Here is a 56399-nt window from a genome sequence, read left to right as displayed (position 1 = left end):
GGCTTGGAGGAAGGACCGCAGCAAGGTCCGCTCTCGTTCGGAGACCTGCCCAAGCAGTCGTCGCTCGATCTCGGCGGCCGCCTCCTGGACCAGCGTGAACATTCTCGGGGCGGCCAACCCGTCCAGGCAGGTCAGGTCCAGCGCGCCCAGGATGCGGCCGCTGATCGGGTGACGGATCGGAGCGGCCGCGCACGCGAACATCCTCATGGCCTCGGCGAAATGCTCCTGTCCCCGGATGAACGCGGGACGCCTCTCGGCCAGCGCGGTGCCCAGGCCGTTGGTGCCGGTGAGCTGCTCGGAGAACCCGAATCCGGGTCCGGACGGCAGGCTGTCCAGCCATCTGCTGAGTGCGGGTTCCCCGACCCTGCGCTGCAGGATCGTTGCCTGCTCGTCGCAGAGGATCACGGTCACCTTGATGCCGGAGACCTGGCACTCGAGATGGTCGAGCACAGGAGTGGCGATATGGACGAGTTCGCTGTCCAGGTCCTGGTCTTGGTGGTACACGATGGGGACGTTGTCGGCCGCGACACCCAGGCATTGACAGCGCTGCCATGACGCCAGCACTCGCTTGCGGACGCCAGAGCCGACACGTTCGCCGGCGAAGAAGCGCTCACGAGCAACGGCTAGAGCGGCGAAGCCCTCTCCGTCGGCAACACCCATTGACCATTTCTTCCCTTCTCCATCATTACGACTCTGCTCAACCCAGGCGCAGGTCGCGCCCCAAGTTGCCCCATTTTCTATGGATTTATGCGCAAAAGAGCAATTCAAGCATGTTTCGAGCTATCTGGTGGATTCAGTCGCTTCGCCTCTGTGGCCGACGGGCACGATTCCAAGCTCTCCCGTGAACCAGCGCCTGGCCCCTGCCTGTCGCGGGGCCCGGGGCGTCGCAACACTCCCGACGGCGCTCACCCGTACCTCCTGTCAGAAACGCGTGTTCAAGCGTGCCCGAGCGCTACTGGCAAGGGGCCTACGCCCAGCGAAGCGCAGAAGGCCTCAGCCTGCGAGCCAAGGCGTTTGTGCAGGTCAAGGAAGAGGTCATGTACTTCACGACCCACCCAGCCGGCAGGCGCCAGTTCCGGCGGCAGGTCAGGATCGTCATAGGGCAGCATCCGATAGTCGTGGACGAGGCTTGTTCGCTGGACAAGCGCCTGCGGTCCGTACGGCGGCGTCGCCGCGATCCGCGCCAACTGGGCTCGGTAGGCGTCGCGCTTGCCCAGAAGGGTGCTGTGCAGCTTCTTGAGGTCCCAGCATCTGCTCGCCATATCGATGTCGGCGGCGGCACCCATCGAGCGGCTGGTCAGCAGGTCGAGCCGGACAGACGGCTCTTCGGCCAGCGCGGAGGCGATCTCCTCCAGCCTGTCATGAGGTGAAACCCACGTCGAAGGGGCCAGCGGTCCGAAACCCAGCCATCTGAGCTTCTTGCGGACGCGATCACGTGCTGCGCGGTCCGTCTCAGGGACGTGGTAGATAACCACGCGCCACCGGCCGTCCCAAGGCTCCCGCTCGCGATGGAAGATGAGCTTGCGTCCTTCGTCGAGCAGCCGCCAGCTACGGTCGGTAAGGCGATAGACAGTGGAGCGCCCCAGCTTCTCCGTCTCGAACCACCCCTCCTTGCGCAGCCTCGACATCACGACTCGGGTGGTCGCTTCTGGCACCTCGAAGGCGGCAAGGAGGTCGGTGAGAGTCTGCAGCGGGGCGGCGCCGCCCGCGTAGCGCAGATAGTCGCCGTACAGATCGAACACGATCGACCGCGGCTTCACAGCGCCTCCTCGGCTCGCTCAAAAGTAACAAGATAACACCCATGCGTCGCCGATTTGACACTCATGAAAGGCGATTTCACAGGGATCCCCTATCTGCGGGGGCGACCTCAACCAAGCTCAGGGCGACGGGTCTGCCGCCTCGGCCGTTGCCGCTGAGCGTTCCCGCAGGTGCACGCCTTCTGGGGAGGTCTCGTCGACAGCCAGGCCCGGCCCCAAGCGGGACCGTACTCACCTCAAAATGTTTCATCCTGTAGACGTCCGTCAATAATTTGTTGTAACTTGACGGCACTCGGCATGGCCGCCAAGGCGACGGACCTGCCGCCCGCGTCGCTGCCGTTGCTGACGCCTTCAACCGGAGAGAAGCTGATGCGCATAGCTGTCGCGGGAGGCGGCCCGGGCGGGCTGTTCTTCGCCACCATGATCAGGCGGCTCGACCCGTCGAGCGAGGTCACCGTGTTCGAGCGCAACCGCGCCGATGACACCTTCGGCTTCGGCGTCGTCTTCTCCGATCGCACCCTGGCCGACATTCACGAGGCCGACCCTGTGCTGCGTGAGGCGCTCGACGAACACGGCCGGCACTGGGACGACATCGAAGTCCGCCTCAAGGGAGAACACATCCGCTGCGGCGGCAACGGCATGACCGCCATCGTCCGGCGCACCCTGCTCACGCTCCTGCAGACCCATGCCCGCCACGTCGGCACCGAACTGCGGTTCTCCACCGAGGTGACGCTCGACGACCTGGCCGGCTACGACCTCGTCGTCGCGGCGGACGGAACCGGCTCGACGATCCGTGACCGACTCGACGACGACTTCGGCATCGAGGTCGAGACCGCCGCCGCCAAATTCATCTGGTTCGGCACCGACTACCTCTTCGACGGGCTGACCTTCGTCCACGAGCGCGGCCCGGACGGCGTCTTCGCCGTGCACGGCTACCCGATCTCGAATGACATGTCCACCTTTATCGTGGAAACCGATGAAGCCTCTTGGCGCCGGGCCGGGCTCGACGCGTTCGATGTCAGCCGGCCCCCCGGCCCCAGCGACATGATGTCCAAGGCGTACCTGGAGAAGCTGTTCGCCGACCAGATCGACGGCAAGCGGCTGCTCACCAACAACTCCCGCTGGGGCAACTTCCGCACCCGCCGTACCAAACGCTGGCATACCCTGGCGCCACAGCCGGTCGTGCTGCTGGGCGACGCCGCGCACACAGCGCATTTCTCAGTCGGATCCGGCACAAAGATGGCCATGGACGACGCGGTGGCCCTCGCACACGCCCTGTCCGAGCACGGCGGCGATCTCCCCACCGCGCTCGCGGCCTACGAGCGGGCCGCCCAGCCGTCCGTACGGAAGATCCAGGACTCTGCCCGGCCGAGCCTGTCCTGGTGGGAACACTTCGGCCGCTACTACGACGCCTTCGAACCGTGGCAGTTCGCCTACCACTTCCTGTCGCGCAGCATCACCGAGGCGCGCCTGGCCCGCCGCGCCCCCGAGTTCGTCCAAGCCGCCCGCCGTAGCTGGGTCGAGACCAACGGCGCCGAGCCACTGCGCACACCGTTCGAGAGCGGCGGCTGGCAGGTCAAGAGCCGGCTCGTCGACATCGCGACCGATGCCGACGGCACGCCCACGGCGGTACGAGCCGCCCACGACCTCCCGCTCTCGGCCACCGCGAGGCAAGGACCATGGGGCGCGGTGCTGATCGCGCCGGACACCGAGGCGGGACTGCCCGAGGTCTTCGCCCGCCTCGCCGATCTGCCAGGCCCGAACGGCCCGGTGCTGATCGCGGTGACCGGCGGTACGCCGCTGACGCGCACCCTGCTCTGCGAGCAGGCGCGCATGCACCAGCACGTCCCCGCTCTGCTGATCGAGCCGGGCCTCGACCTCGATCACGCTCATACGATCCTGCTGTCCGGCCGAGCCGACCTCGTGGGGGTTCCGGAATGAGCGACACCACCGCGACCACCAGGGATCTGACAGCGCTCTTCGCACCACGCGGCATCGCCGTCATCGGAGCATCGCGCAACCCGCGCAAGCTCGGCGCCATGCTCGCCCGCTCGCTGGCCGGGTTCGCCGACGGCGGCCACCTCGCGCTGGTGAACGGCCGTGACGAGACCATGTACACCTCGGTCTCGCAGGCCGCCGCCGATGGGCCCATCGACGTGGCGATGATCTGCGTGCCCGCGCCCGCCTGCCCCGACGCCCTCGCCGAGGCCGCGGCGGCAGGTGCCCGCGCCGCCGTCATATACGCGGGCGGATTCGCCGAGGCCGGAGAGGCCGGGACGACCTACCAGCGCCGGCTCGCCGACGTCGTCGCCGATACGGGCATCCGGCTGCTGGGCCCCAACACGAGTGGATTCCTGGCCCCCCACGCCGGCATCACGGCCAGCTTCGTCCCCGGAGCCGCCCAGGTGCGGCCCGGCAAGGTGGCCGTCGTCGCGGCCAGCGGCGGGATGAACCACGCCCTGGTGTTCCTGCTGGCCGAGGCCGGACATGGGATCAGCCTGGCCGTGGGCATGGGCAACGCGGTCGATCTCAGCGCGCCAGACATCCTTGACCATCTCACCGGCGACCGGGTCACAGAGGCCATCGCGTTGCACATCGAATCCGTCGCCGACGGGCCGCGCCTGGTCGACAGCGTGCGCCGGCTCTCCGCGCACCGCCCGGTCGTCGCCCTGGTGGTGGGCCGGCACGATGTCGGCGCCTTCGCCGCGTCGCACACCGGCGCCCTCGCGACCTCATGGCGCATCACCCGGGCCGCCCTCGCCCAGGCCGGCGCCGTGCTGGTCGACGACGAACGCGAACTGGTCGATGCCGTCGGCGCCCTGGCCGTCACCCGCATGCGACCCCGTACGACTCCAGGGGTGGGCGTCGTCACCGCCCAAGCGGGACCCGGCCTGCTGCTTCTGGACAACCTACGCGGACGCCGGGCACGCGTCCCCGAACTGAGCCCCGCCACCCAGGACACCCTGGCAGAGCTGCTGCCGCCGCTGACCTATCAGCGCAACCCGGTCGACACCGGCCGCCCAGGCCCGGAGCTGGGTCACATCTTCGCCGCCGTCGGCGCCGACCCGGGCATCGATGTGATCGCCGCGTACACGCTGCACGAGCCCGACGCCGTCGACATCGTCGCCGCCGCGAAAGAAGGCCAGACGCCACAGATACCGATGGTGCTCGGCCTTGGCGGAATGGGAGAGGAGGTCGTCCAGAAGCGGCGCGCGCTGCTGGAGGCCGGCATCGCCGTCGCGACCGAACCACGCGGCGTCGCCGCCGCGACCGCCGCACTTCTGGCCGACGCGCATGCGCGGACGCACGTTGCCCGCCCCTCTCCCGACGACCGGATACCGGCCGACGTCAGCGGCCTCCACGACGAGCACCAGGCCAAGGAACTCCTCGGCCGGCTCGGGGTGGCGACCATGCCGCGCCGCGTCTGCCGAGACCGGGCCGACGCCCGCGCCGCGCTCGCCGGACTGGGCGGCCCCGTCGCGGTCAAGCTCCTCGACGCCGAGGTGCTGCACAAAACCGAGCTCGGCGGCGTGCACCTGAACATCACCGGCCAGGACGACCTGGACACGGCACTCGACAGGCTCGACGCCGCCGGAGCCCACCGCTACCTGGTCGAAAAGATGGCGGCCGCCGGCGTCGACCTCATCGTCGGCGCACGCCGTGACCCCGTCTTCGGCCCCATCGTGCTCGTCGGTCTGGGCGGGACGACAGCCGAGGCGCTGGCGGACGTCGCCATCCGGCTCGCCCCGCTCAGCCCGGCCGAAGCCGCCTCCATGCCGTCGGAACTGGCCGGACATGCCCTTCTCTCCGGTTGGCGCGCAGGACCCGTGCTCGACGTCGACGAGCTGAGCCGGATCGTCACCGTACTCGGCGACCTGCTCACCGCCAACCCACTCATCGACGAGATCGAGATCAACCCACTGAGACTCACCGCCGACGGTCTCGTCGCGCTCGATGCCGTGATCATCACCAGGGAGGCCGACGATGCCCAGCCCCATCTCTGACCACGTCGTGCCCTGGCCCGAAGCCGAGGCGCGGCGCTTCGCCGCCGAAGGCTATTGGGCCGGGATCCCGCTTGGACACCTGCTCCGTGACGTCGCCGACCGAACCCCCGACGCGCCCGCCCTGACCGATCCCGTCGCCTTCGGCGCAGCGGGGCTCCGGCTCACCCACGCCGAGCTGGCCGAACGCGCCGACGCCACCGCTATCCGGCTGCTGGACCTGGGCATCGGCCGAGGCGACCGCATCGTGGTGCAACTGGGCAACGGATGGGAGTTCGTCGTCCTCACCCTCGCGTGCCTGCGCGCGGGCATCGTGCCGGTCATGGCGCTACCGGCGCACCGGCGCGCCGAACTGAACTACCTCGCCACCCACGCCGAGGCCGTCGCGATCGCGGTACCGGACCGGATGCGCGACTTCGACCACCAGAGGCTGGGTCACGAGCTGGCCGATGAGGTCCGGGCGGCGACCGGCGCGGACTGGCACGTCCTGGTCGCAGGTGACGACCTCGCCCCCGAGAGCATCGACCTGCGCGCCCTGTGCGCGCCTCCCACCAACCCCAAGGCCGACCGCGCCCGGCTGGACGCGACCGCTCCCGGCAGCCGGGACGTAGCCGTCTTCCTGCTCTCCGGCGGTACGACCGGCTTGCCGAAACTCATCGCCCGCACCCACGACGACTACGCCTACAACGCGCGGGCGAGCGCGGAGATGGCCGGACTGGACTCGCGCAGCGTCTACCTGGTGAGCCTGCCCGCGGGCCACAACTTCCCGCTCGCCTGTCCCGGCCTCCTCGGCACGTTGCTCAAGGGCGGGCAGGTCGTCACCCTGCCGTCGCCGGAGCCCGTACGCACCTTCGCCACGATCGCCGCCGAAGGCGTCACCCACACCGCGGCGGTCCCCGCCATCGCGGTCCGCTGGCTGGAGCACGCGGCCGAGCACGGTGCGAACGAGGCGAAAAGCCTGCGAGTACTGCAGGTCGGCGGCGCCCGGCTCGCCGACGAACTGGCCCGCAAGGTCAAGCCCACGCTGGGGGCGACACTGCAGCAGGTGTTCGGCATGGCGGAGGGGCTGCTCAACTACACGCGCCTCGACGATCCAGACGACATGGTGTGCACCACGCAGGGACGCCCGCTCTCCCCGGCCGATGAGGTACGTCTGGTCGATGAGGACGACCACGACGTCCCCGACGGAGAGCCGGGCCTGCTGCTCACCCGCGGACCCTACACTCCGCGCGGCTACTACAAAGCCGCCGACCAGAACGCCCGCGCCTTCACCACCGACGGCTGGTACCGCTCCGGCGACATCTGCCGCCGCACCCCGCAGGGCAACCTGATCGTCGAAGGCCGGGACAAGGACATGATCAACCGCGGCGGCGAGAAGATCTCCGCCGAAGAGGTCGAGAACCTGGTCTACCAGCTCCCCGCGGTCAGCCAGGCCGCCGCCGTGGCCATGCCGGACCGTGTACTCGGTGAACGTGTGTGCGTGTACGTCGTACCTCGTCCCGGCACCACGATCACTCTGGACGAGATCCGCACGACGATGGAGCGCAGCGGCGTCGCCCGATTCAAGATCCCCGAACACCTGGTGATCGTCGACGAGCTGATCTCCACCAAGGTAGGGAAGATCGACAAAAAGGCCTTGCGAGCGGACATCGCCCGCCGCCTGGAACCACATTCCGGCACGTGAACGGGCGGCAAAACCCACACAGCACGCTGCTCTGGCTGCGACAGGGCAGCACATATCTCCTCGCTGCGCCTGCTCATGGCCGGCGGCGCACCCGTACCGCCCTGGCTCATCCGTACTTATCAGGTCGGCCTGTCAGCTCAGCGCCGAGCGGCATAGGCGGAGCAGTTCGCGGAGCTGCTCCGCCCTGGTAGACGGGCTGAGGAAGGCTCGGCCCGGATCACGCTAGATGGATCTCACCCAGGAACGGGCCACTTTGGGAGGCATCGCCAATTCCTCCTGTACGAGCCGGATCGCCTGCCTTTCCTAGCTGCGGGGCTTCTTGCTCTGCTGGGCTTACGCGACAGCCGCTGCGAGCGGAGAACGGGGCTCGCAGCCCAGCAGTTGGCGCAGATCGCCACCGGTTCGTGACATGAATCCGGCAGCAATGGCGGAGTAGGTGCCCACCAGCATCGGCACCTGGAATGGCTCGGCGCCGGAGGCGGCGATGCGCGCGCGAGCCTGGGCGAGAGTCTCCGGCTCGTAGACGACGTGCGGGCCGTGTGCTTGTGCCAGGTCGGCGCCGCCAACGGTCTGCTCACCGATGAGTTCATAGATGCACCCCGCGTGAGCGGGTGCTTCCACCGCCACCCGAACCGCGGCGTCGGCCAGATCCGCGCGCGCAACGGCGGCCAGCCGGCCCTCGCCAAGCGGGGCGGTGATCCGTCCGTCCTCCGACGGCGCCGCGAGCCAGGCCAGCAATTCTGCGTAGAGGCCATTGCGGAGGATCGTCCAATCAATGCTGCTCTCCTGGAGCCGGCGCTCGGTCCAGCGGTGCGGCAGGGCGTACGGGAGGTGGTCGCCGTCGGCGGTCAGGCTCGTATAGACGATGTGGCCCACACCCGCCTTCTCCGCAGCGTCGATAGCGGCGCCGTGCCGGGTTATGACGATGTCATCCTCGCCGTAACCTGCAGAGATCATCAGCAGCACATCCACACCCACGAAGCCCTTGGAGAGGGTGTCGCAATCGTCGAAGTCAATGCGGCGGACAGGCAATGGGGCCTGTATCTGCTGAGGGTCGCGAGTTCCAAGGACTGTGTCATCACGGTCGGCCAACTGCTCGGCAACAAGCGTGCCCAGGGCGCCGGAGGCACCAGTAACCAGGATCATCGAGGTCTTCCCGTTCAGGTAGGTTCTCTTGAGTAACCGGGACCATTCTGCGGTCATGTGCCAGGGAGCGTAAGGAGGCACTTCGATGTCGGTGGGGCACACGGAAGTAACCATCGAACCCGTCGTCAGCTGCGGGGACGAGCACGAGGACTGCGGCATCCGCGAGGTGCTCGATCGGATCGGCGACAAATGGTCGGTTCTGGTCGTGGTTGAACTGGCCCAGGGCGTACGCCGTTTCCGGCAACTGCAGCGCGCCATCCCTGGAATCTCGCAGCGGATGCTGACGCTCACAGTGCGCCGGTTGGAGCGGGATGGGCTGGTCACCAGGACTGTGTACCCAACGGTGCCTCCGCAGGTCGAGTACGACCTCACAGCGATGGGCCACAGCCTCACGCATCTGGTGAGAGCCCTCGCGGATTGGTCGGCGGAACACCGTGACACCATCGCGACAGCGCGCCAGGAATGGGACGCTGAACATCCCGACTCCGGAATCCGCTGAACGAACGCCCCTGCACGTTGCAGACCATGGCGTAGGACGGCCTGATCAACACCCCACCACGAACGTCCGCGGAGCAGCACTGGTCTGCCGATGACGATCGATGATCATCGGCCTTCGCCTGGCTGACGGCGGCCGTTCGACTGGATCTGGTGGCGCATTTTCGGATCACCTTTCATGATCTTGGGCGAATTACACTCAGCCGAAAATGAGGTCGTCCATGAAAAGACCGACGGTGCGTAGGGCCGGTGTCGTGGCGCTGGCTCTGACCAGCCTGATGGGGGTGGGCGCCACCGCGCAGGCCGACGCCCAGCGGGTCGCCAGCTCCTGCGGCGCCAGCTTCTGCCTGTACGAGCACGACGACTACGCCGGTACCGAAGAGAATTTCCTCTTCACCTCCAACGGATGCGCCAATGTGGGCACGCTGAACAACAAGGCCAGCTCCATGAGGAATCCTTCGGCCGGCCGGATGCAGCTCTACAACAGCGCCAACTGCTCGGGTTCCTACGGCTACGCGGCCGCCCCGAGGTCGTCGGACAGCGACCTGACGAACAACGGCTTCGACAACCTGGCCAGCTCCGTGAAGCGTGTCAGCCCGTAGCGCCTGCTGATCACGGGTGATCTGGTGTGGCCGATCCCGCCCTTTTGTGACTTGACGGAACCAGTTGTTCCTTGTCGGTATCTGGTTACGATCTTGGCGGTTTCGGCCCTATCAGAATGAGGCGTTCATGAACCGAGCGGCGCTGCGGACAGCCGGTGTCGTGGCGCCGACCTCGACCAGCCTGCTCGGCTGCGACCGACCGGCCGGCCGGGGGCCCCGGTGGGCTTCACTCGGTCGAGGGCGGGGATGGCTTGGTGTCGGTCCAGCTGGATTCCAGCACCACGTCGGCGCTGCCGTCCTTCTCCGGCGCAGCGTCGTCGCCAGCCGTTTGCGTGCCCGGTGCAGACGGGTTCGGGCGGCGATCGCCGTACATCCCACGACTTTGGCGAACTGGCTCGCTGATCAACTCCTCCCAGCAGGCCGACGCCAAGACCTCCCGGTCCCGCTCGGACAGGTCGTTGAAGGCGGTGCGGACGTACTCCAGATCGACCGGTGTGCCTGGCCGATCGACGGTCAGCTCGTCACGGAGCCGCTCGGCGAGCACGGCCTGGCGTGCGGCACCGCGTTTCTGGTTGGCCAGCACGCGACGGGCCACGCCGTACAGCCACAGCAGCGCCCGCTCACCCTCGGGCACATCGCCGATCCGCCGCCAGGCGGTGAGGAACGTCTCGGAGATGACGTCGGCGGTGTCGTCGGGGGAATCGGTGCGGCGGGCGGCGTACTGGTGTATCGCCGGGTAGTACGCGTCATAGACCGCTTCGAAGCGATCTCGGTATGTCACAAAGTCTCCTTGCCGCGAGGTGCCGGACACCTGGTAAATGTCCGGCACCTCGCGGAATGTGGCAGCTCGCTATGAGCAGTTCGCGCTACTCCCCTGCCGTTCGGACGCCATACCGCCGCCAGGTCCACTGGCCTCATGGATGCATCGCCGATTGAAGGTCCATCGCGCTGGGAGTGGGGATTTTCCGGGAAAAGTTTACACCGAAAGTTCAACGATACCGTTGAAGGCATGGATATCAAGGACACGGCCCGGCCGCTTGATGGCGCGGGCGTCTCGGCGTTCCTCCGGTCGCTTCCCGCCACTCCCCTGCTGCTCGGCCTGGGCGAGGCCAGGCACTTCGTGGGGGAGCTGGGCGAGTTGCGCAACGAGATCTTCCGGCATCTGGTCGAGAACGAGGGCTACCGGTCGTTCGCCATCGAGAGCGACTGCCTCATGGGCCTCGTGGTGGACGACTACATCACGACGGGCGCGGACACACTCGATGACGTCATGGAACGCGGCTTCAGCCACAACTTCGGCACGTTCCCGGCCAACCGCGAGCTCGTGCGCTGGATGCGCGCGTACAACGAGGAGCATGACGAGAAGCTCCGGTTCTTCGGGTTCGACGGCCCGCTGGAGTATTGGGCGGCGAGCCCGCGCCAGGCGCTCACCGCCCTCTACGCCCTCCTCGACGGCCCGCTCCCGTGCACGAGGGAAACTCTCGACGCGCTGCTGGGCCCGGACGAGCCGTGGTCGAACGAGGCCACGGCCATGGACCCATCCCAGTCGATCGGCCAGTCCGCCGACGCCCAGCGGCTGCGACTGATCGCCGACGACCTGGTGGCGCTGCTCGACACACAGACGCCGCGGCTGAGCGCGAAGGACAGGGAACAGGCGGCCCTGTACGGACGCACCGCCGTCGGCCTGCTCCGCTACCACTACTGGCTGGCCGACGCCTCCCCGGAACGGTGGTCCCGGCTGTCGGCCCTGCGGGAGGCGATGATGGCCGCCAACCTGCGTGCCGTCGCCGAGCAAGGCCCGGCCCTGGTTTTCGCCAGCAACCTTCACCTGCAGCGGAACAAGAGCGTCATGCCGTTCGGCGACCAGACGCTGGAGTGGTGGAGCGCGGGGGCGATCGCCGCAACGCACCTGGGCGACCGGTACGCCCTTCTGGCCTCGGCCTTCGGCACGGTCGGCGACGACATTCCGGCCCCGGACACCGTCGAGGGCCTCCTGTCCACGCTCCCGTGGGACCACTCTCTCATCGACGCCCGCCGCCTGGCCGAGGCCATCACAAAGCCCGCCCCGCGTACCTCCCACGATTTCGCCTATTTCCCGCTGGACCCGGCCCAGCTCGACATGATCGACGGCATCGTCTTCCTCAAGCAGGCCGTCAGGCTGAAAAAGCTGGGTTGACGCTTGTTCATCCCCGCGCTCGACAACGCCCCACCAGCGCGTTGTCGAGCGCGGGGATAGGGGAACGCCGACGCGTTGGTCTGCCCGGCAAATCGTTGAGCGCGCGATGTCGAGGAGCGTCGGGTGAGCTTGGGCTTCTCCCCGCGCGGCAACCTGGACACCGGCCAGGGCAGCTCTGCGGCGGCGAGCAGTCCTGTGGGGCCCGCCTCGACGACAATGGCAGTGATCTGTTCGCAGGACATGCCACTAAATTATGTTAGTAAGTTTACTTACATAAAGAAGTGAGGTCGGATGCCCAGGACCGGAGAGCGAGGCGGGCCGCAGACGCGTGCGAGGATCTCGGAGGTCGCGACTCGGTTGTTCCTCGAGCGCGGGTTCGACACGGTCACGGTGGCCGAGGTCGCCCGGGAGGCCGGGGTTTCGAGCGTGACGGTCTTCAAGCACTTCCCGCGCAAGGAGGACCTCCTCCTGGATCGCGCGGTCGACGCCGTCGAGCTCCTGCGCTCGGCGGTGCGCGACCGCGCTCCGGGCGCCGACGTACTGGCGTCCCTGCGCGATGCGGCCCTCCGTCTCGTCGACGCCCGCCACCCGCTCTCCGGCGTCAAGGACGATTCCATCCCCTTCTTCCGGACCGTCGCGGCGTCGCCCGCGCTGGTCGCGCGGGCGAGAGAGATCGCCTCCGATCTTCAGCGGACCCTCACCGAGGAGCTCGAACGCGACCCGGCCTTCGAGGGCGACGGGACACTGCTCGCCGCCTTCTTCATCGCCGGTTACGGCACCGTGATGGTGGAGACCGCGCGTCGCCTCATCGCCGGAGAGCCGCCGAGCGCCGTGGTGGACGACCACCGCGCGCGCCTCGAGCGGCTGTTCGACGCCCTCCGAAGCGGAGTCGTCCCCACGCCGTAAGAATCAGGACTGCTTCGCGGGTGACAGCAGGGCCGAGAGCAGCTTGTCGAACAGCTCGGGCGTCGCCGCATCGGGATCGACCAGGTGCTCCAACCCGAACCCGTTGAACAGGCTCATCAGCCCGATGGCGAGCTCCGGGGCAGGCATCGGCAGCGCCACTCCCCACCGGGTCGCCTGCTCCCGCAGTGCCGCGGCGAGCACGTCGCGGGTCTCCTGCCGGTGGAGACGGAACTGCTGGCGAATATCCGGGTCACGGACCGCCCGCATCCAGAACTCGATGAACAGCAGGTGGCGTTCGGGGTGCTCGCGGAGCTCCCCGACCATCACCTCGCCGGCCTGCCGCGTCTGGGCGGCCCGGGTCGGAGCCGGGGCCATGGCCCGCGCGATCTGCCGGATCCGCTGCGCGATCGTCTCGCGCAGGAGCTCGAGGAACAACTCGTCCTTGCCGGCGAAGTTGGAGTAGACCGCGCCGCGGCTCAGCCCTGCCATGGCCGCCACCTGTTCCAGGGAGGTCTGGGCGTACCCGGTCTCACCGAAGGCGCGCATGGCGGCCTCCAGCACGAGCGCCCTCGTCTCGGCGCGCGGCCGGCGGCGTACGCGCTCGGGGGCCGCGTGAGGTGTTGACATGACTCACTCCTGGATGAATACACTCGCGTATTGAATACATGCTTGTATCGAGTACGTTTCTGTATCGAGTGTATCGGCAACGTCTCAGGAGGTTGAAAGATCATGACGGCGACACTCATCCTGCGCGAGGCGCGTGAGGCGCTCGTACGCGCCCACTTCGAGTCGGAGGTGAGGCAGGACTTCGACGCGACGCTCGCGACGATGGACCATCCGCGCTACGAGCTGGTCGGCACCGGCGAGGTGTTCGACGGCGCCGAGGCGGTGTTGGCCTATCACCGCAGGTCGCGAACGTCGTTCCCGGACCTGCGGCACGACGCCGTCCGGCTGCACCACACCGCGGACGCCGTGATCGCCGAGTTCGAGCTGCTGGGCACGCACCTGGGCGACCTGTTCGGGGTCCCTCCGACAGGCAGGACCTTCCGGGTTCCGATGGTGGCGTTCTTCTTCTTCGACGGCGAGGACGGCGACCTGATCACCTGCGAGCGGATCTACTTCGACTCCGCCTCGATCGCCACCCAGCTGGGCATCCTCCCGGGACTGGCGCGATGACCACGCCCGCGGCGTTCGCCGTCGCGTCCCTGGAATCGGCCGCGCCTGGCACCGCCATCGACACCTTGCGCGGCGCCGCCGACGTTCCTGGAGGGTTCGGGGCCAGGCTGCGCTGGGTACGCGAGCGGGCCACAGCCTTCCGAGCCGAGTTCGCGGCCACCGGCACCCCCGACGTCGTGGCCACGTTCGACCTGGTGTCGCTGCCGTACCCGACGCGGTTCGGGCTCTGGCGCGCCCCGCTCAGCCCGGCCCCGTTCCTGAGCATCACCAACCGGATGCTGCTGATCCGCTGGCACGACAGCGACGGCCGCCGCCGCACGCTGCTGTTCGAGCCGAGCGACGTCACGCTCGGCCGCAACACCCCGTACTTCGCGTCGCTGGCGGCGAAGACCCCGGCCGTGCTGCGGAAGGCGACCGTGACCGAGCACGGCACCGTGCCAGGTCACCTGAAAGCCGCGGGCATCGACCCGGCGGAGGTCGACTACCTGGTCTTCGACCACCTGCACACCCAGGACGTACGTCGCTGGATCGGCACCACCCGCCCGCAGCCGGACATCGACCCCGACAGCCCCGTCGAACCGCTGTTCCCCAACGCCAAACTGATCGCCCAGCAGCACGAACTCGCCGCGATGGCCGACCTGCACCCGATGCAACGCCCCTGGTACCAGCCGGAGACCTACCGCGACCTGCGCACCGACGCCGTCCTGGCCATCGACGGCGACGTCCTGCTCGGCCCGGGCGTCGCCCTGCTCGCCACCCCCGGCCACGTGCTCGGCAACCAGAGCCTGGTGCTCAACTCCGGCACCGGCATCTGGGCCAGCAGCGAGAACGCCATCGCCGCCGAGTGCCTCGTCCCCCAGCACAGCCGTCTTCCGGGCCTGCGGGGCTGGTCGCGTCGATGGCAGCAGGAGGTCGTGCTCAACGCCAACACCATCGAGACCACCGCCGACCAGTACAACTCCCTCGTCCTGGAGAAGACCATCGTCGACCGATCCCAGGCCGACCCGCGCTTCCCCCAGTTCTTCCCCTCCAGCGAGCTCACCGCGCACCGGCTGAGCCCTGGCACCAAACCGACGTTCACCCATGGCGCCCTCCGCCATGGCCACCTGTGAGGACCACCCCATGACCAACACCATGCGCGCGCTCATCGGAGGCGTCGCCGCCGACTGGGAGCCCCGCGATGTCGCGGTGCCCACACCTGCCCCCGGCCAGATCCTCGTCCGCGTCCACGCCGCCGGGATCAACCGCGCCGACCTGTACATGCTGGAAGGCAGCTACAACCCCAACTCCAGGACCGGGAACGTCTACACCGCCGGGTTCGAATTCGCCGGCCAGGTCGCCGCGGTCGGCGACGGCGTGATGGGGCCGGCGGTCGGGGACCAGGTGATGGGGGTCACGCTCGGCGCGTTCGCCCCGTACGCGATCGTCGACCACCGGCACGTGGTCCCGATGCCGCCGTCGCTGGACTGGACCGGCGCCGCCGCGCTACCCGTCGCCCTGGCCACCGAGCACGACGCGCTGATCACCCAGGGCGGCTTCACCGCCGGGCAGAGCGTGCTCGTCGTCGGTGCCACCTCGGCGATCGGCCTGCTCGCCGTCCAGCTCGCCAAGGCCTTCGGCGCCTCCCAGGTCATCGGCACCACCTCGTCGGCCGGCAAGGCGGACGCCGTGAAGGCGGCGGGAGCCGACCTGGTCGTGAACACCGCGACCGAGGACCTCGCCGCGGCCGTCGGCGGCGCGACCGCCGGCGCGGGCGTCGACGTCGTCCTCGACCACGTCGGCGGCCGGTTGTTCGCCGACACCTTCCGCGCGGCCCGGATCGGCGGGACGATCGTCAACATCGGCCGGCTCGCCGGCGCCGAGTCCACGATCGACCTCAACGACCTGGCCTTCCGGCGGCTGCGCGTGCTCGGCACCACCTTCAGCGTCCGCACCCCCGACGAACTCGCCGACGTCTGCGCCGCGCTGGTGCCGGACGTCGTCCCGGCCGTCGCCGACGGCCGCATCCGCCCCGTCGTCGACCGTGTCTTCCCCCTCGACGACGCGCCGGCGGCCATCGCGTACATGCGGTCCTACCAGGCCGTCGGCAAGGTTGTGTTCGAGGTGACGGCATGAGCCGCATCTTCGGCGAGATCTCCCAGATCGGCTACGTCGTGCGCGACATCAGGGCCTCGATGAATTACTGGATCAGCCATGGCGTCGGCCCCTGGTTCTACCTGGAGAAGGTCGAACTGGACTACTTCCGCTACCGGGACGCCGACTCCCCGCTGGAGATGAGTGCCGCCGTGGCCAACTCCGGCGGCATCCAGATCGAGCTGATCCAGCAACGCAACGACGCCCCCTCCGTCTATCGGGACTTCCTCGCCGCCGGCCGTGAGGGCGCCCAGCACGTGGCCTACTGGAGCACCGGCTACCAGGCCCTCTACGACAAAGCGCTCTCGCTGGGCTATCGGGTGGCGCAGGAGGGACTGCTGGGCGGCGGCCGGTTCGCCTACCTCGACACCGAACACGACCCCGGAACGATGATCGAGATCTCCGACACCGGCGGCGTCAAGGGCGAGCTGTTCGCCTTCGTCCGTGAAGCGGCCGCCACCTGGGACGGCACCAACCCGATCATCGAGCTCTGACCCCGGACACCCTCTGAAAGAGCTGCGCTCGGCGCCGGCAAGAACGCCAAGTCCGATTGGATCAGCGCGGTACGCGCGGCGTTGGGCGTCATGGACGGGCGAGAGAGCGGCAGCCTCATGACCGACCCAGGATCTGGGTGAGCACCCGGTAGAGGACGGCCTCGGGGTCGGGAGCGGCGACGGGCGAGCGCCAGGCGACGTAGCCGTCGGGACGCACCAGCACGGCTCCGTCGGGACCGATGCCGTACAGAGGGAGAAAGTCGCCGGACTCCAGCCCCGGCGCGCCGATGGCGAAGGCGGCCAGCGGGAGGTCAGGCCGTCCGGCGGCGCGTAGCCAGTCCGAGCCTTCGGTGGTGGTCAGCAGGGTGAAGCGGGGTCCGAACAGGTCCAGGATGGACAGGCGGTCGCCGCCGAGCCACAGGTGCGGGGCCCGGCAACCGGGCGTAGCACTGGGCAGGTAGTCAGCGTACGAATCCTCCACGGCGGGCGGGGTGGTCCCGTCTGGGATGACGGCGGCCGAGGAGTACCGGGTACCGAACTCCACGCCCAGGTGGTTGCCGTAGCGGTGGGCCGCCCGGATGGCCTCCTCGGGGGTGAGCTGACTGTCGATGCCGTACATCATGGAGATGGAGATCTGCACCACGCTGTGGAAGTTGGCCAGCGACTGCTCGGCGGTGGTCTTGGACGGCGGGCGGCGTTCGGTGTCGTAGGTGTTCAGCAGTGACCAGTCGGCGATCCCCCGCACGCACAGCGCCAGCTTCCACATGGCGTTGTGCATGCCCTGCAGGCCGGTGTTGACGCCCAGGCCGCCGGTGGGTGGGAACTGGTGGGCGGCGTCGCCACACAGCACGATCTTGCCCGCGGTCAGACGGTCGGCGACGGTGGCGTTCATCCGCCACTTGCCGACGCTGCGCACCTCCAGCTCCAGATCCTCGATCCCGGACCCGGCGCGGATCCACTGGGCGCACCACTCGGGGGTGTGGGTGTCCCCCTCCCATGCCTCGCGCGGGACGGGGATCTGGGCGAGCCAGCGGCCCCGGGCGTCCAGCGGCTGGAAGACACCGGCGGCGGTCGAGTCTCCCACGTACAGCAGCACGCCGGTCTGACCGCCGAGGTGGCTCTCCAGGTCAGCGCGGAAGTAGCAGTTGACGAAGTGGTTGACCGCCTGCTCACCGTCCAGGCCGATCCCGAGTTGCGCGCGGACGAGGCTGTCCACGCCGTCCGCGGCGACCAGGGCGCTGCCGGTGATGGTGTAAGCGTCACCCTGCGGGTCGATCACCTCCAGGCCGGGCTCTTCCGGGAGCACGAGGGTGGCTCGGTGGCCGAAGCGCAAGTCGACCAGGCCGGTGGCGGCGGCCGCGTCTACCAGGATCTTCTCGATGAGGTCCTGGGAGGACATGACGGGCAGGGCAGGGCTGATGTCCGGTCCGGGGCCGAGGAAGCCGAGTGAGTCGATCTGCCCGGCCTGCTCGCCGGTGAGGGTGTCGAAGAAACGGATGGGGCTCTTCCAGCCGGGCGGGGTGTCGATGCCGCGCAGCCGCTGGTAGGTCGCCTGCCCCCAGCCGCGGGCGATCTCCATCGTACGGGTGTTGAAGTTGCGGGTCTTGGGATGCCAGGAGGTCTGCGGGCGCTGCTCCAGGACAACTGACGGCACGCCGAAGCGGGCCAGCTCCAGGGCGGCGGCCAATCCGACGGGGCCGCCACCCAGCACGGTCACGGGTGAGATTTGCTTCACAGTCGAAATAGTAACGGTACTACCATTACCGTCAATGGGTAGAGTGGAACCGTGAACGAACTGCGAGTCGTCAAGCCACGCCAGGCGCGCAGCCGGGCCACGATGGAGCGCATCCTGACGGCACTGGAGGAACTGCTGACCGAAAAGCCCTTCGACCAGATCACCATCGCCGAGATATCCGCCCGCTCGGCCAGCGCGCCAACAGCGATCTACGCGCGCTTCTCCGACAAGACCGCGATGCTGCTCGCCGTACACGAGCGCTTCAAAGAACGGACTCTAGACAAGATCATCGATGCGATCGACGGCGTGGAACTGCCGCCCAAGGAGTTCCTGGCCTATGTCGTCGGCGAACTCGTCACCGTCTACCGGGACAATCACCGGCTGCTGCGCAGCGTCCTCCTGTCCGACAACTCCGTGATGTACGGCAGAGCCGCCGAGATCTGGCGGGCACTGTCGGCCGCGATCGCGGGGCGGCTGGCGGCGCACATCCCGGCCGACCGGATGGCACAGGCCGAACGCGACCTGGATTTCGCCGTGCGCACTCTGCTCGGCCTGGCCCAGCAAGAACTCTTGTTCGGCACCCAGTCGCCGGCTCGCTTCGACTACCCCGACACCGAGTTCCGCGCCCGCCTGACCCGCATCCTGGTCGACACCTGCGCGCCGTACCTCAACCCGTAAACCACACCACACCGTTACAAGGGAGAACTTTCATGCATCTCACTCTTCTGGGCGCCACCGGCCCCACCGGCCAGCAGGTCCTGACCCAGGCACTCAAAGCCGGGCACACGATCACCGCGCTGGTCCGCGACCCCGCCAAGCTGCCCCAGCGCAGCGACCAGCGGGTCACCGTCGTGACCGGCGACGCCACCCGGACCGATGACCTGAAGCGGGCGCTCGACGGAAGCGCCGCGATCATCTCCGCGCTCGGCGCGGGCAAGGACTTCAAGTCCGATCTGGCCGGCCGCGCCGCCCGCGCACTCCTCCCCGCCGCCGAGGCCACCGGCGTGACCCGTGTCGTCGTGCTGTCCGCACTCGGCTCCGGCAGGACCGAGCCGTACATCGCCGCCCTGCCCAAGCTCGTCATCAAGCTGCTGATGAGCAAGCTCTTCGCCGACAAGGCCGTGGCCGACGGCCTCATCCGCGCCAGCGCCCTCGACTGGACCCTGGTCTACCCGGCGATCCTCACCAACGGCCCGCACACCGGGCGTTACCGCGCAGTGGACAAGCCCACCCGCAAGGTCGGCGATCGCATCAGCCGCGCCGACGTCGCCGACCTCCTGCTCCACGCGGCCGAGAGCCAGGAGTGGTCACACCGCGACGCTGTCCTGCTCACGCGATGACCATGAAAGTCCACCACCTCAACTGCGGCACCATGCTGATGCCCACCGCCCACATGGTCTGCCACGTCCTGCTGGCCGAAACCGAGAACGGCCTGGTCCTGGTCGACACCGGCTTCGGCCTGGAAGACATCGCCGATCCCGCCCAGCGCATCGGGCCTTTCCGGCACGTCATCCGGCCGGTGTTGAATCCCGACGAGACAGCCGCCCGCCAGGTCGAACGGCTCGGCTTCCGCCGGAACGACGTCCGGCACATCATCCTGACCCATTTCGACGCCGACCACATCGGCGGCCTGGCCGACTTCCCGCAGGCCCAGGTGCACGTCACGGCGGCGGAGGCCTCCGGGGCAATGTGGTCGCCGTCGTGGCGCGAGAAGATCCGCTACAACGCGGCGCAGTGGGCACATGGACCCACGATCGTCGAGCACGAGCCGGACGGGGAGCGGTGGCGGGGATTCGCCGCGGCCAAGGAGCTCGATGGCATCGCTCCAGGCATCGTCCTGGTCTCGTTGCCCGGCCACACCCGCGGACATGCGTGCGTGGCGGTCGACGCGGGCGACCGGTGGCTACTGCATGCAGGAGACGCCTTCTACCATCCCGGTACTCTTGACGGCCGCTCGCGCGTCCCTGCCGCGCTGCGGACCATGGAGACCCTCATCGCCTTCGACCTGAAGCGGGTCAGGCAGAACCACGCCCGCCTCGCCGAGATCCACCGCCGCGCGGACCCCGACCTGGTGATCATCAACGCCCACGATCCGACCCTGTACGAGCAGGCGCGCCGCCGTTCTTGAGGTGAATTCATGCCCCGGACTCTGTGCCCCTTGTCAGCTCCGCACCGTCAGTCGGCGACGGGCTCGGCCTTGACGACCTTCCACTCTCCGCTGCCGGACTTTGCCCAGGTCGTCCGCAAGAGGAGTGCTTCGGTGTCGGTCTGTCGTGCGGTCATGGGGTCGGCCTTTCGTGATCGGGGTGGTCGAGCTCGGGGTCGTGCTCGGCAGGTGGCACCTGTTTGGCGATCAGGCGCTTGGCGAAGCCGTCGATGCCGCTGGTCTTGCGGGTGAACACGCGGCCGGCGAGCCGGCCCAGCAGGGCGGCCCTGGCCTCGCGGCTTCGCTGGGCGAAGCGGCTGCGGGCGGTCACTCAGCCCTCCATGGTGATCGTCGACATGCCTTCGGGCGCGTCGACGCGGACGAGGCGGCCGGGATAGCCCTTGAAATGCGGAGTGCCCTGCTCGTAGTCGATGTCCTCGTCGCCGTCGGGTGACAGGACGGCGTCGCTGGAGACGAAGGCGCCGGCCAGCTCGGCCGTGCCGCGCAGTTCGGGGTACCACCAGCCGTGCGGGACCCGCAGGTGGCCTTCGAGCATGGAAGCCTTGACCGCTGTCTTGGCGGTGACGTGGCCGGTCGCGGTCTCCAGCCGGACCCAGTCCCCTTCGGTGAGGCCTTCGCGTTCGGCGTCGGCGGGGTGAATGAAGATCTTCGGTGACGGTGACCGGCGGCGCAGCACCTCGATGTTGCGCTGCCCGGTCTGGAAGAAGGGGTCTTCGCGTACGCCGCTGAACACCCAGTAGGGGAAGCCGGGGCTGGTGGGCGGGCCCTCGCGATAGTACGGGAGCGGGTCGAAACCGAGGTCGGCCAGGATCGACGAGGCGAGCTCGACCTTGCCCGAAGGCGTCGCGAACCCGGTGCGCAGGTATTTGCGGAAGGCCGGAGGCGGTCCGTCCATCGTCCTGGTGGCGGCGAACTCGGCGAACGTGCGGCCCGAGGGCGCGAGGCGGTGATCGAGGAGGTCTTCGAGCGCGGGCCAGGGGAACTGCTCGCCGTACCCCATCGCGTGGGCCAGGTCGCGCCAGAACGCGAACGTCGAGCGGATCTCACCACCGGGTTCCACGGCCTGCTGGCTGAGGGAGAGCCGGTTGCCCCAGCCCCAGCCGTCGGCGATGTGGTCGCGCTCGGTGAACACGTCGCCGGGCAGGACGTAGTCGGCGAGCATCGCGGTCGGGGTCATGAAGATGTCCTGGACCACGATGAGGTCCTGGTTGCGCAGGGCCCGGTGGATCTGGTGCTGGTTCGGATACGACAGCAGGCTGTTGTTGCCGAGCGCGAAGAACGCCTTCACCGGGTACGGATCGCCGTCGGCCATGGCCCGGAACACCTCCGAGGGGTTGGCCATGTGGCAGCCCATGAGCTGGTCCATCCACCGCACGCCCCACACGCGTTCCAGCGGTCCTTGGAGTATCTCGGCGGTCCGGTAGGTGTAGACGGGGTGCTTGTCGTAGCCGAGTTGCCTGGCCCGCTGGGCCGGGCTGATGGCGTCGTGCAGTTGCAGGTGCGCCTCTGGGACCCAGCCGGGGTTCGGGGCGTGCATGACGTCGCCGCCGACCACGTCGAGGTTGCCGGTCACGGCGCGCAGGATCGAATGCAGCCGGATCGCGGAGGTCGAGGAGATCTGCTGGTCGGTGACCGGTGTCCAGGGGATCACCGCGCCGTCGGCGGTGGCGTACATCCGGGCGGCCTCGGCGATCAGGTCCCGGTCCACGCCGGTGATGGCCTCGACCCGGTCGAGGGGGTACTCGTCCACGCGGGCCCTGAGCTCGTCGAACCCGACGCACCAGTCCCGGACGAAGCCGGCGTCGTAGAGGCCCTCATCGAAGATCACCTTCAGCCAGCCCAGGCACATGGCGGCGTCGGTGCCGGCGCGCAGCCGCAGGTGCAGATCGGCGACCTCGGCCTGGTCGGACACCCGGGGGTCGAGCACGATGACCTTCGCTCCCCGCGCCCGGGCCGCGTTGATCGCGTTGTAGACCGGGGTCCACGAGTGTTTGCGCGGGTTGTGCCCGAACAGCACGACGCAGTTGGTGTTCATCAGATCGGGGGACGGGAACCAGCCGTAGGTGAGCCGGTTCACCGCGGCGGTGTTGCCCGCGCAGAGGGCGACGCCGCTGATCCAGTTCGGGGAGCCGACCAGGTTCATCAGCCGCCGGTCGAGCCCGTGGGCCGTCTGGGTGTTCCAGCCGGACGTCGACACCGCCCATGCCTCCGGCCCGTGACGCTCGACGGTGGCCCGCAGGCGTTCGGCGATCTCAGTGATCGCCTGTTCGTGGGTGATCTCCTCCCACCGATCCTCGCCTCTGCCCCCGACCCGTTTCAGCGGGATCCGGAGCCTGTCGGCGTGGTTGTGGATGTGGGGGGCGGCGGTGCCCTTGTAACAGATGTTCCGGGTCAGCAGCGGGTTGTCATGGGCCAGGATCCGCGAGAGCCGGCCATCGGTCGTCTTCGCCCGCACCTGACAGCCGATGTCGCAGATCGAGCATATGACGTACTTGGTGGGCGGAGGTTCGGCAAGCGAGGTCATCGTTTCCCTCCGTCGCCGGTCGAGCGGGCATCGAGCGTGGCGGCGTCGGACCGCAGCCGCTCCAGCACCACGCGTTCGTGCCCGAGAGGCCGTCCGCCGTTGGTCGCGCGCCCGAAGGCCAGGCCGAGCATCGCCTCCCGCGCCATCAGGAAGAACGTCCTCGCCTCCGGATCGCCCAGCGGATCTCCGGCACCCGCGGGCGAGACCAGCTTGGCGAACCGGGCGATCGCCGGTGCCAGCTCGGCGGCCAGCGCCGGATCGTTCCCGGCCGCGGACCACGCCTCGAACACCGCCTTGAACCGGGGGTCACCCACCGCACGCCAGACCGCGTCCAGCACCGACACCATCGACGTGACCGGAGGTCGCAGGGATCGGGTGAAGTCGTCGTAGAGCGACTCCAGCGCATGGGCCAGCAGGGCCGACAGGTTCGGGTAGTGGTGGATCAACGCTCCGCGGGTGCATCGGGCGCGTTCGCACACCGCCACCGCCGTCGTCGCCGCCCATCCACGTTCCATCAGCAACGCGACAGCGGCCTCGACCAGCGCCCGCCGCGTCGCCGCCGACCGCTCCTCCTGGGTTCGCGCCACAAACGTAGACTCCCAGATTTACATACATTGGTCAATGTTTGTTTCTTGGGATGACCTGACTGGAGCGCTTCACCCGCTGGCCGGCTCCGGGATCAGCGAGGTGATGCGGGCGGCCGCGTCACGGACGAGGTGGCCGTACGGCTCGGCGAGGTCGTCGGTGAGCCGGACCTTGGGCGCCGATATCGACAATGTGGCCATCGCGACCTGGCCCGGTGGCCCGATCGGGGCGGCGACGGCGATGATGCCGACGGCGAGTTCCTCGTCGGCGACGGCGTAGCCGCGTTCCCGCACCACCCGCAGGTCATGGCGGAGGCCGGCCGAGTCGGTGAGGCTGTGGCGGGTGGCCGCGACCAGGTCTTGGGCAAGGTAGCGCGCCAGCTGATCGTCCGGCAGCGTGGCCAGATAGGCCTTGCCGTTGGCCGAGGCGTGCATCGGGCTGCGTGAGCCGAGAGCGTACACGGTGCGCAACTGGTGGTGGCTGTCGATGCGCTCGATCAGCACCATGCGGTCGCCGTCGGGGACCATGAGGTGGATGGTCTCGCCGGTGGTGGCCTGCAGGTCGTTGAGCGCGGGCATGGCCAGGGTGCGCAGGTTGCCGGCGTCGACGGCGCGGGCTCCGACGCTGAAGGCGTGGCTGGTCAGCTCCCACCGGCCGGCGGCGTCGGCACGGATCCAGCCGGCCTCGGCCAGGGTGAGCAGGCAGCGTTGCACGGTGCTTTTCGGCAGGCCGAGGCGGCGGGTCAGGTCGCTGAGTCCGGCCGGTTGATGGGCGGAGACCTGCTCCAGCACGCGCAGCGCGTTCAGCACGCTCTGCATCCCGACACTTCACCCCCTTGACGCGGCTCCGGTGAGTGCCTACGTTACGCAGCACCGATCGGTCCACAATACAGCACGCTGGTCCATATCGTGGACCAGAAGGAGGGTCGATGTCAACGGCGCCGCAGAGCACGCTCACCCAGCAGGAACCCATGACGGGCCCGGCCAGACGCGCCTTCGCCGGCGCGGTCGGCGGCTGGGCCATGGACGGCTTCGACGTGGCGATCTTCGCCCTGGTCGCCGCCCCCGCCCTGCGCCTGCTGCTACCCGCGTCCGGACTGGCCGCCGGCGAGGCCGACGTCGGCCTGTACGCGCAGCTCAGCTCCGCGATCTTCCTGGCCGGTTGGGGCACGTCCTTCATCTGGGGACCGATCGCCGACCGGTTCGGCCGTCGGCCCGCGATGATCGGCAGCATCCTGATGTTCTCGGTGTTCACGGCCGGGGCCGGGCTGTCGGAGAACGTGTGGGTGTTCATGGCGTGCCGGTTCCTGGCCGCCGTCGGGGTGGGCGGCGAGTGGGCGGTCGCCGGCACGGTGGTCGCCGAGTCGGTGCCCGAACGGCTGCGCACCCGGTTCGGCGGCCTGCTGCATTCGGGCACCTATATCGGCTCGCTGCTGACCGGCGTGCTGTACCTGACCGCCGGGCACGCGCTGGGCTGGCGCGGAATGTTCTTCTTCGGCCTGGTCCCGGCCCTGCTGGTGCTGTTCCTGCGGGTGGGGGTCAAGGAGCCCGAGCGGTTCGAGGCCCGGCGGCGGCGGGGCTCGATGTGGGAGCCGGTCCGGGTGATCCTGCGCCCGCCCTACCGGGCGCGGACCTGGGGCAACCTGGTCCTGCTGGTGGTGAGCGTGATGGGGCTGTGGGCGGGCACCAGCTTCGGCGCCACGGCCATCAGTCAGCTCGCCGAACGCGCCGGCCGCGGCGACGCGACCCGGCTGGCCTCCCTGGTCACTCTGATCACCTCGGTTTTCACGATCGCAGGCTGCTGGTGCGTGCCGGTCCTGGCCCGCCGCTTCGGCCGGCGCGGCGCCCTGGTGCTGTTGTACGCCCTGATGATCGTGGGAATCCTGGGCGCCTACGCGTACGCCTACCCGGCCGGGAACATCGTGGCGTTCCTCGCCTTCGCCCCCGCCCTCGGCTTCGGCGGGGCGAACTTCGCGGTCTTCACCATCTGGCTGCCCGAGCAGTACCCCACCGCGGTGCGCGCCACCGCCTTCGCCTTCGCCACCACGCTCTCGCGCTGGGCCGCCGCCGTGGGCACCCTGCTCATCGGGTACGGCATCACCGCGACCGGCTCCCTGAGCCTGCCCCTGGCGCTGACCGCGCTGCCGTTCGCCGCCGGGCTCTTCCTGGTCCGGCTGGCGCCCGAGACCCGCGGCCAGAGCCTGCCCGCCTGACGAAAGGATCCCCATGCACCAGCCGCTGACCGGAGTGCGGGTCATCGACCTGACCCGGGCCCTGGCCGGGCCGATGTGCACCGCGCTGCTCGCCGACATGGGCGCCGAGGTGCTCAAGGTCGAGGCGCTGCCGCGAGGCGACGGCGCCCGGATGTTCCCGCCGTACGACGGCTCGCGCAGCCTGTACTTCACCAGTCTCAACCGCGGCAAGAAGTCCGTGGCGCTCGATCTGCGCTCCGGCGCGGGCATGTCCCTGCTTCGCCGGTTGATCGCCGGGGCCGACGTGCTGGTGGAGAACTTCCGCCCCGGTGTACTCGCCGACATGGGCCTGGCCCCTGAACGGCTGCGCGTCGAACACCCCCGGCTGGTGATCGCCGGCATCAGTGGATACGGCCCGGTCGGCCCCGAACGCGCCACCCCCGGCCTGGACCAGATCGCCCAGGGCATGTCCGGGCTCATGTCGCTGACCGGCGCCGGAGAGCACACGCCCATGCGGGTCGGCGTCCCGATCATCGACACCGTCTCCGGGATCGTCGCCGCCTACGGCATCGCCGCCGCCCTGGCCGGGCGCAACGCCACCGGCCAGGGCAGCCACATCCAGACCTCGCTGCTGGAATCGGCCATATCCATCCTCACCTTCCAGGCCCAGGACTACCTGTCCACCGGACACGTTCCCCGACCGCAGGGCAACGACCACCCCGTCCTGGCCCCGTACGGCACCTTCGCCACCGCCGACCACCCGATCAACATCGCTCTCGGCTCCCTCAGCCAGTGGACGACCCTGTGCGAGGTTCTGGGCGAGCCCGAACTGGCCGGGCACCCCGACTACGCCGACCCGCTCACCCGCCTGGGCAACCGCGACCGGCTGCGGGCCGACCTCGAACGCCTGCTCGCCGCCCACCCCAGCGCGCACTGGATCCCGCGCGTCCGCGCCGCCGGCATCCCCTGCGGCCCCATCCACGCCCTCGACCAGGTCTTCACCGACCCCCAGGTCCAGGCCCTGGACATGGTGCATCACCTGAACGGCCTGCCGCTGCTGCGCGGGCCCCTGTGGGCCGACGACAGACCCGTACCCGTGCACAGCGCGCCTCCCGAACTGGGCGCGGACACCGTCGATACGCTCACCGCCCTGGGCCTGTCCCAGGAGGAGCTCGACGACCTGATCGAGCGCGCCGTCATCGGCGTCCCCAGCACGGAGGCCGCCCGCGAGGAGGGAGCGGCATGAGCCTGGAATGCGCCGTGGCCGGTCACGTCGCCACGATCACCATCACCAACCCCGCCAAACGCAACGCCATGACCCTCGCCATGTGGCAGGCCCTGCCTCCCATGCTGGACCGGCTCGCCACCGACCCGGGCATCCGCGTGCTGGTGCTCACCGGCGCGGGCGGCACCTTCTGCGCCGGTGCCGACATCGGCGCTCTGCCGAGCCTTCGTGACGGCGACCGTGACCTGGCCGGCGAGGCCGAGAACGCCCTGGCCGCCTTCCCCAAACCCACCGTCGCCGCCATCCGCGGCTTCTGCGTCGGCGGCGGCGTCCAGCTCGCCACCGCCTGCGACCTGCGCCTGGCCACCGACAGCGCCCGCTTCGGCGTCACCCCCGCCAAGATCGGCATCGTCTACCCCGTCACCGCCCTGGCCCGCCTCGTCCGGCTGGTCGGCCCGGCACACGCCAAGAGCCTGTTGTTCACCGCCGACCTCGTCGACGCCGCCACCGCCCACCACTACGGCCTCATCGACCGGCCCATCCCGGACGCCGAGCTCGACCGGCGGCTCCAGACGCTCACCACCACCCTCGCGGCCCGTTCCCAGCTGACCCTGCGAGCCACCAAGGACATCATCGACACCCTGGCCGCACCCATGGACGCCGCCGCCGAACGCCACCGCTTCTGGCAGGAACAGGTCCTCGCCAGCGGTGAGGCCACCGAGGGCATCACCGCCTTCCTCGAACGCCGCCCACCCGCCTTCACCTGGACCCACCCAGACCGCGAAAGCCAGAAACCATGATCAACACCATGCGCGCCCTGGTCGGCGGCGTCGCACCGGACCCGAAGTCGAAAGGCGCGGAACCGGCTCAGCGGAAGGCGGGGACGGTGGGTGGCCGGCCCATGAGGACAGCGCCCGCGGCGTCGTACATCGCCGGGCTGAGGAAGGCGTGCTCCTGCGGCACCAGCGCGTCGCCGAGCAGAGCCTGCAGCGGGTGATCGCGGTAGATCGCGGCGGTGCCGGAGAGGGAGACGACCTTGTGGACCACCTCCGAGGAGGTCCGGGCGAGGTGGGCGGCCGACAGCCGCAGATGCGCGTTCTGTTCGTCGCTGACCAGGCCGCCGGCGACGAGCGTCTGCCAGGCCTCGTCGGCGGCCTCGTAGAAGTAGGCGCGGGCGGAGCGGAGCACGGCCTCGGCCTCGGCGATGCCGGCGCGGTAGTAGGCGCGGTCGGCGAGTTTCGGGGCGCCGGTGATGCCGGCGCGACCGCTGCCGACCTCCTTGGCGAAGTCGAGGGCGGTCCGGGCGACGCCGGCGGAGACCACGGAGAGCGACTGGGCGGCGTACGTGATCGCGGGGTAGCGGTAGAGCGGCTCGTCCACCACCGGCTCCCCACCGCGGATGAAGGTCCACTCGCGATCGACCTCGACATCGTCGGCGACCAGATCGAAGGAGCCGGTGCCCCGCATGCCGACGACGTCCCAGTCCTGCACGATCTCCAGGTGCTCCGGACGCACCAGTGCGCCGCGGGGCTTGCCGGAGGTCGAGTCGTCGCCGGGGATGCCAACGCAGATGATGTCGGCGGCCATGCAGCCGCTCGCGAACTTCCACCGGCCGTTGACCAGGAAGCCGCGTTCGGTGGGGGTGGCCTGCTGGATCGGGAACAGCGCCCCGGCGAAGACGACGTCAGGGCCGTCGGCGTACAGCTTGGCCTGGGTCTCCAGCGGCAGCGAGCCCAGATAGACCAGCTGGGAGCCGAAGCTCGCGACCCAGCCGGTGGAGCCGTCGACGGCCGAGATCCGCTCGATCTTCTTGAGGAACTCCGCGGGCGGCATCGTCTGCCCGCCGAACTGCTCCGGCGTGGCGGAACGGTACAGGCCCAGCCCCTTGAGCCGGTGGACGAAGTCCTTGGAGACATAGCGCTGCTCGCGAAACTCCTGGCGACGCCCGGCCAGCTCGGCGAGCATCTCGTCGAACGCGGCGGCACTCTCCTGCGCCGCGCGTCCGGGCTCGGTCCCCTGGCTCTGCGCCATCACAGCTCCTCATGGTCGGTAGGTACTCCAGCGTAAGAAGAGCGCTCCCGGTTCGTCAGTCGTCATTTCCTCGGCCTGACGTAGGGGATTTCTTTAACACCCGTTCTCCGGCCCGGGACCTACGCTGTGGTGGTGCGAGTAGATCCGCAGGCTCCCGAGCTCGTCGCCGGCGACTTCGTGGCGATGATGAACGCCTCCCGGGTGTGCGTCCTCGTTCACGACGCGGCGACCAAGAACATCCTGTGGGCCAACCCGGCCGCCTGCGAGCTGCTGGAATTCACGCTGAACGAGATCCGGCCGCTCAAGGCCAACCACATGAGCAGCTCGGCACAGCAGTACGACCGGATCATCGGCAGGGACTGGCTGCAGGACGCCGTGGAGAAGGGCGCGAGCCGGATCGAATGGCACTACCGCTCCAAGTCCGGGCGGGTCATCCCGACGGACGCCCTCGCGACGCGGGTCGAGCTCGCGCAGGGGCCGGCGGTGATGGTGCAGTTCCGCGACATCGAGCGAGAGCAGCGGGTGGAGCGCGAGCTGCGGCTCACCACGTCGTACGTCGACGCGCTGGCCCACCACACCTCCACCCTCGCCTTGATGCTGGACGCGACGGGGGTGATCCGCTTCGCGACCGACACCGCGCTCGGCGCGATCGGCGCACCGGTGAACGAGCAGGCGGACGGGCCGATGCGGCCGCTGACCGCGTTCGCCCGGCTGCGGCTCGACGGCCGCGAGGTGAGCTGGCAGGACGTCCTCACGCGCGCCACCCCGGTCACGCCGGTCCAGTTGGACGTGCGCCACCCCGATGGCGAGCGGGTCTGGCTGGAAGGGTCGCTGGAACGGCTGCGGGAGGAGGACGGCGACGCGCTGCTGATGATCCTGCACGACGTCTCCGACCGGGTCCAGGACCAGGTCCGCCGCACCCGCGAGCTGCACCGGGAGAACCACCTGGCCCGCTACAACGCCATGGGCGACATGGCCATGGCGATCGCCCACGAACTCGGCCAGCCGCTGGCCGCGGCCGCCAACTTCCTGGCCGGGGCGCGCCACCGGGCCGACCAGTTGGAGCGGCAGGAGCGGCTGCCGAAAGGCGTCGCCGGCCAGCTCACCCACGGCATCACCGGTGCGGTCAACCAGATCGACCGCGCCTCCGCGATCGTCAGCTCGGTGCGTGCCTTCGTCGGCCACCTGGAGCAGGTGGAACAGGTGGCCGACCTCAACGACATCGTCGAGGAATGTCTTTACTTCGTGCGGCTGCGGGCGGCGCCGCTCGGGGTCGAGGTCCAGGTCCGGCTCTGTCCCGAGCCGGTGCTGGTGCGCTGCGAACGGGTGCTGACCAGCCAGGTGGTGCTCAACCTCGCCTTCAACGCCGTCGACGAGATGGCGCAGTCACCATCCGCGGCGAAGTCGATCGTCATCGCCACGGCCGCTGACGGCACCTTCACCGTGGATGACCAGGGGCGGGGCCTGCCGCGCGACCCGTTCGCGGAGTCGTTCACCTCCAAGGAGCACGGCAGCGGGATCGGCCTGGCGCTCAGCTACCGGATCATCACCCGTCAGCACGGCACGATCTGGGCGGCGAAACGGGAGGAGGGCGGATCGCGGTTCGGGTTCCAGTTGCCGCTCGCGCAGCCGGGGCGCGAGTAGGGGAAACCCTCAGTCGGTGCGGAAGAAATCTCACTATCGGCACCTGACGGTCGCGGCCTAGCTTCGAAAGGCACCCGCTCACCGTCAGGAGGCAGCCGTGGATGACCAGACCGAGGCCCAGCGCAGTTTCCGTACCGCGATGGCGAACCTGTCCGCCGCCGTCAACGTCGTCACCACCGACGGCCGGCACGGCAGGGCGGGCGTGACGGTGAGCGCGGCGTGCTCCGTCACCGACGCCCCGCCCACCATGCTGGTCTGCGTCAACCGGTCCAGCAGCTCGCACGACATCGTCCTCGCCAACGGGCGCGTCTGCGTCAATGTGCTCGGCACCGACCAGGAGGAGCTGGCGATGCACTTCGCCGGCGCGACGAACGTGCCGACCGCCGAGCGTTTCGGCGAGGGCTCCTGGGACTTCGACACCCATGGCGTACCCGTCCTGCGCGACGCGCTCGCCTCGGTCGTCGGACGCATCATCACCAGGCGTACGCAGGGCTCGCACACGGTGGCCTTCGTCGAGATCGACGCGGTCACCGCACGTGCGGACAGCGGCGCCCTGGTCTACTTCCAGCGCCGCTTCCACACTCTCGCCGCCCCCGCGCACAGCGCCTGACCGGCCGTGTCCTCGTGACGAGCGTCCGGCCACCGAGCCGTCACGGCTCGATCCGGTAGTGGAGCACGTCACGCACCAGCGCACCCAGGCTCTCGGCGCCGGTCTTGGCCTTGATCCGGGCACGGTGCACATCGACGGTCTTCACGCTGGTGCCGAGCCGGCGGGAGATGAGCTGGCTGGGCAGACCGTCGACGACCAGCCTGAGCACCTCGAGCTCCCGCGCGGTGAGCGACTCGACCCTTTCACGCACGGCCTGCCGGTGAGCGTGCTCACTGAAGCGCCGCCCGGCCTCCCGTGACTGCTCCTGAACGACTTCGAGCATCTGCTGCGGCTTGTAGGGCTTCTCCAGGAAGTCGACCGCCCCTCGTCTCAGCGCCCGCACCGACATCGCGATGTCACCGTGAGCGGAGCAGAAGATGATCGGGGCGGGATAGTCGAGCCCGAGCAACCGCTCCTGCAGCTCGAACCCGCTCACGCCGGGCATCCGCACGTCGACGATCAGCACGGCCGGCTCGGCCGGGTCGTACTCGGCGAGAAAAGTCGCGGCGTCGGGATACGTGAGCGCCTGGATGCCGACGCTCTCGAAGAGAAAGGCCAGCGACTGTCTCAGGTCGTGGTCGTCGTCGACGATGTGCACGACCGGGCCGGCCGAGGCCGGCCCGGCGCCGCTCGTCATGCGGCCGGTTCCTTTCGCGCCTGCCGTTCGGCGAACCTCCGTCGCTCGGCGCGCCGCTGTGCCTGGCGGTCGGGGTCGGGCACCATGGCGGCGAGCAACAGCCGTCGCGTGTAGGGGTGGTCCGGGCTCTCGGTGATCTTGGTGGCCGCGCCGGTCTCCACGACCTCGCCTCGGTAGAGCACCGCCACCCGGTGACTGATGTGCCGCACCACGGCCAGGTCATGGGTGACGAACAGGTACGCGACTCCGGTCGCCTCCTGGATCTCCACGAACAGGTCGAGAACGCGGGCCTGGGTCGACAGGTCCAGGGCGCTGACCGGCTCGTCACAGACGATGAGCCGCGGGCCGCGGCTCAGCGCACGGGCGATCGCGATCCGCTGGCGCTGGCCGCCGGAGAACTCCCGCGGCAGCCGCCGAGCGGCGTCTTCCGGCAGGTGGACCTGGTCGAGCAGGGCCTGTACGCGGTGTTCGGCGTCGGATCGGGTGACGCCGGTGACGAGGAGCGGCTCGGTGAGGATGTCCATCACTGTCATGGCCGGGTTCAGCGAGGTGTAGGGGTCCTGGAAGACCACCTGGATGTCCTTGCTGAGGGCGCGCCGCTGGCGTCTGGTGAGGTGCGCGATGGACCGGCCGTCGTAGCGGATGTCGCCCGCGGTCACCGGGGCCAGTCCCAGCACCGCGCGGCCGAGGGTGGTCTTGCCCGAGCCGGACTCCCCGACCAGGCCGAGCGTCTCCCCCGGCGCGACGGACAGCGATACGCCGTGCAAGACCCGGAATCCGGGCTTGAGGCGGCCGCTGCCGGGATATTCCACCACGACCTCGTCGAGTTCGAGCAGCGGTCGCGCGGCTTCGGGAGGCAGGATGGGCGGGATCATCGGTTTCCGTCCTTGATCTGGCTCGGCCCGGCGGCGGAGAGCGTCTTGCGGGGTTCGGCCCCTTCCAGCGTGGAGTCCAGCAGCATGCGGGTGTAGGGGTGCCGCGGAGCGTGGAACAGCTCGCGCGCCGAGGCGGTCTCCACGACCTGGCCGGTCCGCATGACCGCCACGCGGTCGCAGATGTCGGCGACCACCCCGAAATCGTGGGTCACGATGATCATTCCCATCCGCTGCTCCTGCTGCAGCGAGCGCATCAGGTCGAGCACCTCGGCCTGGACCGTCACGTCGAGCGCGGTCGTCGGCTCATCGGCGATCAGCAGGTCGGGGTCGCAGGAGACGGCGCCGGCGATGAGCACGCGCTGGGCCATGCCACCGGAGATCTGGTGCGGGTAGGAGCGGAAGACCCGCACCGGATCAGGGATGCCGACCCGGTCCAGCAACGCGAGCGCCTTCTCACGGGCGCCGGCCGAGGACAGGCCCAGATGCCGGCGCATGGGCTCGACCAGCTGGAACCCGATGCGGAAGCTGGGGTCGAGGTTGGACATCGGCTCCTGCGGGATGTAGCCGATGCGCCTGCCCCGGAGCCGGTTGTAGGCGCCGTCGTCAAGCCGGGTCAGGTCGATTCCGTCGAATTCCAGCAGCTTCGCGCCGACCCGCGCCTGCGGCGGCAGCAGGCCGAGCACGGCGAACGCCGTCTGGCTCTTGCCCGATCCCGACTCGCCCACCAGACCGAGCACCTCACCCCGGTGCATCGTCAGGCTCACCCCGTCGACGACCGTACGGTCGCCGTCAGGCCCGGCGTAGGTGACGCGAAGGTCATCGACCGCCAGCAGGGGCCGCTCCCCCTCGGACACCGGCGCGGGCGTCGGCGCGGGGCCTTGGGCACTCGCGGCGGCATGGAGCCGCGGCCTGCGCCGGACGGGCCGGATGGCGTCGTTGCCGCCCATCGCGTCACGGATGGACGTGCCGAGCAAGCCGAATGCCACGATGGTCGCCGCCATCGTCACGCCCGGCCAGAGCAGCAGGATCGGGGCGTTGTAGACGTTGGTGAAGGCGTCATTCAACATGGCTCCCCAACTGGCCTGGGACGCCTTGCCCAGCCCGAGGAAGCCCAGCCCCGCCTGGATGCCGATCGCGATCGCGAAGAGCTGGGCGGCCTGGCTCACCGAGGGCGCGATCACCATGGGCAGCACGTGCCTGCGCAGGATGCGGGCCTCGCCGAGCCCGGAGACGCGGGCCGCGTCGATGTACAGCTCCTCACGCACCGCCATCACCGAGGCACGGATGAGGCGGAAGACCAGGGGAGCGACGATCACTCCGAGGACGGCCATCGCCACGTTGAGATCCTGGGAGATGACGACCATCACCGCCAGCATCACGATGATGGCGGGGACCGCCATGATGACGTCGTTGATCCACCGGGCGACCGCGTCCACCCAGCCCCGGCGGAAGCCGGCGACCAGGCCCAGCGGAGCGCCGATCGCGAAGGCGACAAGGACCACGATCGCCCCGCCGATCAGGCTGGTGCGGCCGCCGTAGAGCAGTCTGGCCAGCACGTCGCGGCCGACCCCGTCTCCGCCGAGCGGATGGGCCGCGGAATGTGGTGCCAGGATCGCGGACAACGCGCTGGTGTCGGGGCCGTACGGGGAGAGCAGCGGGGCGGCCGCACCGGCGGCGGCGACCAGCGCCAGCACCGCGAGGCCGCCCAGGGCCGCCGGGTCGCGCAGGGTACGGCGCACGAGGTGGTCGCGCTTGAGCGGCGACCCGCTGGGGACGCTGCGCGCGGTATCGGTCATCAGACACGCACCTTCGGGTTGAGCCAGCCGTACGCGATGTCCAGCAGCAGGTTGACCAGCACCACCAGGGCGACGGTCACGGTGACCGTCCCGAGCAGGACGGGCAGATCGCCCTGGGTGGTGGCCGAGTTGGCCAGCGAACCGATCCCCGGCAGGCCGAACACCTTCTCCACCACCACCGCTCCCCCGATGAGGCCGATGAACTGCAGGGCGAGGACGGTCAGCGCGGGCGGGGCGGCGTTGCGCAACGCGTGCCGGAACACCACGCTGCCCTTGCCGAGGCCTCTGCTGCGCAGCGTCCGTACGAAGTCGGTCTGAAGCACGTCGATCAGCGAGCCCCGTACCTGCATGGCCGTCGCCGCGGTCGCCGCGATCGCCAGGGAGAGCGCGGGCAGGGTGATCGAGCCCAGCCATTCCGCCGCGGACAGGGTCGGCGTGACATATCCCGTCGCGGGAAGCAACCGCAGCTTGACGGCCACGACCACGGCGAGCACCAGCGCGATCAGGAAACTCGGCAGTGCCGTGCCGAGCACCGCGCCGACCTGGAGGATCCGGTCGATCCAGCCGCCTCGAAGCGCCGCCGTCGCGCCGAGGGCGACGCTGACGACCGCCGAGAGCAGCAGTCCGGCGATGACGATGGACATGGTGACCGGGAGCGTGGTCGCGAGGGACTGCCCGACGGAAGCGCCGGTGAACCAGGATCGCCCCAGGTCACCTCGTACGGTGTTGCCGAGCCAGTGCCCGTACTGGACGATCAGCGGCTGGTCGAGTCCCAGCTCGTGGGCTTTGGCGGCGACCTGCTCCTGGGTGCCGGTCTCGCCCACGATGTTGCGCGCCACCTCGGTGCCGGCCAGGCTCAGCAGCCCGAATGTGCCCGTGGCCACGACGAACACCATGACCACTCCGGCGACCAGGCGCCGGAGCAAGAACAGAGCCATTGTGCGTTCCTTCCCGCCACCGGCCGCTAGTGGGCGGGCTTGAAGTTGTAGATCGGCGGGTACTGGAAGCCCGGCTGCGGGGTCACCGTCACGTTCTTCGTGGTCGCGAAGACGTACCGTATGACGTCCCAGGGCGCGTGCCACGCCTGGTCGACGACGTAGGCGTTGAGCTGCTTCATCAGGGCCGCCCGCGGCGCCCCGGTCGCCGACTCGATCCGCGAGATGAGGGCGTCGACCTTGGGATCCTCATACTTGGCCGGGTTCCATGTCGCGTTCTTCTTCAGTTGGAGCTGAACCGTGCCCCAGTCGCTCGGGGCGCCGAGCTTGAAGAACGACATCGGGTACTTGCCGGACAGCATGGTGGTGAAGATCTGGTTGGTGGGCAGGTTCTGCAGCGTGACCTTGACCCCGATGTTCTGCAGCGCCTGGGTCAGGGCCGCCTGCTGCTGGGGGAACAGCGACGCCATGTCCGGCATGGTGACCGAGAAGCCGTCCGGGTAGCCGGCCTCCGCCAGAAGCCGCTTCGCCTTCGCCGGGTCGTAGGGATATCTTTCGTCCAGGGACGCGTCGTAGGCCGGCTGATCGGGATCGAAGACCTGCGTGGTGGCCTTGCCCAGGCCCATTTTCACGGTCTTGACGATGCTCTGCCGGTCGAAGGCGTGGTTCAGCGCCTGGCGGACCTTGAGGTTCCCCAGCGCGGGCACCTTCTTGCCGGCACGGTCCCAGATGAACAGGCCTTCGATGTCACCGGAGGAGTAGACGACGGTCTTCATCCCGGCGTCCTGGACGGTCTTCACCCTCTGGGGGCTGACCAGGGTGCCGTTGATCTGGCCCGCGAGCAGGGCGTTGGTCCGCGCCGTCGGGTCAGGAAGCAGCTTGATGACGATGGTGTCGTAGGGGAAGGCCCGGGCGTTCCAGTAGCCGGGGTTGCGCACGTAGGCGTACTGCTGGCCGGCGATGGTCGCCGAGGTGTCCAGCCGGTACGGACCCGAACCGATCGGGGTCTGCGGGTCCGTCAGCGCCTTGGGGCTGGCGATCATCCCGGAGACCTGACCTAGCGCGGGGAGCAGCGTGGGGCTGGGGTGGCCGAGCTTGATGGCGACCGTGGTGTCGTCCACGGCCTCGACCCCCGTGATGTCCGACAACTGCGCGGCGGCCGTGTCCGCGCCGCCCTTGGTGTGCAGGAGGTTGTCCTTGACCACCTGGGCGGTGAGCGCGGTGCCGTCGGTGAACGTCAAGCCCGTGCGGAGCTTGAGGGTCAGGGTGGTCTGCGGGCCGTCGTAGCTCCACGACAGCGCCATGTTCGGGGCCGGGGCGCCCTGAGCGTCGAGGCGGATCAGGGTGTCGTAGACCGGCTGGTAGTAGTAGGCCTCCGGGCCGATGCTGGCCTTCGCCAGATCCCACGGCCTGGCCGGCACCGATTGGGCGAGCGTGAGCACACTGCTCGTTCCGCCGGACGCGGACGCTCCCCCGCTCCCGCAGGCCGCCGCGCCGAACATCAGAATTCCCGCTCCTATGAGCGTTGCTGTCTTACGCATGGTTTCTCCACCGGTTCTTTCTCCCTCGATCCTTCTGCGCTGGCCGTACGGACCTTCACGTCTGCGCGGCAGCCCAGGCTCCGCACAACCGGACGCTGTCCTCCGGTGTCGCCTGGGCGCCGCGGTCGACCTCGACGATCAGCCAGCCGTCGAAGTCCTCCGGCAGCGCCCGCAGGAACCCGTCGATGTCCGCCTCGCCCTGGCCCGGTTCGGACCACAGGCCGGCCAGGACGGTCCGGCGGTAGTCCCAGCCCTCGTTCTTGGCCCGCTCGGCGAGCGTCAGCCGGAGGTCCTTGATGTGGACGCTCGCCACCCGGTCGGCGTAGTCGCGGACGAGCTGTGCGGCGTCCGCGCCGGCCCAGGCCAGGTGGCCCATGTCCGGGCCGAAGGCGAGCAGCGAGGCGTCCACGGTGTCCAGCACGAACCGGGTCTCCTCCTCCGTCTCGGCCCAGGTACCCACGTGCGGGTGAAAGGCCGGAGTGATTCCGCCGGCCCCGATGACGCCGGCCACCTCGGCCAGCAGGTCCCGCACCCGTTCCAGGCGGTCCTGGTCGGCCAGGTGACCGACCGCCGGCCGGGCCACGCGCGGCGCGTCCTTGGCCATGCCCATGGCCAGGAACATCGTCGGCACACCCAGCACCGCGTGTTGCTCGGCGAGGCGGGCGGCGTTGTCCATGAGCTGCCCCTTCTCGGTCGCGTCGTCGCTGAGCCGGGCCGGCAGGTACCCCGGCGCGGCACTCAGCCCGTGATCGGCGAGCGACTTCGCGTAGTCCTCGACCGTCACACCGGCGGGTACGGAGCTGTGCACGGCCGTGAGTCCGGCCTCACGGATCGTCCTGAGCTGCTCGTCCAGCGACGGCGCGAGGGAAGGGTCGATCCAGCCATCAGGGCTGGCCACCCACTGCAGGGGGTTGATCGCGATGCGATTGCGGCTGATCTTCATATCTGTTCCTTTCCGGAGGTCAGGTGTGGCGTGGCTCGGGGCGCGCGCAGGTGCCCTCAGTGCCGTAGATCTCGATGCGCGGCAACTCGCGGGCGGTCTGGCCGGCGCTGCCGAGGAAGGTGTCCGGGAGAGTCCTCAGAGCAGGTTCTTGCGGATGACTCCGGCCTGAGCGACCAGGACGACGCTCTGCGGACGGCCGAGGAGGGAGATGTCGGCGAGCGGGTCGCCGGCCACGACGACGAGATCGGCGATCTTGCCTGTCTCGACGGTGCCGAGGGTGTCGGCGAGGCCGAGCAGCTCCGCCGAGGTGCGGGTGCCGGCGACGATGGCGGCCATCGGCTCCATGCCGAGTTCGACGAGGTGGGACAGTTCGCGCAGGTTGAACCCGTGGGGCGTCACTCCCGCGTCGGTGCCCACGGCGATCTTGACGCCCTGGGAGATGGCGTGGGCGATGTTCTCTTTGGTCACGCCCGCCCAGCGGGACTTCTTGCGATAGTGGTATTCGGGCATGCCGGCCGGGTCGAGTGGCCGGAACGCGGTCGCCAGGGTCGGCACCAGGAACGCGTCCTGCTGACGGGCGAGGTCGCACAGCTCGTCGGTGATGCCGTAGGCGTGCTCGACGCTGGTGACCCCGCTGAGCAGCGCGTTGCGGATTCCGGCAGCTCCCTGCGCGTGGGCGGCGACCTTGCGGCCACGGTGCCGGCGTCCCTCGGTGACCGCCGCCCGCATCTCCTCAATGGTCAGACCCTCGTCGTCGGGATCGTCGTGTGGGCTGCCCATGCCCCCGGTGGCGCACACCTTGATCACATCGGCACCGTCCCGGAGCATCCGGCGAGCGGCCACGCGTACTTGGTCAGGGGTGTCGGCGAGCTCGGTGAGCCAGGGAGCGGCGTTGACCCCGCTGGGCAGCGAGCAGTCCGCGTGGCCGCCGGTATGCCCGATGACCTTCACGGCGACCTGCAGGCGAGGTCCCTCGATGAGACCTTGCTCGATGGCCGTACGGAAGCCGGCCGGAGTGCCGCCCAGATCGCGGACGGTGGTGACTCCCGCGTGCAGGGTCTCGCGCAGTCGACCGGCGGTGGCGAAGACGTCCACGACCGGGTCGGCGCCGAGCCCCTCGGTCAGCCGGCGGCCGGGAGTCATGGCCATGTGGACGTGACAGTCGAAGAACCCCGGCAGCAGGGTGTGCCCGGCCACGTCGATCACGACCGCCTCGGGGGTGGCCGGTGCCCCGGCGGCGGAGCCGGCGTAGCGGATCCGGCCGTCCTCGTCGGTGATGACCGTGGCGTTCGGAACGGGCGGGGCGCCGGAGCCGTCGATGAGCACGGCGCCTTCGAACCGCAAGGCTGTGTCGCAGGCCGGAGCCCAGGTCATTGGCTGTCTCCAGGGGTGAGTTCGCGCCGGTGGCATGGTGCCCTTAGGCCGGTAGTCTCGGTAGGGCATTCGCCGCACTCAGCAAAATCGCCGGATTTTTTCACCACGGACGGCTGAATGCCAGATTACGTTCAACTTTGACATGCAGGGATGTGACATGGCCGACCGGCCAGACTCCACCGCGCAGCAGCCCGACGAACTCGACCTGGCGATCGTCAACGCCCTGCAGACCCACCCCCGAGCCCCATGGTCGCTCGTCGGCGAGGTCCTGCAGGTCGACCCGGCCACGGCGTCACGGCGCTGGCGCCGGATGCGGTCCGCCGGTCATGCCTGGGTCACCGGCTTCCTCACCAACGGGTTCACGCAGGAATGCGGGGCGATCCTGGAGATCAACTGCCATCCAGGACGCGTCATCGAGGTCGCCGAGACCCTGTCGGCGGATCCGCAGGCCTACGGCATCAAGCTCATGAGCGGACGCCGGGACCTGGTCGCGTTGGTCGTGGCGCGGAACCTGGAGGCGCTCTCGCACTACCTGCTCGAACGACCCGGCCGGCTACCTGGCGTGGCGCGCATGGGCAGCTACCTGATGGTCGGTGACGCACGGGCCAGCAGCCGCTGGCGGCTGCGCAACCTGGAGCCCGCCGCGGCGGCTCGCCTCACCGAGGCGGCACGCCCGCGACCGGCCCCGCCCGTCGTGCTGCGGGAGGTGGACCATGCCCTGGCCGGCGCGCTGGCCCGGGACGGCAGGTTGGGCCTGGCCGAACTCGCCGCGGAGATCGGCACCAGCCTCGCCACCGCCCGCCGCCGGATGAACGCGCTGCTGGGCAGCGGTCAGCTGACGCTGCGCTGCGACATGGCGCGGACGCTGTCGGGCTGGCCGGTCACCGCCTGCTTCTGGGCCCGGGTGCCGATGGACTCACTGGCCGAGACGAACAAGGAACTGGCCGCCATCCCCGAGGTCCGGGTCGCCTTCATCACCGCCGGGCCGCAGAACCTGTATCTGGAGGCGTGGTTGCGTACCACGTCGGACGTGGTGCGCTTCGAGGAGCGGCTCACCGCCCGGCTGCCCCGCATGACGGTCGACGACCGCGCCATCACCCTGCGGGTCATCAAGCACAGCGGACGAATCCTCGATGCGGCGGGCCGGTGCGTGGACACCATTCCCCCGTTCTCGGCGATGCCCCGGCAACACTGATCGAAAATGGGGAAGTCAGGCCGTTCGAGGGCCGTATGGCGAATCACGCCCGACTCCCGGCCAAGGAACCGGTCAAGACGGATTTCTCGCGCCACATATATCGATGCGGCGATAAATTTCAGCCTGCACGGAACCGCTCCCACAGCACTGGCCCCCGGTTATTCAAGACGCGTAATCTTCTTATTCGATCCATGTGCAATCGTACGGTTCCCGTTGGTGAAACCCCCGCGCTGCAGGGTGGTCGTATGGATTTCAAGATCCTCGGGCCGATCGAGGTTCGTACCTCTCGTGGGACGCCGATCGCGCTCGGACGCCGAAAACAGCGCGTACTGCTGGCCGCCCTGCTGCTCAACACCGGCAAGGCGATCCCCAGCCGGCGCATGCTCGACTGGCTGTGGGGCGAGCACGCGCCCGCCACCGCGCAGTCGAACCTCTACACCTACATCTCAGCGCTGCGCAAGGTGCTCGACTCCCCCTCCCGCATCGAGGCGGGCCCCAACGGGTACCTGCTGCGCGTCCAGCCCGGCGAGGTGGACGTCACATTGTTCGAGGACCTCGCCGCGCAGGGGCAACAGGCGCTGTCCGCCGGACGCCACGACGTCGCGCTCGAACGGCTGACCCGGGCCCTTTGCCTGTGGCGCGGCGAGTCCGTCCTGGAAGAGCTGCCCCTGCCCGCGCCGCTGCGCTGCGAGACGGCTCGGCTGGAGCGGCTGCGGGCGAGCGTCGTGGACGCCTCGCTGGAGGCCCGGCTGGCGCTCGGCCAGCACGGCGACATGCTCGCCGATCTGGAGGCTCTGACCCGCAGGGACCCGCTGAACGAGCGGCTCAGGGCACAGCTCATGCTGGCCTTGTACCGTTCCGGCCGCAGGGCCGACGCGCTGACGATCTATCAGGGCGCGCGGATGACGCTGGCCACCGAGGTCGGCATCGACCCCGGCCCGGACCTGGTCCGCATGCACCAGCGCGTCCTCACCGACGACCCCGCCCTGACGCCGCCGCCGGCGGTCGCCGCCCGCAGGGCCCCGGCCGAGCTGCCCATCGGCTCGGCCGCGTTCACCGGCCGGGCCGCCGAGATCGCCCGCCTGTGCGCGATGCTGACCTCGGCCTCCGGCGCGACCGCCATCTCGGCGATCACGGGCGCCGCGGGGGTCGGCAAGTCGGCGCTGGCCGTGCACGTCGCCCATCAGGTGGCGGGCCGGTTCGCGGACGGGCGGCTCTACGTGGACCTGCACGACTCCACACCCGGCGTCGCGCCGCTGAACCCCGCCGACGTCCTGGCCCGCCTGCTGCGCTCGCTCGGCGACGACACGGCCGGGCGGCCCGACGTGGACGAGGCCGCGGCCCGCTTCCGATCGCTGACCGACGGCAGGCACCTGCTGCTCCTGCTCGACAACGCCCGCGACGCCGCGCAGGTGCGCCCGCTGCTGCCCGCGAGTCCCACCTGCCGGGTGCTGGTCACCGCTCGCCGGATGCTCACCTCGCTGGACGCCGCCTCGCACTTCCGCCTCGGCGTCATGGCCGAGGACGAGACCTCGACGCTGCTCGGCCGCCTGATCGGGGAGGAGCGCGTGGCAGCCGAACAGCGGGCGGCGCGCTCGATCGTGCGGCTGTGCGCCGGGCTGCCGCTGGCGATCAGGATCGCCGCCGCCCGGCTGATCGCCCGGCCGGGACTGTCGCTGCGCGCCCTGGCCGACCGGCTGGCGGTCGACGACCACCGCCTGTCCGAGCTCCAGGCCGACGATCAGGCCGTACGGGCCTGCTTCATGATGAGTTACCGGAGCTTGGACGCCGAGTCCTCCCGGATGTTCCGGGTGGTGAGCCTTCTCGACGGCACCGCCATCAGCGTCGCGGCCGCCGCGGCCCTGGCCGACCGCCCCGAGCCGCGCACCGCCGACCTGCTGGACCACCTCGCGGAAGCCCAGCTTCTCGAGGTATGCGGCCACGACCGGTACCGCATGCACGACCTCCTCCGCCTGTTCGCCCGCGAGCGGGCCAGACAGGAGGGCACCGAGGAGGACCAGGCGCTGGCCGTCTGGAGGGCGCGGCGGGACGTCTGGACGCCGCCCGCTCAGCCGGCCACCTACATGACCGCGGGCCGCCCCGCACGCGGGAAATCATCCCTATTCGCCGCGAGATTCGACTGATAAATACCCGGCGATCCGCCCCCGGGCGCCCTTTCTCCTCCGCCGTCTCGCAGCCCCGCCGCCGACCTACACACATGTGCATGGTTAGAGGTATAGGCGGATTCGACATTGTTGGCGACATGTCTCACCTTTTCTCACCGCCGAGAAGAAGGCCGGGCACCAGCGAAATCCGCGCGAACCGGGAAGGGCGGACGTGTCTGAACTGATCGGCGTTGACGAGTGTGAAAGTTTCACCGTAAAACAGGTCCAGGATCTGTACAGAAGGTACGTCAGCCGCAGTCAGGTCAACCTCATGACCTCCTTCGGCTTCGGCCGGGAACTCGTCGAAAGCGCCGAGGGCGCCTGGATCAGGACCCGCGACGGCCGCAAGGTCCTTGACGTGACCGGCGGGGTCGGTGTACTCAACCACGGCCACAACCATCCCCGCATCCTTCAGGCCCGGCGCCAGTTCGCCGACCGCCGGCGCATGGAGGTGCACAAGGCGTTCTTCTCGCCGTACGTGGCCGCCCTCAGCCACAACATCGCCACGCTGCTGCCGGGCGACCTGAGCATCTCCTACTTCCCGAACTCCGGCGCCGAGGCGAACGAGGGCGCCGTCAAAATGGCGTACAAGTATCACGAAGGACGCCGCAACACCATCCTCCGCTCCGACATCAGCTTCCACGGCAAGACCCTGGGCGCGGGCAGCCTGACCGGATCGTCCGAGAACTCCTTCCCCTTCCCCGGTCTCCCCGGCATCGTCGTCTACCCCTACGGCGACGTCGCGGCCGTCCGCGCGGCCATCGAGGCCGCCCGCGGCCCCGACGGCACGTGCGACGTCTACGCGATCATGGCCGAGCCGTTCAGCGCGTCGAGCATGCGCTGCTGGACCGAGAACGACCTGTACGAGCTGCGACGGCTCTGCGACGCGAACGACATCATGCTGATCTTCGACGAGGTCTACACGGGCTGGGGCAAGACGGGCAGCCTCTTCTACTTCATGCGCTACCCCGACCTGCTGCCCGACATCCTCGTCTACTCCAAGTCCCTCGGCGGCGGCAAGGCGTCGATCGCCGGGTACACCGCCCGCGAGCCCGTCTTCCGCAAGGCCTACGACCGGCTCTCCGACGTCATCCTGCACAGCACCACCTACTACGGTTTCGGCGAGGAGACCGTCACCGCCATCGAGGCCGTCAACATCGTCGTCGAGGACGACTACCCCGCCAGGGCACGGCAGATCGAGCGCATCCTGGGTCCCGGCCTGCAGAACATCCACAAGCGCCACCCCGACGTGGTCGGCCGGGTGAGCGGGGTGGGCGCTCTGTGGGGCGTGTTCCTCGGCGGCGGGCCCAAGGTGCTCGACCTGGCCGCCAAGCTCGCGCCCGGCTTCTCCGGCGACCCGCAGTTCCGCACCAAGCTGATCACCCTCTCGGTCATCGCCGACCTCTACCGCGAGCACGGCATCGTCTCCTACTACAGCCCGAACGCCGACAACCCCCTCGTCGTCGCGCCGACCCTCGCCATCGCACCGGAGGACGTCGAGTATTTCCTGGACGGCCTCGACAAGACGCTGGCCAAGGGCCTGCCGCGGTTGCTCGCCGGGTTCGTGCGAGAGAAGGTGGGGTCGCGATGGCCCGCCGGGTCGTAGTCACCGGCAGCGCCGGGATGCTCGGCGGCCACCTGGCCCGCCGGCTCGTGCTCGACGGCCACGACGTGCTCGGGGTGGACCTGCGCCCCCAGGACGACCCGCTGCTGACGGCGGGGCACCGGATCGGCGACGTGCGCGACCTGCCGCTGATGACCGAGGCCATGACCGGGGCGGACGCGGTCGTCCACTGCGCCGGCGCGCTGCCGAGCTACCCGGCCGAGCAGATCCACGACCTGATCGTCGGAGGCACCCGCACCGTCCTCGCGGCCGGGCGCCGAGCCGGCGTGGAGCGGCTGGTCCACATCTCCTCCACCGCCGTGTACGGGCTGCCGACGCTCGTGCCCACGCCGGAGGACCATCCGCGCGCGCCGGTCGACCCCTACACCAGGGCGAAGGCCGCGGCCGAGGAGCTGGCGGAGAAGTACCGGGCCGACGGCATGTGCGTGCCCATCCTGCGCCCCAAGACCTTCCTCGGCCCCGGCCGGATGGGCCTGTTCGCGATGCTCTTCGAGTGGGCCGAGGAGGGCCGCAACTTCCCGGTGCTCGGCAGCGGGGACAAGCGCATCCAGATGTTCGCGATCGAGGACCTGGTGGACGCGGTGGCCCTCGTGCTCGACGCGCCGGCCGACGTCGCCGGCGACACCTACAACCTGGCCGCCGCCGAGTTCGGCACGCTGCGGGAGAACTTCCAGACGGTTCTCGACGCGGCCGGCCACGGCAAGCGGGTCGTCTCGCTGCCCGCGGGACCGGCCCTGGCCGGGCTCCGGCTGCTGGAGCGCAGCCGGCTGTCCCCGGTGTACGGGCGGCTGGCGCTCAAGCTGCTCGCCGACTCCTATGTCAGCATCGACAAGGCCCGTGAACGGCTCGGCTTCCAGCCGAAGCTGTCCAATCAGGACGCGATTCTCCGCACGTACGCATGGTGGCGGGAACACCGCCCGGCTGTCTCATCGGGCGGTGCGACGAGCCGTGACGCGTGGCGGCAGGGCGCGCTGTCGCTGGCGAAGATCTTCTTCTGAGCTATCGGGGTTAAGCATGCGCCTTGTCGAATCGCCAGACGTTCCAGAGAGCCCGCAGCGTCAGGAAGCGGCGCAGGAGCGTGCCGTGGAAACCCGCACGAGCCTGGTCGCGGATCTGGCCGCCCTGATCCGCCCCTCCCACGCGGCCAAGGCGATCCTGCTCGTGCCCGTGGCGCTCATCGGCACATCCTCTGTCAGCCTGGCCGAGGTGGTCGGTGTCATCTGGGCCACAGTGGCGTTCATGGTCGCCTCCGCCGCCGTCTACATCGGCAACGACATCGCCGACCGGCACCGCGACCGCCTCCATCCGGTCAAGCGCAACCGCCCCATCGCGTCCGGCCGTGTGGGGGTGCTGACCGCGGGCGCCTGTTGCGCCGTCCTGCTGGCGGTGCTCGCCGCCATCGTCGCCCGGGAACCGGTGTCCTCCTGGCCGGTGCTGGTGTATCTCGTGCTCAACGTCGCCTACAGCCGCGTCCTCAAGCACATTCCGTTGGTCGACGTGGGCACGGTCGCGGCCGGCTTCGTCCTGCGCGTCGTGCAAGGGTATGAGGTGACCGGAGACCGGGCGCCCGCCTGGCTGCTGATCACGGTGTTCTCGATGTCCCTGCTGCTGCTCATCGGCAAGCGCCGCCAGGAACTGCTGGAGGCCGGGGCCGTCCACCGGCCCGCGCTGCGCGGCTACTCGATGGAGCTGACCAACTGGCTGCTGCAGATCGCCTCCGTACTCGCCCTGGTCTCCGGACTGATGTACCTGCGTGACGAGGGACCGTTCGGCCCGCAGCACGGCCAGACGGCGATGATGCTGTCCACCCCCTTCGCGCTCTTCGCCCTCTTCCGGTATCTGCAGATGCAGCTCGTGGACAAGGAGAGTGACCCGGTGCGCGTGCTGCTGCGCGACCGCGTCATGCTCGCGAACTCCATGTTGTGGGCCGCCACCCTCGGTGTGATGCTCGTGCTCGTCCACCACCCGTCCCTGGCGGCGATCGTCCACCTATGAGAAATGATTGTGAGAGGAAGGCGATGGACGTCCGCTTACTGGGACCGGTCGAGGTGATCGTCGGTGACCGCTGCGTCCCCCTGGGACCACCCCAGCGACGCGCGGTGCTGGCCGCCCTGGCGATCGACGCCGACCGTCCCGTGTCGCTCCGCACGCTGATCGAGCGTGTCTGGGACGATCCGCCGGACCGGGCGACCGACTCGCTGTACGCCCACATCACCCGCCTGCGGCAGGCGCTCACCGCGACCGGGGTCTCCATCGAGCGCCGGAACGGCGGTTACGCGCTCGACGTGGACCCCGAGCGGGTGGATGCCTACCGGTTCCGGCGGCTGGCCAAGCAGGCGCAGCTACGCGCCCGCGACGACGCCGCCCGGACCCGGCTGCTGGCCGAGGCGATGGAACTGTGGCGCGGCGCGCCGCTGACCGGCATCCCGGGAGAGTGGGCCGCCCGCATGCGGTACGGCATCGAGCAGCAGTTCGTCGGCGCCGTCGTCACCTGGGCCCAGGCGCACCTGCGCCTGGGCCGCCCCGACATCGTGGTCACCGAGCTGACCCCGCTGGTGCCGCGTTACCCGCTCGCGGAGCCCCTGGCGAGCATGCTGATGCACGGCCTGTGCGCCCTCGGGCGCGGCGCGGAGGCGGTGGCCCTGTACGCCCGCCTGCGCGGATACCTCGCCGACCACCTGGGCATCGAGCCGGGCCCGGAGCTGCGCGCGCTGCATCTCACGATCCTGCGGGCCGGCAAGGACCCGCTGACCCGGCCGGTCGGCCGGCCCGGCCTGCTGTACGCCCAGGTCACCGGCTGAGCGAGAGCACCAGCCGCTGCCCGCTGTGGTCGGACAGGCCGTTCGAGCGGACCAGCCGATACTCGTGGACGGTGATCTCCGGCGTGGTGTACGCCCAGTCGATCCGCCACCACGGCCACCGGTCGTCCCAGGTGGCGGGGTAGAGCGAGCGCAGCGCCGGGGTGGCGTCGGCCATCCGCCCCGGCACCTGGCGCAGGATGCCCATCGCGGGCGAGGCGTTGAAGTCCCCGGCCAGGACGGCAGGCAGCGGGTTCGCCTGGATGTCGGCCGCGAGCACGCGGAGGTTGGCCTTGCGTGCCTCGTGCTGCGTGCGGTTGAGGCTGAAGAGGTCGAGGCCGCCCGCGGACGGGTCGACCGGCGAGTTGATGTGGGAGTTGTAGAACGAGACGGTCCGGCTCCCGATGCGCAGGTCCGTGCGCAGTGTCTTCACCGTGTAGAAGCCGGGCCAATCGGAGCCGGGCGGCACGGGCGTGTCCCGGCCGTCCTCCGGACGCAGGTCGAGCCCGTGTTCCAGGACGATGGGGAACCGCGACAGCGTGACCATCTCGCTCGCCGCGGCGATGTGGAACCCGGGGAACTCCCGGCGCAGCGTGTCCAGGTCGTTCACCCGGATCGGCCGGGAGTCCGCGCCGAAGTAGACGTACTCCTGCAGCAGCAGCACGTCGGCGTCCTGAGCGTGGAGGTAGCGGTAGAAGGCGGCGACGTCCCGCGGGGGTGTGCCGGTGGGCGGGGGCATCGCGCTGCCCAAGGACTGGTCCCAGTACCAGGTGTTCCAGGAGAACACCTTGATCGCGTCCGTCGGAGCCGGGACGGCGCGGTGCCACAGTGAGGCGAGGTTGAGCCCGCTCACGCCCGCACCCAGCGTCAAGGACGCCAGCGCCACCGCGGCGGCCGCCCGGCGCGCGCGGCGCGCCGCCAGGGCCGCGACGAGCAGCAGCACGGGAACGGCCGCCAACGCCAGCGGCGGGACGAGCTCGGGGAGCTGCCACCACCACACCCGGCCGGACAGGACGCGGTGCGACACCACGAACACCAGCCAGGCGCTCGCCGCGCACAACACCAGCGGGATCCTCCGGCGCACCCCCGACGCCCGCCGAGAATCGCGGGGGCGCGTGACGGCCTGTGTGGTATCGGCCGCCGTCACGTGGCCGCCTCTCCGGTGGCCGAGGGGCGCATGGTCAGGTCGGAGTCGTAGAGCCGGCGGAACCTCGCCGAGCACAGCCACCGGACGACCCCGGCCGCCACCCCGGCGGCGATGGTCACGTTCACCAGGAAGTGCACGGCGCCGAAATAGAGCAGGAACAGCGGGCCGCGCCTGCGCAGCACGAAGCGGTACATGCCGAGGTCGGCCAGCAGCGACACGGCCAGGGCGAGGGCCGCGGGCGCGGCGCCGACCGGGCCGAGCAAGATCGCCAACGGCGACACGGCCACCGCCGCCAGCGCGGCGAGGCTGCCGCCGGCCCGGCTGGAGGTCTCGAACCCGCGGGCGAAGCGCCGCCGACGCGCGTACAGCGGCACCCGGGCGCGCCCCCGCCGGTACAGCTTGCGCAGCAGCCTGAACAGCTTGTCGTCGTGATCGTGCCGCGAGCGCACGGCGGCGGTGAGCACCATCTCGTACCGCTGGGTGAGGCGGTGACCGTAGTCGACCTCCTCGGTCTCGCGCAGGCGCGTGTTGAACGGCCCGATGTCGTCGAACACGCGGCGCGGCATCGCCATCAGCGCCGGGAACAGGAACGAGATGGGCCCCTCTGAGCTGACCGTCCAGTAGTGGTACTGCAGCGCCCGGTACTCCTCGACGAGGCTGTCGCGGATCAGCGGCTCGGGGTCGTGAACGCTGCACACCGCGCCGAGCCGGGGATCGGCGGCGAGCATGCCCACCGCCACCTCGACGGCGTCGGGGTAGGGGGCCACGTCAGAGTCCACGAATACCAGGATCTCACCGCGCGCGTGCGCGACGCCGAGATTGCGCGCCCCGGCCACGCCCATGTTGCGTTCTGTGCGGATCACCCGCACGCCGAGCCGCCGCGCGATCTCAACCGAGTCGTCGGTGCTGCCGTCGTCCACGACGATCAGCTCGATCGGCCGGTAGGTCTGCTCCTGCAGCGCGCGCAGGCACAGCTTCAGCGAGGCGGCGTAGTTGTAGTTGGGCACGATCGCCGACACCAGAGGCCCTTGCTCGGTCATCGCTCACACCTCGGCCGGGAGGTCGTATATGCGGCGGAACCGGCTGGACAGCAGGCACTGGGCCGCGCCGGCGAACACCGCCACCGCGACGGTGACGTTCACCAGGAAGTGCACCGCGGTGAAGTACAGGGTGAAGCGCGCGCCGGCGTAGCGCCGCACGAAGCGGTACATGCCCAGGTCCGCCGCTATCGAGCCGGCCAGCAGCACGACCGGCGCGGCCAGCCAGGCCGGGCCGAGCACCACCGGCAGCGGCGCGCTGAGCACGGCGAACAGAGCGGCGAGCGAGCCCCAGCCTCGGCTGCTGTTGGCCGGGCCGCCGTTGAAGTCCGGGCGGCGCAGGTACAGCGGGATGTGCAGGCGCGCGCGGTGGAAGAACTTCGACAGCACCACCTTGAGCCGGTCGTCGTGGTCGTGCCGGCCCCTGATCCTGTTGTCCAGCACGATGCGGTAGCGCTGGGTGACGCGGTGGCCGTACTCGGCGTTCTCGCTGTGGCGCAGCGCGGGGTTCAGCGGGCCCACCTCGCGGAAGACCTCCGCCCGCATGGCGAAGAGCGCGGAGTAGATCGTGGTGATCTCGCCCTCGTCACCGGAGATCCAGTAGTGCAGTTGGAGGCTGCGGTACCGCTCCACGAGGCTGTCGGGGATCAGCGGCTCCGGGTCATAGGTACCGCACACCACCCCCAGGGTGGGATCGGCGGTGAGCAGGTTCACCGCGTGCTCGACCACGTCCTCGGCCAGCGCCAGGTCCGAGTCGAGGAAGAACAGCACCTCGCCGCGCGCGTGCTCGGCACCGAGGTTGCGCGCCGCCGGGGCGCCGATGTTGGTGTCGGTGACCACGACCCGCACCCCGTGCCGGTGGGCGATCTCCACCGAGTCGTCGGTGCTGCGGTCATCGACGACGATCACCTCGATGCTCGGGTACGTCTGCCGCTCCAGCGCGCTCAGGCACAGCTCGAGCGTGCGGGCGTAGTTGTAGTTCGGCACGATGACCGAGACCAGTGGCCGTGCCTGCGGCGTCATCGGTGCTCCCCTCGCCTGGTCCGGCGCAGGAGCAACGGCAGGGGCCGGCCGAGGCCGCTCCTGGTGAAGTCCGAGGCGCCGTTCACCCGGGGGAAGGGCGCGGCCGGGACCGGGACCTCGAGGAACTCGCACAGCGGGCCCCAGCCGTCGGCGACGTCGAAGACGAGCAGCCGCTCGGCCGGGACGGCGGCGACCACCCTGGCCGCATGCTCGGCGAAAAGCTGGACGGCCCGTTCTGGCTCCCGGTCGGCCGGGGTCGCGAAGGTCCGCGCGTCGAGGGTGCTATCGATCATCTTGACGAACGTGGCGAGGTCGGTGCCGAAGAGCGACGACAGCAGGATGGCGGCCCTGCCCGGCAGCGACTCGATGCGCCGCCGCTGCGCGAACAGAGTCCGCCGCATGCTGGCCAGCCAGCGGTCCGGATCACGCGTGGTGAGGATGACCTTGGCCTTCGGGTAGTACTCGGCGAGCCGCTGCCAGTAGGCGGAGGTCGGGCCGTCCACGCACGACTCGTAACCGACGAGCAGGTGGTCCCAGTTCACCTCGCGGGGCGTGGCGGCGGCCAGCCATGGCCTGATCTGCTGGGGGTGGGCGAAGACGTCCACCATGTGGTGGCACGGCCCGAAGCCGAGCCGCTCCAGCGCCGACTTGAGGGAGAGCGTTCCCGTCCGGCCGAAGCCGGTGCCGATGATCTGCATGGCCGCTCAGTCCCGGGCCGCGAGAATCCGGGCGGGCTTCTCCCGGCGGCCGAGCACGAACCGCTGCAGGACGCCCACCGCTCCCCCGAGGGCGCCGGTGAAGGTGACGGCGAGGTGGACGCCGGAGAAGTAGAGGCCGAACGCGACGCCCCGCTGGGTGTAGGCGAAGCGGTAGGTGCCCGCGTCCAGGGCTATGGCGGCGGCGACCAGCGCGGGCGGGACGAGTGCGCCGGCGCGGCCCGCCACCACGGGCAGAGCGAGCGCCGGGACGGCGGCGAGCAGCAGGACGCCGCCGACCGCGCGCGGCACGGAGTCCCCGGGCGTCTCCCCCTTGTGCCAGTCCAGCGCGCTGAGGCGGGCGCGGCGGAGCACCTTGCGCAGGATCGTCCCCACGGTGGCGTCGTGGTCCTTGCGGCCGCGTATCGCCTCGCTCAGCTTCACCTCGTACGAGCGCGTCACGCGGATGCGGTAGTCGGAGGAGACGGTCTCGCGCAACCGCGGGTCGAAGGGGCCGATCTCGGCGAACACCTTGGCGGGGATCGCCAGCACGGCCGCGTGCAGCTCGAGCGTCGGCCGATGGGCGGGCATCCACCAGCGGTGCATCTGCAGGGCGCGGTACTGGGAGGCCAGGCTCTGGGAGAGCAGCGACTCGGGCCGCAGGATGCCGCCCAGGGCGCCGATCCGCGGGTGGGACGCCAGGATCCGTACCGCGTTCGCCACGGCGTCCGGATCGAGGGCGATGTCGGCGTCGAGGAAGAACAGGATCTCCCCGCCGGCGTGCTCGGCGCCGAGGTTGCGCGCGGGAGTCGGACCGCCGTTGACCTCGGCGCGTACCACCTTGGCGCCCTTGGACGCGGCCACCCGCGCCGCGTCCTCGGTGCCGCAGTCATCCACCACGATGACCTCTATATGCGGATAAGTCTGTTCCGCCAGCGCATCCAGGCAGAGTCGTAACACGTCAGACCGGTTATAGCTGGGGATGATGACCGAGACTAGCGGACGCTCCCGACTCATGATGTGCTCCATTGGCCGTGTCCAGACCTCGTGTCCGGTTCACGGTAGGCACGGCGACTTGTCCCATTCTTGTCGCGCCGAACGCGCCTGCTCGGCCGCCGCCGCTGACAAGGATGCGACAAGGACTTCTGAGTACGTTCGACGCCGGCCCACCCACCGAGGATGGTGTTGATGCGCGACGGGGACGCAGTGACCGAGCAGCGGCTCACCTCCACGCCGCCCCAGCCGGAAAGGTCCTGGGCGGAACGTGTCAGGCGTTTCGTCCGCCCGCGCCGGCGCTGGTGCTGGGGCACCAGACTGGTCGTGACCGCCTCGGTGGCATGGCTGCTCTTCGTGCTCTGCCACCTGCTGGCCAGCGGGCGCACCTCGCTGTGGGCCCCGATCGAGCTGATACCGCCGCCGCTGTTCCTGGTGGTCCCCGCGCTGCTGCTGGTCGTGGCGCCGCTGGCCCGGCCGGTGCGCTGGCGGATCATGTCACTGCTGATGGTCACCGCGGTGCTGGGCGCCGGGTCGAGCGGGGTCAACTACGCCACCCTCTGGTACACACCGCCGCCCGCGAGCGCGGGAAGCATCACCGTGGCCGCCTGGAACACCGAGTTCTGGGACCAGGACTGGCGCACGGCCGAGGGCGACCGGTACTCGCCCGAGTTCTATGCCTACCTACACAAGCTGAACGCCGACGTGTACCTGCTGACGGAGTACCTCTACGTGAACACCCGGGCCGGGGACATGCGGTCCCAGCGCTGGACCGCCGACCTGGCGATGCGCATCGACAAGCTGGCCGAGCTGCGCCGTGAGTTCCCCGGCTACCAGGTCGCGGTGTCCGGCGAGCAGATCACGCTCTCGCGGTTCCCGATCGTCGGGCACCGCGGCCTGGACCTGCGCCCATGGCTGCCGGCCGACCAGAAGGAGATCCCCGAGGCGCTACAGGGCTGGCCGGAGGGCTACACGGTCGAGACGCTGCGCACCGACATCGACGTCAACGGCACGGTCGTCTCCTTCTACGACCCCCAGATCGCCCAGCCGCCGCTCGAATGGCGGCTGTACGACGCCGAGTCCCGTGACGTCGCCTTCAGCAAAACCCTGCGGCGGGAGGCGAGTTACCGGGCCATCGGCGCGGACATCGCGGCCAACCCCCATCCCGTCGTGCTCGCCGGCGACCTGAACACCTCCCCGGCGATGGGCATCCGCCGCCTGCTCCCCGAGCGGCTGATCGACAGGACGCCCGCGCTCTCGTCCCTGTATCCGGCGACCTACCTGGCCGGGACCGCCGAGCTGTGGCGGATCGACTGGCTGTACACCAGTCCCGACGTGACCGTGCACCGCTACGAGCTGCCCGGCGCCGAGGGGCTGTCCGACCATCGGGCCCAGCGCATGGTCGTGTCGGTGTCCTGACCGGCGCGGCCCGACCGACGAAGGGACCGGATATGCCCGACGAGCTGCCCTGGCGTGATGACGTCGCGGTCATCGTGCCGAACTACAACAAGCGCAAAACCCTGCGGGCCTGCCTGGAGTCGGTGTACGCGCAGACCTACCGCCCGGCCGAGGTCATCGTCGTCGACGACGTCAGCACCGACGGCTCGCTGGAGATAGCCCGGCAGTTCCCGTGCACGATCGTCCAGCCGCCACGCAACCAGGGGCCGTCGGGGGCCCGCAATCTCGGAGTGGCCGGCAGCGCGGCGCCGCTGCTGTTCTTCGTCGACTCCGACACGGCACTCGCCCCTGACGCGATACACAACGCGGTCAAGGCCTACCGGGAGACGCCGGACTGCGGCATGGTCCAGGGCATCTACGACATCGAGCCGCTCTACGACGACGGCCCGGTCGAACGCTATCGCGTTCTGTGCGAGCACTACGAGCGCAGCCAGACCACGGCGACGTTCCTGTCCTGCACCCTGATCCCGCGCCACGTCTTCGAGGAGACGGGCGGGCTGGACGAACGGCTGCGCGATGGCGAGGACTTCGAGTTCGGCACGCGCGTCCCGGCCCGCTACCGGCTGGTCGTCACCACCTCCGTGGTCACCAAGGCCGACGACGAGGACCGGTTCTGGGGGTGCCTGGCGGAACGGTTCGTCCGGTCCACCACGCTGCCGGTGATCATGGTACGGGCGCGGCGGCTGCGTGGTGAGGGCAAGGTCGGCTTCCAGCTCGACATGATCGGAACGGGCCAGAACAAGCGCAAACCACCCCGGGTCTCCTCCGCTTCGGCGACGGCCACGTTCCTCACCCTGCCGCTCGCGCTCGTCAGCCCCTGGCTGCTGGCCGTGCCGGCGGCGACGCTCGCGGTGTTCCTCTGGAGGAACCGTACGTTCATCGGCTTCGCCCGCCGATACCGGGGCACCCGCTTCGGACTGTGGGTCGCCTGGATGCAGCTCTGCTTCCACACGGCCTTCTTCCTCGGTGCCTGCGTGGGGCTGCTGCGCGTCGCCTACGAGCTGGGCCGCCGGCAGGGAGAGCCGGTCAGGACAGGCCTGGCCCCGGCGCCGTCGGCTGGGCCGCGCGAGTGAGCTCGATCAGGCTGCCCCGGCTGCCCCGGCTGCCGCGTCCGCTGAAGCTGGCGCTGGTCGCCGCGTTCGCCCTCGCCGTCATGACCGCGATCGCGTGGACGATGTCCCGGCTGGACTGGAGCGTCGTCGGTGTCCTGTTCACCCGCCGCGACGCCGGGCAGATGAGCCTCCTGCTCGGCGGCTCGCTGCTGGCGAGCATGGCGGGACTGTCGCTCGGGTTCCTCGGCTGGCGCGTCGTGCTGCTGGAGACCGGCCCCCCGGTCAGCGGGCCGCGCGTGGTGCGGATCTTCTTCGTCGGCTTCCTGTCCAAGTACCTGCCCGGACGGGTGCCCGGCATGATCGCCGCCACCAAGGTGGCCACGGCCAACGGCGTCACCTTCGCCAGGCTGATGACCACGGCGGCGCTCGTCATGAGCCTGGTGCTGCTGAGCGGGTTCACGGTCGGGCTGCTCGCGGGCGTGCAGCTGCTGGGGGCGCAGGCGGCGTGGCTGGCCGGAGCCGCCGTACTGATCGTGCTCGTCCTGGTGCGCCCGCACATCGTCAACCAGGGCTCCGCGCTCTTGCTGCGGCTGCTGCGCCGCCCCGCGGCGGCCAAGGCCGCCTCCGTCCGGGGAGTGCGGCTCGCGGTCGCCTGGCAGAGCCTGTCATGGGTGGTCACAGGGCTGCACCTGTGGCCCCTGGCCATCGCGATGGGTGCGTCCCCGTCCCGCTCACTCATGCTGTGTGTCGGCGCGTTCACGCTCGCCACCTCGATCGGCATCGCGAGCGTGTTCATCCCCGACGGGATCGGCGTCCGCGAGGCGGTGCTCACGGCCGCGCTGACAGTGGTGCTGCCCGCCCCGGCCGCCGCGGTGGTGGCCCTGGCCAGCCGTCTGGTCTCCACCGTCGCCGAGGTGCTGCTCGGCGCGGCCGCCCTGGCAACCGCCGAGTACCTCATCCGCCACAGACGGGCCGATCCGCAGGAGACCCTTCAGCCTGCGGCGTCGCCCCGGCCCGGGAGCCGGTGACCGTGGTGGACTCCGACGCAGTACGGCATGGGCCAGCACGCCTAACGCGCCGGCGACCGGCACGGACAGTCCGGCCAGCATCGCGGCCCGCCAGTCGCCGCCGTCCAGCGTGCCGAAGAAGACAGCGCCGGTGATCGTTCCGCCGAGCACACCCCCGGTCTCCTGAACGGTCCCGAGCACCCCGGCCGCGGCTCCCACCCGCTCGGGGCGTACGGCGGACAGCACCGAGGAGAGCAGCGGCGACATGAGCAGCCCCATCCCGGCCCCGACCACAAGGAGGGCCATGGCCACCTGGTACGGCTGCGCCGCACGCGCCACGACGTCGTACAGGAGGCACAGCCCGAGCAGCAGCACGGTGGCGCCGAAGCGTCCTGGGCGGAGCGAGGCGGCGATGAAGCCCGCGTTGAGCGCGGTGCACACGGCTCCGGCGGCGAGCGGGCCGAGGCCGAGGCCGTCCTGCAGGTAAAGGGCGAGCACGAACGACAACCCGGCCGAGGTGCCGAAGAGCAGCGCCACGGCGACCAGGCCCCAGGCGAACGTCCTGTCCGTGAACACGTCGAGGTCGAGCAGCGGGGTCCGCCTCGAGTACACCAGCCGCCGCTGCCGGCGGACGAACGTGATCAGAATCGGACCAGAGGCGGCCAGGCACCCCCAGGCCCACGGCGGCCAGCCCTGTTCACGGCCCTCGACCAGCGGCAGCACGACCGCCACCAGCCCGGCGGCCACAAGCCCGGCCCCGACCACATCGAGCCCGGCCCGGCG

Annotated in this window: 51 protein-coding genes and 1 pseudogene (2 of these 52 cut by a window edge); 28 read left to right on the top strand and 24 right to left on the bottom strand. The window is 69.9% G+C overall.

Annotated elements, in window-relative coordinates; genetic code table 11:
• Both AB0F17_RS26165 and AB0F17_RS26160 read right to left on the bottom strand, forming a co-directional pair.
• Nucleotides 1–660 carry the beginning of an ATP-binding protein gene (locus AB0F17_RS26165; protein WP_358027491.1) on the bottom strand. Its footprint begins 1686 nt before the window's first position, so only the first 660 of its 2346 coding nucleotides appear in the window; its start codon is at nucleotides 658–660; its stop codon lies beyond the left edge, outside the window.
• 275 nt (nucleotides 661–935) lie between these two features.
• On the bottom strand, nucleotides 936–1760 hold the full coding sequence (locus AB0F17_RS26160) for a PaaX family transcriptional regulator C-terminal domain-containing protein (RefSeq protein ID WP_358027488.1): 825 nt from the start codon (nucleotides 1758–1760) through the stop codon (nucleotides 936–938).
• A 279-nt stretch (nucleotides 1761–2039) separates the two neighbouring features.
• Here AB0F17_RS26160 and AB0F17_RS26155 point away from each other — a divergent pair, with 279 nt between their 5' ends.
• From AB0F17_RS26155 to AB0F17_RS26145, 3 genes are read left to right on the top strand one after another with little or no spacing between them, the layout of a single operon-like run.
• Nucleotides 2040–3698, top strand: coding sequence for an FAD-dependent monooxygenase (locus AB0F17_RS26155; RefSeq protein WP_358027485.1), 1659 nt, complete (start codon nucleotides 2040–2042; stop codon nucleotides 3696–3698).
• On the top strand, nucleotides 3695–5761 hold the full coding sequence (locus AB0F17_RS26150) for an acetate--CoA ligase family protein (protein ID WP_358027483.1): 2067 nt from the start codon (nucleotides 3695–3697) through the stop codon (nucleotides 5759–5761). The genes AB0F17_RS26155 and AB0F17_RS26150 overlap by 4 nt, the downstream gene beginning before the upstream one ends.
• The gene (locus tag AB0F17_RS26145; protein WP_358027481.1) at nucleotides 5742–7442 is read left to right on the top strand and encodes an AMP-binding protein; all 1701 of its coding nucleotides are present in this window, start codon (nucleotides 5742–5744) and stop codon (nucleotides 7440–7442) included. The genes AB0F17_RS26150 and AB0F17_RS26145 overlap by 20 nt, the downstream gene beginning before the upstream one ends.
• Before the next feature lie 333 nt (nucleotides 7443–7775).
• On the opposite strand, the gene AB0F17_RS26140 is transcribed toward AB0F17_RS26145, so the two are convergent.
• The gene (locus AB0F17_RS26140) at nucleotides 7776–8645 is read right to left on the bottom strand and encodes an NAD(P)H-binding protein (protein WP_358027478.1); all 870 of its coding nucleotides are present in this window, start codon (nucleotides 8643–8645) and stop codon (nucleotides 7776–7778) included.
• A gap of 28 nt (nucleotides 8646–8673) precedes the next feature.
• On the opposite strand from AB0F17_RS26140, the gene AB0F17_RS26135 reads away from it, so the two are divergent.
• Nucleotides 8674–9087: a helix-turn-helix domain-containing protein gene (locus AB0F17_RS26135; RefSeq protein ID WP_358027475.1), complete on the top strand. Its 414-nt coding sequence runs from the start codon at nucleotides 8674–8676 to the stop codon at nucleotides 9085–9087.
• A 217-nt stretch (nucleotides 9088–9304) separates the two neighbouring features.
• A complete protein-coding gene (locus AB0F17_RS26130) occupies nucleotides 9305–9685 on the top strand; it encodes a peptidase inhibitor family I36 protein (protein ID WP_358027472.1) in 381 nt (126 codons plus the stop codon).
• A 226-nt stretch (nucleotides 9686–9911) separates the two neighbouring features.
• Here the strand turns inward: AB0F17_RS26130 and AB0F17_RS26125 are convergent, their stop codons facing one another.
• The gene (locus tag AB0F17_RS26125; protein WP_358027470.1) at nucleotides 9912–10466 is read right to left on the bottom strand and encodes an RNA polymerase sigma factor; all 555 of its coding nucleotides are present in this window, start codon (nucleotides 10464–10466) and stop codon (nucleotides 9912–9914) included.
• A 228-nt stretch (nucleotides 10467–10694) separates the two neighbouring features.
• Here AB0F17_RS26125 and AB0F17_RS26120 point away from each other — a divergent pair, with 228 nt between their 5' ends.
• Nucleotides 10695–11861, top strand: a complete 1167-nt coding sequence (locus AB0F17_RS26120; protein ID WP_358027467.1) for an erythromycin esterase family protein — start codon at nucleotides 10695–10697, stop codon at nucleotides 11859–11861.
• Between the two features lie 291 nt (nucleotides 11862–12152).
• The gene (locus tag AB0F17_RS26115; RefSeq protein WP_358027464.1) at nucleotides 12153–12767 is read left to right on the top strand and encodes a TetR/AcrR family transcriptional regulator; all 615 of its coding nucleotides are present in this window, start codon (nucleotides 12153–12155) and stop codon (nucleotides 12765–12767) included.
• 3 nt (nucleotides 12768–12770) lie between these two features.
• Here AB0F17_RS26115 and AB0F17_RS26110 read toward each other — a convergent pair whose 3' ends face one another.
• Complete coding sequence (locus AB0F17_RS26110) at nucleotides 12771–13394, bottom strand: TetR family transcriptional regulator (protein WP_358027462.1); 624 nt, start codon at nucleotides 13392–13394, stop codon at nucleotides 12771–12773.
• Nucleotides 13395–13496: 102 nt separating this feature from the next.
• On the opposite strand from AB0F17_RS26110, the gene AB0F17_RS26105 reads away from it, so the two are divergent.
• From AB0F17_RS26105 to AB0F17_RS26090, 4 genes are read left to right on the top strand one after another with little or no spacing between them, the layout of a single operon-like run.
• A complete protein-coding gene (locus AB0F17_RS26105) occupies nucleotides 13497–13943 on the top strand; it encodes an ester cyclase (protein ID WP_358027460.1) in 447 nt (148 codons plus the stop codon).
• Nucleotides 13940–15055: a hypothetical protein gene (locus tag AB0F17_RS26100; RefSeq protein WP_358027457.1), complete on the top strand. Its 1116-nt coding sequence runs from the start codon at nucleotides 13940–13942 to the stop codon at nucleotides 15053–15055. Before AB0F17_RS26105 ends, AB0F17_RS26100 begins: the two co-directional genes overlap by 4 nt.
• A gap of 10 nt (nucleotides 15056–15065) precedes the next feature.
• Nucleotides 15066–16058, top strand: coding sequence for a zinc-binding dehydrogenase (locus AB0F17_RS26095; RefSeq protein WP_358027454.1), 993 nt, complete (start codon nucleotides 15066–15068; stop codon nucleotides 16056–16058).
• Nucleotides 16055–16570: a VOC family protein gene (locus tag AB0F17_RS26090; protein ID WP_358027452.1), complete on the top strand. Its 516-nt coding sequence runs from the start codon at nucleotides 16055–16057 to the stop codon at nucleotides 16568–16570. Before AB0F17_RS26095 ends, AB0F17_RS26090 begins: the two co-directional genes overlap by 4 nt.
• A gap of 115 nt (nucleotides 16571–16685) precedes the next feature.
• Here AB0F17_RS26090 and AB0F17_RS26085 read toward each other — a convergent pair whose 3' ends face one another.
• On the bottom strand, nucleotides 16686–18305 hold the full coding sequence (locus AB0F17_RS26085) for an FAD-dependent monooxygenase (protein ID WP_358027450.1): 1620 nt from the start codon (nucleotides 18303–18305) through the stop codon (nucleotides 16686–16688).
• A 51-nt stretch (nucleotides 18306–18356) separates the two neighbouring features.
• On the opposite strand from AB0F17_RS26085, the gene AB0F17_RS26080 reads away from it, so the two are divergent.
• Genes AB0F17_RS26080 through AB0F17_RS26070 form a run of 3 tightly spaced genes read left to right on the top strand, consistent with a single transcriptional unit; the run spans nucleotide 18357 to nucleotide 20433 of the window.
• The gene (locus AB0F17_RS26080; RefSeq protein WP_358027447.1) at nucleotides 18357–18983 is read left to right on the top strand and encodes a TetR/AcrR family transcriptional regulator; all 627 of its coding nucleotides are present in this window, start codon (nucleotides 18357–18359) and stop codon (nucleotides 18981–18983) included.
• A gap of 32 nt (nucleotides 18984–19015) precedes the next feature.
• Nucleotides 19016–19645, top strand: coding sequence for an NAD(P)-binding oxidoreductase (locus tag AB0F17_RS26075; RefSeq protein WP_358027445.1), 630 nt, complete (start codon nucleotides 19016–19018; stop codon nucleotides 19643–19645).
• On the top strand, nucleotides 19642–20433 hold the full coding sequence (locus tag AB0F17_RS26070; RefSeq protein WP_358027442.1) for an MBL fold metallo-hydrolase: 792 nt from the start codon (nucleotides 19642–19644) through the stop codon (nucleotides 20431–20433). Before AB0F17_RS26075 ends, AB0F17_RS26070 begins: the two co-directional genes overlap by 4 nt.
• A gap of 151 nt (nucleotides 20434–20584) precedes the next feature.
• Here the strand turns inward: AB0F17_RS26070 and AB0F17_RS26065 are convergent, their stop codons facing one another.
• The 4 genes from AB0F17_RS26065 to AB0F17_RS26050 form a co-directional block, all read right to left on the bottom strand.
• A complete protein-coding gene (locus tag AB0F17_RS26065; protein ID WP_358027440.1) occupies nucleotides 20585–20782 on the bottom strand; it encodes a hypothetical protein in 198 nt (65 codons plus the stop codon).
• Nucleotides 20783–22996, bottom strand: a complete 2214-nt coding sequence (locus AB0F17_RS26060; RefSeq protein ID WP_358027437.1) for a molybdopterin-dependent oxidoreductase — start codon at nucleotides 22994–22996, stop codon at nucleotides 20783–20785.
• Nucleotides 22993–23583 (bottom strand): TetR/AcrR family transcriptional regulator, encoded by a 591-nt coding sequence (locus AB0F17_RS26055; protein ID WP_358027434.1) that lies wholly within the window; start codon nucleotides 23581–23583, stop codon nucleotides 22993–22995. The genes AB0F17_RS26060 and AB0F17_RS26055 overlap by 4 nt, the downstream gene beginning before the upstream one ends.
• A 69-nt stretch (nucleotides 23584–23652) precedes the next feature.
• A complete protein-coding gene (locus AB0F17_RS26050; protein ID WP_358027431.1) occupies nucleotides 23653–24399 on the bottom strand; it encodes an IclR family transcriptional regulator in 747 nt (248 codons plus the stop codon).
• Nucleotides 24400–24509: 110 nt separating this feature from the next.
• Between AB0F17_RS26050 and AB0F17_RS26045 the strand changes: the two genes are divergently transcribed.
• The 3 genes from AB0F17_RS26045 to AB0F17_RS26035 are packed head-to-tail and all read left to right on the top strand — an operon-like array spanning nucleotide 24510 to nucleotide 27797.
• On the top strand, nucleotides 24510–25793 hold the full coding sequence (locus AB0F17_RS26045; protein ID WP_358027428.1) for an MFS transporter: 1284 nt from the start codon (nucleotides 24510–24512) through the stop codon (nucleotides 25791–25793).
• 13 nt (nucleotides 25794–25806) lie between these two features.
• Nucleotides 25807–27018, top strand: a complete 1212-nt coding sequence (locus AB0F17_RS26040; protein WP_358027425.1) for a CoA transferase — start codon at nucleotides 25807–25809, stop codon at nucleotides 27016–27018.
• Nucleotides 27015–27797, top strand: a complete 783-nt coding sequence (locus AB0F17_RS26035) for an enoyl-CoA hydratase-related protein (RefSeq protein WP_358027422.1) — start codon at nucleotides 27015–27017, stop codon at nucleotides 27795–27797. The genes AB0F17_RS26040 and AB0F17_RS26035 overlap by 4 nt, the downstream gene beginning before the upstream one ends.
• A 67-nt stretch (nucleotides 27798–27864) precedes the next feature.
• Here the strand turns inward: AB0F17_RS26035 and AB0F17_RS26030 are convergent, their stop codons facing one another.
• Complete coding sequence (locus tag AB0F17_RS26030) at nucleotides 27865–29028, bottom strand: acyl-CoA dehydrogenase family protein (protein ID WP_358027419.1); 1164 nt, start codon at nucleotides 29026–29028, stop codon at nucleotides 27865–27867.
• 132 nt (nucleotides 29029–29160) lie between these two features.
• Between AB0F17_RS26030 and AB0F17_RS26025 the strand changes: the two genes are divergently transcribed.
• Together AB0F17_RS26025 and AB0F17_RS26020 are read left to right on the top strand one after the other, a co-directional pair.
• Entirely contained in the window at nucleotides 29161–30672 is a 1512-nt protein-coding gene (locus tag AB0F17_RS26025; RefSeq protein ID WP_358027416.1) for an ATP-binding protein, read from the top strand.
• A gap of 97 nt (nucleotides 30673–30769) precedes the next feature.
• Complete coding sequence (locus AB0F17_RS26020; RefSeq protein ID WP_358027413.1) at nucleotides 30770–31282, top strand: flavin reductase; 513 nt, start codon at nucleotides 30770–30772, stop codon at nucleotides 31280–31282.
• A 40-nt stretch (nucleotides 31283–31322) separates the two neighbouring features.
• On the opposite strand, the gene AB0F17_RS26015 is transcribed toward AB0F17_RS26020, so the two are convergent.
• From AB0F17_RS26015 to AB0F17_RS25985, 7 genes are all read right to left on the bottom strand, one after another.
• The gene (locus AB0F17_RS26015; protein WP_358027410.1) at nucleotides 31323–31958 is read right to left on the bottom strand and encodes a response regulator; all 636 of its coding nucleotides are present in this window, start codon (nucleotides 31956–31958) and stop codon (nucleotides 31323–31325) included.
• The gene (locus AB0F17_RS26010; RefSeq protein ID WP_358027407.1) at nucleotides 31955–32833 is read right to left on the bottom strand and encodes an ATP-binding cassette domain-containing protein; all 879 of its coding nucleotides are present in this window, start codon (nucleotides 32831–32833) and stop codon (nucleotides 31955–31957) included. The genes AB0F17_RS26015 and AB0F17_RS26010 overlap by 4 nt, the downstream gene beginning before the upstream one ends.
• Nucleotides 32830–34629: a dipeptide/oligopeptide/nickel ABC transporter permease/ATP-binding protein gene (locus AB0F17_RS26005; protein WP_358027404.1), complete on the bottom strand. Its 1800-nt coding sequence runs from the start codon at nucleotides 34627–34629 to the stop codon at nucleotides 32830–32832. The genes AB0F17_RS26010 and AB0F17_RS26005 overlap by 4 nt, the downstream gene beginning before the upstream one ends.
• The gene (locus tag AB0F17_RS26000) at nucleotides 34629–35567 is read right to left on the bottom strand and encodes an ABC transporter permease (RefSeq protein WP_358027401.1); all 939 of its coding nucleotides are present in this window, start codon (nucleotides 35565–35567) and stop codon (nucleotides 34629–34631) included. Before AB0F17_RS26000 ends, AB0F17_RS26005 begins: the two co-directional genes overlap by 1 nt.
• 26 nt (nucleotides 35568–35593) lie before the next feature.
• A complete protein-coding gene (locus AB0F17_RS25995) occupies nucleotides 35594–37105 on the bottom strand; it encodes an ABC transporter substrate-binding protein (RefSeq protein ID WP_358027398.1) in 1512 nt (503 codons plus the stop codon).
• 55 nt (nucleotides 37106–37160) lie between these two features.
• A complete protein-coding gene (locus AB0F17_RS25990; protein ID WP_358027395.1) occupies nucleotides 37161–38048 on the bottom strand; it encodes a sugar phosphate isomerase/epimerase in 888 nt (295 codons plus the stop codon).
• A 135-nt stretch (nucleotides 38049–38183) separates the two neighbouring features.
• Nucleotides 38184–39422 (bottom strand): amidohydrolase family protein, encoded by a 1239-nt coding sequence (locus AB0F17_RS25985; protein WP_358027393.1) that lies wholly within the window; start codon nucleotides 39420–39422, stop codon nucleotides 38184–38186.
• Nucleotides 39423–39579: 157 nt separating this feature from the next.
• Here AB0F17_RS25985 and AB0F17_RS25980 point away from each other — a divergent pair, with 157 nt between their 5' ends.
• The 6 genes from AB0F17_RS25980 (at nucleotide 39580) to AB0F17_RS25955 (ending at nucleotide 47207) form a co-directional block, all read left to right on the top strand.
• The gene (locus AB0F17_RS25980; protein WP_358027390.1) at nucleotides 39580–40617 is read left to right on the top strand and encodes an Lrp/AsnC family transcriptional regulator; all 1038 of its coding nucleotides are present in this window, start codon (nucleotides 39580–39582) and stop codon (nucleotides 40615–40617) included.
• Nucleotides 40618–40862: 245 nt separating this feature from the next.
• Nucleotides 40863–42761, top strand: a complete 1899-nt coding sequence (locus tag AB0F17_RS25975; protein WP_358027388.1) for a BTAD domain-containing putative transcriptional regulator — start codon at nucleotides 40863–40865, stop codon at nucleotides 42759–42761.
• Nucleotides 42762–43053: 292 nt separating this feature from the next.
• Complete coding sequence (locus AB0F17_RS25970; protein WP_358027385.1) at nucleotides 43054–44388, top strand: aminotransferase class III-fold pyridoxal phosphate-dependent enzyme; 1335 nt, start codon at nucleotides 43054–43056, stop codon at nucleotides 44386–44388.
• Complete coding sequence (locus AB0F17_RS25965) at nucleotides 44370–45404, top strand: NAD-dependent epimerase/dehydratase family protein (protein ID WP_358027382.1); 1035 nt, start codon at nucleotides 44370–44372, stop codon at nucleotides 45402–45404. The genes AB0F17_RS25970 and AB0F17_RS25965 overlap by 19 nt, the downstream gene beginning before the upstream one ends.
• A gap of 85 nt (nucleotides 45405–45489) precedes the next feature.
• The gene (locus tag AB0F17_RS25960) at nucleotides 45490–46401 is read left to right on the top strand and encodes a UbiA prenyltransferase family protein (RefSeq protein WP_358027379.1); all 912 of its coding nucleotides are present in this window, start codon (nucleotides 45490–45492) and stop codon (nucleotides 46399–46401) included.
• A gap of 23 nt (nucleotides 46402–46424) precedes the next feature.
• Nucleotides 46425–47207 carry a BTAD domain-containing putative transcriptional regulator gene (locus tag AB0F17_RS25955; RefSeq protein ID WP_358027376.1) on the top strand — a complete coding sequence of 261 codons (783 nt, stop codon included), beginning with the start codon at nucleotides 46425–46427 and terminating at the stop codon, nucleotides 47205–47207.
• Here AB0F17_RS25955 and AB0F17_RS25950 read toward each other — a convergent pair.
• From AB0F17_RS25950 to AB0F17_RS25930, 5 genes are read right to left on the bottom strand one after another with little or no spacing between them, the layout of a single operon-like run.
• Nucleotides 47197–48351, bottom strand: coding sequence for an endonuclease/exonuclease/phosphatase family protein (locus AB0F17_RS25950; RefSeq protein ID WP_358027374.1), 1155 nt, complete (start codon nucleotides 48349–48351; stop codon nucleotides 47197–47199). The two genes, AB0F17_RS25955 and AB0F17_RS25950, sit on opposite strands and share 11 nt — an antisense overlap.
• Nucleotides 48348–49391 carry a glycosyltransferase family 2 protein gene (locus AB0F17_RS25945; protein ID WP_358027371.1) on the bottom strand — a complete coding sequence of 348 codons (1044 nt, stop codon included), beginning with the start codon at nucleotides 49389–49391 and terminating at the stop codon, nucleotides 48348–48350. The genes AB0F17_RS25950 and AB0F17_RS25945 overlap by 4 nt, the downstream gene beginning before the upstream one ends.
• 3 nt (nucleotides 49392–49394) lie before the next feature.
• A complete protein-coding gene (locus AB0F17_RS25940) occupies nucleotides 49395–50411 on the bottom strand; it encodes a glycosyltransferase family 2 protein (protein WP_358027368.1) in 1017 nt (338 codons plus the stop codon).
• Nucleotides 50408–51109, bottom strand: a complete 702-nt coding sequence (locus AB0F17_RS25935) for a sulfotransferase family protein (RefSeq protein ID WP_358027365.1) — start codon at nucleotides 51107–51109, stop codon at nucleotides 50408–50410. The genes AB0F17_RS25940 and AB0F17_RS25935 overlap by 4 nt, the downstream gene beginning before the upstream one ends.
• A gap of 6 nt (nucleotides 51110–51115) precedes the next feature.
• Nucleotides 51116–52123, bottom strand: coding sequence for a glycosyltransferase family 2 protein (locus tag AB0F17_RS25930; RefSeq protein WP_358027362.1), 1008 nt, complete (start codon nucleotides 52121–52123; stop codon nucleotides 51116–51118).
• A 171-nt stretch (nucleotides 52124–52294) separates the two neighbouring features.
• Here AB0F17_RS25930 and AB0F17_RS25925 point away from each other — a divergent pair, with 171 nt between their 5' ends.
• The 3 genes from AB0F17_RS25925 to AB0F17_RS25915 are packed head-to-tail and all read left to right on the top strand — an operon-like array spanning nucleotide 52295 to nucleotide 55637.
• Nucleotides 52295–53518, top strand: a complete 1224-nt coding sequence (locus tag AB0F17_RS25925; RefSeq protein WP_358027360.1) for an endonuclease/exonuclease/phosphatase family protein — start codon at nucleotides 52295–52297, stop codon at nucleotides 53516–53518.
• Nucleotides 53519–53550: 32 nt separating this feature from the next.
• Nucleotides 53551–54630 carry a glycosyltransferase family A protein gene (locus tag AB0F17_RS25920; RefSeq protein ID WP_358027358.1) on the top strand — a complete coding sequence of 360 codons (1080 nt, stop codon included), beginning with the start codon at nucleotides 53551–53553 and terminating at the stop codon, nucleotides 54628–54630.
• Complete coding sequence (locus tag AB0F17_RS25915; RefSeq protein ID WP_358027356.1) at nucleotides 54627–55637, top strand: lysylphosphatidylglycerol synthase domain-containing protein; 1011 nt, start codon at nucleotides 54627–54629, stop codon at nucleotides 55635–55637. The genes AB0F17_RS25920 and AB0F17_RS25915 overlap by 4 nt, the downstream gene beginning before the upstream one ends.
• 153 nt (nucleotides 55638–55790) lie before the next feature.
• Here AB0F17_RS25915 and AB0F17_RS25910 read toward each other — a convergent pair.
• Nucleotides 55791–56399, bottom strand: a pseudogene (locus tag AB0F17_RS25910) (MFS transporter); its annotated part runs 600 nt beyond the window's last position; the annotation flags it as partial.

Source organism: Nonomuraea sp. NPDC026600, from assembly GCF_040638335.1.
Lineage (GTDB): Bacteria > Actinomycetota > Actinomycetes > Streptosporangiales > Streptosporangiaceae > Nonomuraea.
The sequence above is the reverse complement of the archived record's forward strand: the minus strand, read 5'-3'. Positions and strand labels throughout refer to the sequence as shown.

Bases quoted from the DNA above. Each gene is read 5' to 3' on its own strand.
- AB0F17_RS25970 (WP_358027385.1), top strand. From the start codon at position 43,054: ATGACCTCCTTCGGCTTCGGCCGGGAACTCGTCGAAAGCGCCGAGGGC.
- AB0F17_RS26050 (WP_358027431.1), bottom strand. From the start codon at position 24,399: ATGCAGAGCGTGCTGAACGCGCTGCGCGTGCTGGAGCAGGTCTCCGCC.
- AB0F17_RS26120 (WP_358027467.1), top strand. From the start codon at position 10,695: ATGGATATCAAGGACACGGCCCGGCCGCTTGATGGCGCGGGCGTCTCG.
- AB0F17_RS26100 (WP_358027457.1), top strand. From the start codon at position 13,940: ATGACCACGCCCGCGGCGTTCGCCGTCGCGTCCCTGGAATCGGCCGCG.
- AB0F17_RS25985 (WP_358027393.1), bottom strand. From the start codon at position 39,422: ATGACCTGGGCTCCGGCCTGCGACACAGCCTTGCGGTTCGAAGGCGCC.
- AB0F17_RS26060 (WP_358027437.1), bottom strand. From the start codon at position 22,996: ATGACCTCGCTTGCCGAACCTCCGCCCACCAAGTACGTCATATGCTCG.
- AB0F17_RS26090 (WP_358027452.1), top strand. From the start codon at position 16,055: ATGAGCCGCATCTTCGGCGAGATCTCCCAGATCGGCTACGTCGTGCGC.
- AB0F17_RS26005 (WP_358027404.1), bottom strand. From the start codon at position 34,629: ATGACCGATACCGCGCGCAGCGTCCCCAGCGGGTCGCCGCTCAAGCGC.
- AB0F17_RS25930 (WP_358027362.1), bottom strand. From the start codon at position 52,123: ATGAGTCGGGAGCGTCCGCTAGTCTCGGTCATCATCCCCAGCTATAAC.
- AB0F17_RS25925 (WP_358027360.1), top strand. From the start codon at position 52,295: ATGCGCGACGGGGACGCAGTGACCGAGCAGCGGCTCACCTCCACGCCG.
- AB0F17_RS26150 (WP_358027483.1), top strand. From the start codon at position 3,695: ATGAGCGACACCACCGCGACCACCAGGGATCTGACAGCGCTCTTCGCA.
- AB0F17_RS26040 (WP_358027425.1), top strand. From the start codon at position 25,807: ATGCACCAGCCGCTGACCGGAGTGCGGGTCATCGACCTGACCCGGGCC.
- AB0F17_RS26015 (WP_358027410.1), bottom strand. From the start codon at position 31,958: ATGACGAGCGGCGCCGGGCCGGCCTCGGCCGGCCCGGTCGTGCACATC.
- AB0F17_RS25965 (WP_358027382.1), top strand. From the start codon at position 44,370: ATGGCCCGCCGGGTCGTAGTCACCGGCAGCGCCGGGATGCTCGGCGGC.
- AB0F17_RS26030 (WP_358027419.1), bottom strand. From the start codon at position 29,028: ATGGCGCAGAGCCAGGGGACCGAGCCCGGACGCGCGGCGCAGGAGAGT.
- AB0F17_RS25940 (WP_358027368.1), bottom strand. From the start codon at position 50,411: ATGACGCCGCAGGCACGGCCACTGGTCTCGGTCATCGTGCCGAACTAC.
- AB0F17_RS25975 (WP_358027388.1), top strand. From the start codon at position 40,863: ATGGATTTCAAGATCCTCGGGCCGATCGAGGTTCGTACCTCTCGTGGG.
- AB0F17_RS25980 (WP_358027390.1), top strand. From the start codon at position 39,580: ATGGCCGACCGGCCAGACTCCACCGCGCAGCAGCCCGACGAACTCGAC.
- AB0F17_RS26145 (WP_358027481.1), top strand. From the start codon at position 5,742: ATGCCCAGCCCCATCTCTGACCACGTCGTGCCCTGGCCCGAAGCCGAG.
- AB0F17_RS26110 (WP_358027462.1), bottom strand. From the start codon at position 13,394: ATGTCAACACCTCACGCGGCCCCCGAGCGCGTACGCCGCCGGCCGCGC.
- AB0F17_RS26140 (WP_358027478.1), bottom strand. From the start codon at position 8,645: ATGACCGCAGAATGGTCCCGGTTACTCAAGAGAACCTACCTGAACGGG.
- AB0F17_RS26070 (WP_358027442.1), top strand. From the start codon at position 19,642: ATGACCATGAAAGTCCACCACCTCAACTGCGGCACCATGCTGATGCCC.
- AB0F17_RS26010 (WP_358027407.1), bottom strand. From the start codon at position 32,833: ATGATCCCGCCCATCCTGCCTCCCGAAGCCGCGCGACCGCTGCTCGAA.
- AB0F17_RS25955 (WP_358027376.1), top strand. From the start codon at position 46,425: ATGGACGTCCGCTTACTGGGACCGGTCGAGGTGATCGTCGGTGACCGC.
- AB0F17_RS26075 (WP_358027445.1), top strand. From the start codon at position 19,016: ATGCATCTCACTCTTCTGGGCGCCACCGGCCCCACCGGCCAGCAGGTC.
- AB0F17_RS26105 (WP_358027460.1), top strand. From the start codon at position 13,497: ATGACGGCGACACTCATCCTGCGCGAGGCGCGTGAGGCGCTCGTACGC.
- AB0F17_RS25935 (WP_358027365.1), bottom strand. From the start codon at position 51,109: ATGCAGATCATCGGCACCGGCTTCGGCCGGACGGGAACGCTCTCCCTC.
- AB0F17_RS26045 (WP_358027428.1), top strand. From the start codon at position 24,510: ATGTCAACGGCGCCGCAGAGCACGCTCACCCAGCAGGAACCCATGACG.
- AB0F17_RS26035 (WP_358027422.1), top strand. From the start codon at position 27,015: ATGAGCCTGGAATGCGCCGTGGCCGGTCACGTCGCCACGATCACCATC.
- AB0F17_RS26095 (WP_358027454.1), top strand. From the start codon at position 15,066: ATGACCAACACCATGCGCGCGCTCATCGGAGGCGTCGCCGCCGACTGG.
- AB0F17_RS26135 (WP_358027475.1), top strand. From the start codon at position 8,674: ATGTCGGTGGGGCACACGGAAGTAACCATCGAACCCGTCGTCAGCTGC.
- AB0F17_RS26000 (WP_358027401.1), bottom strand. From the start codon at position 35,567: ATGGCTCTGTTCTTGCTCCGGCGCCTGGTCGCCGGAGTGGTCATGGTG.
- AB0F17_RS25990 (WP_358027395.1), bottom strand. From the start codon at position 38,048: ATGAAGATCAGCCGCAATCGCATCGCGATCAACCCCCTGCAGTGGGTG.
- AB0F17_RS26115 (WP_358027464.1), top strand. From the start codon at position 12,153: ATGCCCAGGACCGGAGAGCGAGGCGGGCCGCAGACGCGTGCGAGGATC.
- AB0F17_RS25945 (WP_358027371.1), bottom strand. From the start codon at position 49,391: ATGACCGAGCAAGGGCCTCTGGTGTCGGCGATCGTGCCCAACTACAAC.
- AB0F17_RS25995 (WP_358027398.1), bottom strand. From the start codon at position 37,105: ATGCGTAAGACAGCAACGCTCATAGGAGCGGGAATTCTGATGTTCGGC.
- AB0F17_RS25920 (WP_358027358.1), top strand. From the start codon at position 53,551: ATGCCCGACGAGCTGCCCTGGCGTGATGACGTCGCGGTCATCGTGCCG.
- AB0F17_RS26130 (WP_358027472.1), top strand. From the start codon at position 9,305: ATGAAAAGACCGACGGTGCGTAGGGCCGGTGTCGTGGCGCTGGCTCTG.